At 68.9% G+C, this 57671-nt stretch carries 55 protein-coding genes and 1 riboswitch (2 of these 56 cut by a window edge); of the genes, 44 read left to right on the forward strand and 11 right to left on the reverse strand.

Annotated features, from left to right (window positions below):
- From WC971_05230 to WC971_05245, 4 genes are all read left to right on the forward strand, one after another.
- Nucleotides 1-126, forward strand: the 3' end of a protein-coding gene (locus tag WC971_05230) for a DUF5668 domain-containing protein (GenBank protein MFA5844217.1). The gene continues 822 nt to the left of window position 1, outside the view; 126 of the gene's 948 nt are visible here — the last part of the coding sequence; the start codon falls outside the window, past its left edge; its stop codon occupies nucleotides 124-126.
- An 11-nt stretch (nucleotides 127-137) separates the two neighbouring features.
- Complete coding sequence (locus WC971_05235; GenBank protein ID MFA5844218.1) at nucleotides 138-563, forward strand: PspC domain-containing protein; 426 nt, start codon at nucleotides 138-140, stop codon at nucleotides 561-563.
- 7 nt (nucleotides 564-570) lie between these two features.
- On the forward strand, nucleotides 571-1491 hold the full coding sequence (locus WC971_05240) for an amidohydrolase family protein (protein ID MFA5844219.1): 921 nt from the start codon (nucleotides 571-573) through the stop codon (nucleotides 1489-1491).
- Nucleotides 1492-1592: 101 nt separating this feature from the next.
- On the forward strand, nucleotides 1593-2240 hold the full coding sequence (locus WC971_05245) for a class I SAM-dependent methyltransferase (protein MFA5844220.1): 648 nt from the start codon (nucleotides 1593-1595) through the stop codon (nucleotides 2238-2240).
- On the opposite strand, the gene WC971_05250 is transcribed toward WC971_05245, so the two are convergent.
- A complete protein-coding gene (locus tag WC971_05250) occupies nucleotides 2221-2889 on the reverse strand; it encodes a Maf family protein (protein ID MFA5844221.1) in 669 nt (222 codons plus the stop codon). The two genes, WC971_05245 and WC971_05250, sit on opposite strands and share 20 nt — an antisense overlap.
- Nucleotides 2890-2982: 93 nt before the next feature.
- Here WC971_05250 and WC971_05255 point away from each other — a divergent pair, with 93 nt between their 5' ends.
- The 24 genes from WC971_05255 (at nucleotide 2983) to fdhF (ending at nucleotide 34594) form a co-directional block, all read left to right on the forward strand.
- Entirely contained in the window at nucleotides 2983-5145 is a 2163-nt protein-coding gene (locus WC971_05255; GenBank protein ID MFA5844222.1) for a HEAT repeat domain-containing protein, read from the forward strand.
- Nucleotides 5142-6575: an HD-GYP domain-containing protein gene (locus WC971_05260; protein MFA5844223.1), complete on the forward strand. Its 1434-nt coding sequence runs from the start codon at nucleotides 5142-5144 to the stop codon at nucleotides 6573-6575. The genes WC971_05255 and WC971_05260 overlap by 4 nt, the downstream gene beginning before the upstream one ends.
- Nucleotides 6576-6589: 14 nt before the next feature.
- The gene (locus WC971_05265; GenBank protein MFA5844224.1) at nucleotides 6590-9373 is read left to right on the forward strand and encodes a UPF0182 family protein; all 2784 of its coding nucleotides are present in this window, start codon (nucleotides 6590-6592) and stop codon (nucleotides 9371-9373) included.
- 434 nt (nucleotides 9374-9807) lie between these two features.
- Nucleotides 9808-10245, forward strand: coding sequence for a septal ring lytic transglycosylase RlpA family protein (locus WC971_05270; protein ID MFA5844225.1), 438 nt, complete (start codon nucleotides 9808-9810; stop codon nucleotides 10243-10245).
- A gap of 81 nt (nucleotides 10246-10326) precedes the next feature.
- A complete protein-coding gene (locus WC971_05275) occupies nucleotides 10327-10725 on the forward strand; it encodes a phage holin family protein (protein ID MFA5844226.1) in 399 nt (132 codons plus the stop codon).
- Nucleotides 10722-10910, forward strand: coding sequence for a hypothetical protein (locus WC971_05280; GenBank protein ID MFA5844227.1), 189 nt, complete (start codon nucleotides 10722-10724; stop codon nucleotides 10908-10910). Before WC971_05275 ends, WC971_05280 begins: the two co-directional genes overlap by 4 nt.
- Nucleotides 10911-10923: 13 nt before the next feature.
- Nucleotides 10924-11397, forward strand: a complete 474-nt coding sequence (locus WC971_05285; protein MFA5844228.1) for a hypothetical protein — start codon at nucleotides 10924-10926, stop codon at nucleotides 11395-11397.
- Between the two features lie 634 nt (nucleotides 11398-12031).
- Nucleotides 12032-13726, forward strand: coding sequence for a formate--tetrahydrofolate ligase (locus WC971_05290; protein MFA5844229.1), 1695 nt, complete (start codon nucleotides 12032-12034; stop codon nucleotides 13724-13726).
- Between the two features lie 22 nt (nucleotides 13727-13748).
- On the forward strand, nucleotides 13749-15692 hold the full coding sequence (locus WC971_05295; GenBank protein ID MFA5844230.1) for an ASKHA domain-containing protein: 1944 nt from the start codon (nucleotides 13749-13751) through the stop codon (nucleotides 15690-15692).
- Complete coding sequence (locus WC971_05300) at nucleotides 15693-16472, forward strand: AAA family ATPase (GenBank protein MFA5844231.1); 780 nt, start codon at nucleotides 15693-15695, stop codon at nucleotides 16470-16472.
- Between the two features lie 38 nt (nucleotides 16473-16510).
- Complete coding sequence (gene folD, locus WC971_05305; protein ID MFA5844232.1) at nucleotides 16511-17368, forward strand: bifunctional methylenetetrahydrofolate dehydrogenase/methenyltetrahydrofolate cyclohydrolase FolD; 858 nt, start codon at nucleotides 16511-16513, stop codon at nucleotides 17366-17368.
- Nucleotides 17369-17378: 10 nt separating this feature from the next.
- Nucleotides 17379-18326: a CO dehydrogenase/acetyl-CoA synthase subunit delta gene (gene cdhD, locus WC971_05310; GenBank protein MFA5844233.1), complete on the forward strand. Its 948-nt coding sequence runs from the start codon at nucleotides 17379-17381 to the stop codon at nucleotides 18324-18326.
- Nucleotides 18327-18353: 27 nt separating this feature from the next.
- Complete coding sequence (gene cooS / locus WC971_05315) at nucleotides 18354-20300, forward strand: anaerobic carbon-monoxide dehydrogenase catalytic subunit (GenBank protein ID MFA5844234.1); 1947 nt, start codon at nucleotides 18354-18356, stop codon at nucleotides 20298-20300.
- Nucleotides 20293-22476: an acetyl-CoA decarbonylase/synthase complex subunit alpha/beta gene (gene acsB / locus WC971_05320; protein ID MFA5844235.1), complete on the forward strand. Its 2184-nt coding sequence runs from the start codon at nucleotides 20293-20295 to the stop codon at nucleotides 22474-22476. Before cooS ends, acsB begins: the two co-directional genes overlap by 8 nt.
- 28 nt (nucleotides 22477-22504) lie before the next feature.
- On the forward strand, nucleotides 22505-23854 hold the full coding sequence (gene acsC / locus WC971_05325; protein MFA5844236.1) for an acetyl-CoA decarbonylase/synthase complex subunit gamma: 1350 nt from the start codon (nucleotides 22505-22507) through the stop codon (nucleotides 23852-23854).
- Between the two features lie 30 nt (nucleotides 23855-23884).
- Entirely contained in the window at nucleotides 23885-25876 is a 1992-nt protein-coding gene (locus WC971_05330) for an FAD-dependent oxidoreductase (protein ID MFA5844237.1), read from the forward strand.
- Nucleotides 25873-26532, forward strand: coding sequence for a methylenetetrahydrofolate reductase C-terminal domain-containing protein (locus WC971_05335; GenBank protein ID MFA5844238.1), 660 nt, complete (start codon nucleotides 25873-25875; stop codon nucleotides 26530-26532). Before WC971_05330 ends, WC971_05335 begins: the two co-directional genes overlap by 4 nt.
- The gene (locus WC971_05340; GenBank protein MFA5844239.1) at nucleotides 26529-27410 is read left to right on the forward strand and encodes a methylenetetrahydrofolate reductase; all 882 of its coding nucleotides are present in this window, start codon (nucleotides 26529-26531) and stop codon (nucleotides 27408-27410) included. The genes WC971_05335 and WC971_05340 overlap by 4 nt, the downstream gene beginning before the upstream one ends.
- A complete protein-coding gene (locus WC971_05345; protein MFA5844240.1) occupies nucleotides 27407-28183 on the forward strand; it encodes an AAA family ATPase in 777 nt (258 codons plus the stop codon). Before WC971_05340 ends, WC971_05345 begins: the two co-directional genes overlap by 4 nt.
- 34 nt (nucleotides 28184-28217) lie before the next feature.
- Entirely contained in the window at nucleotides 28218-29042 is an 825-nt protein-coding gene (locus WC971_05350) for a dihydropteroate synthase (GenBank protein MFA5844241.1), read from the forward strand.
- A gap of 21 nt (nucleotides 29043-29063) precedes the next feature.
- On the forward strand, nucleotides 29064-29567 hold the full coding sequence (locus tag WC971_05355; protein ID MFA5844242.1) for an NAD(P)H-dependent oxidoreductase subunit E: 504 nt from the start codon (nucleotides 29064-29066) through the stop codon (nucleotides 29565-29567).
- Nucleotides 29567-31375: an NADH-quinone oxidoreductase subunit NuoF gene (locus tag WC971_05360; GenBank protein ID MFA5844243.1), complete on the forward strand. Its 1809-nt coding sequence runs from the start codon at nucleotides 29567-29569 to the stop codon at nucleotides 31373-31375. Before WC971_05355 ends, WC971_05360 begins: the two co-directional genes overlap by 1 nt.
- Before the next feature lie 42 nt (nucleotides 31376-31417).
- Nucleotides 31418-31858, forward strand: coding sequence for a CBS domain-containing protein (locus WC971_05365; protein MFA5844244.1), 441 nt, complete (start codon nucleotides 31418-31420; stop codon nucleotides 31856-31858).
- Nucleotides 31859-31876: 18 nt separating this feature from the next.
- Nucleotides 31877-34594, forward strand: a complete 2718-nt coding sequence (fdhF, locus tag WC971_05370) for a formate dehydrogenase subunit alpha (GenBank protein ID MFA5844245.1) — start codon at nucleotides 31877-31879, stop codon at nucleotides 34592-34594.
- A gap of 25 nt (nucleotides 34595-34619) precedes the next feature.
- Here fdhF and WC971_05375 read toward each other — a convergent pair whose 3' ends face one another.
- From WC971_05375 to WC971_05395, 5 genes are all read right to left on the reverse strand, one after another.
- Nucleotides 34620-35045 (reverse strand): putative toxin-antitoxin system toxin component, PIN family, encoded by a 426-nt coding sequence (locus tag WC971_05375; GenBank protein MFA5844246.1) that lies wholly within the window; start codon nucleotides 35043-35045, stop codon nucleotides 34620-34622.
- On the reverse strand, nucleotides 35042-35329 hold the full coding sequence (locus WC971_05380) for a type II toxin-antitoxin system Phd/YefM family antitoxin (protein MFA5844247.1): 288 nt from the start codon (nucleotides 35327-35329) through the stop codon (nucleotides 35042-35044). The genes WC971_05375 and WC971_05380 overlap by 4 nt, the downstream gene beginning before the upstream one ends.
- Nucleotides 35330-35567: 238 nt before the next feature.
- The gene (locus WC971_05385) at nucleotides 35568-35855 is read right to left on the reverse strand and encodes a HigA family addiction module antitoxin (GenBank protein MFA5844248.1); all 288 of its coding nucleotides are present in this window, start codon (nucleotides 35853-35855) and stop codon (nucleotides 35568-35570) included.
- A 14-nt stretch (nucleotides 35856-35869) separates the two neighbouring features.
- Complete coding sequence (locus tag WC971_05390; GenBank protein MFA5844249.1) at nucleotides 35870-36160, reverse strand: type II toxin-antitoxin system RelE/ParE family toxin; 291 nt, start codon at nucleotides 36158-36160, stop codon at nucleotides 35870-35872.
- Nucleotides 36161-36357: 197 nt separating this feature from the next.
- Nucleotides 36358-36897: a hypothetical protein gene (locus WC971_05395; protein ID MFA5844250.1), complete on the reverse strand. Its 540-nt coding sequence runs from the start codon at nucleotides 36895-36897 to the stop codon at nucleotides 36358-36360.
- Nucleotides 36898-37340: 443 nt separating this feature from the next.
- On the opposite strand from WC971_05395, the gene WC971_05400 reads away from it, so the two are divergent.
- From WC971_05400 to WC971_05430, 7 genes are all read left to right on the forward strand, one after another.
- Complete coding sequence (locus WC971_05400; protein ID MFA5844251.1) at nucleotides 37341-38606, forward strand: PLP-dependent aminotransferase family protein; 1266 nt, start codon at nucleotides 37341-37343, stop codon at nucleotides 38604-38606.
- A gap of 3 nt (nucleotides 38607-38609) precedes the next feature.
- Entirely contained in the window at nucleotides 38610-39560 is a 951-nt protein-coding gene (locus WC971_05405; GenBank protein MFA5844252.1) for a D-alanine--D-alanine ligase, read from the forward strand.
- 81 nt (nucleotides 39561-39641) lie between these two features.
- Complete coding sequence (locus WC971_05410) at nucleotides 39642-40091, forward strand: YtxH domain-containing protein (protein ID MFA5844253.1); 450 nt, start codon at nucleotides 39642-39644, stop codon at nucleotides 40089-40091.
- 77 nt (nucleotides 40092-40168) lie between these two features.
- Nucleotides 40169-40870 carry a PRC-barrel domain-containing protein gene (locus WC971_05415; GenBank protein ID MFA5844254.1) on the forward strand — a complete coding sequence of 234 codons (702 nt, stop codon included), beginning with the start codon at nucleotides 40169-40171 and terminating at the stop codon, nucleotides 40868-40870.
- Between the two features lie 27 nt (nucleotides 40871-40897).
- Nucleotides 40898-41536 carry a GNAT family N-acetyltransferase gene (locus WC971_05420; GenBank protein MFA5844255.1) on the forward strand — a complete coding sequence of 213 codons (639 nt, stop codon included), beginning with the start codon at nucleotides 40898-40900 and terminating at the stop codon, nucleotides 41534-41536.
- Nucleotides 41533-42021, forward strand: a complete 489-nt coding sequence (locus tag WC971_05425; GenBank protein ID MFA5844256.1) for a YbaK/EbsC family protein — start codon at nucleotides 41533-41535, stop codon at nucleotides 42019-42021. The genes WC971_05420 and WC971_05425 overlap by 4 nt, the downstream gene beginning before the upstream one ends.
- Nucleotides 42022-42028: 7 nt before the next feature.
- Nucleotides 42029-43189 carry a polysaccharide deacetylase family protein gene (locus WC971_05430; GenBank protein MFA5844257.1) on the forward strand — a complete coding sequence of 387 codons (1161 nt, stop codon included), beginning with the start codon at nucleotides 42029-42031 and terminating at the stop codon, nucleotides 43187-43189.
- Here WC971_05430 and WC971_05435 read toward each other — a convergent pair.
- A complete protein-coding gene (locus WC971_05435; GenBank protein MFA5844258.1) occupies nucleotides 43162-43743 on the reverse strand; it encodes a 5-formyltetrahydrofolate cyclo-ligase in 582 nt (193 codons plus the stop codon). The two genes, WC971_05430 and WC971_05435, sit on opposite strands and share 28 nt — an antisense overlap.
- A gap of 65 nt (nucleotides 43744-43808) precedes the next feature.
- On the opposite strand from WC971_05435, the gene WC971_05440 reads away from it, so the two are divergent.
- Nucleotides 43809-45638, forward strand: a complete 1830-nt coding sequence (locus WC971_05440) for an ATP-binding protein (GenBank protein ID MFA5844259.1) — start codon at nucleotides 43809-43811, stop codon at nucleotides 45636-45638.
- Here the strand turns inward: WC971_05440 and WC971_05445 are convergent.
- Nucleotides 45635-46879, reverse strand: a complete 1245-nt coding sequence (locus WC971_05445) for an Nramp family divalent metal transporter (protein ID MFA5844260.1) — start codon at nucleotides 46877-46879, stop codon at nucleotides 45635-45637. The genes WC971_05440 and WC971_05445 overlap by 4 nt on opposite strands.
- A 9-nt stretch (nucleotides 46880-46888) precedes the next feature.
- Nucleotides 46889-48745: a CBS domain-containing protein gene (locus tag WC971_05450; protein MFA5844261.1), complete on the reverse strand. Its 1857-nt coding sequence runs from the start codon at nucleotides 48743-48745 to the stop codon at nucleotides 46889-46891.
- Nucleotides 48746-48949: 204 nt separating this feature from the next.
- Nucleotides 48950-49124: riboswitch (M-box (ykoK) riboswitch) on the reverse strand.
- 179 nt (nucleotides 49125-49303) lie between these two features.
- Here WC971_05450 and WC971_05455 point away from each other — a divergent pair.
- Nucleotides 49304-49579 carry a hypothetical protein gene (locus WC971_05455; protein MFA5844262.1) on the forward strand — a complete coding sequence of 92 codons (276 nt, stop codon included), beginning with the start codon at nucleotides 49304-49306 and terminating at the stop codon, nucleotides 49577-49579.
- Nucleotides 49569-50015, forward strand: coding sequence for a PIN domain-containing protein (locus WC971_05460; protein MFA5844263.1), 447 nt, complete (start codon nucleotides 49569-49571; stop codon nucleotides 50013-50015). The genes WC971_05455 and WC971_05460 overlap by 11 nt, the downstream gene beginning before the upstream one ends.
- Nucleotides 50016-50019: 4 nt before the next feature.
- On the opposite strand, the gene WC971_05465 is transcribed toward WC971_05460, so the two are convergent.
- Nucleotides 50020-50904, reverse strand: a complete 885-nt coding sequence (locus tag WC971_05465; GenBank protein MFA5844264.1) for an HAD hydrolase family protein — start codon at nucleotides 50902-50904, stop codon at nucleotides 50020-50022.
- 107 nt (nucleotides 50905-51011) lie between these two features.
- Between WC971_05465 and WC971_05470 the strand changes: the two genes are divergently transcribed.
- The 6 genes from WC971_05470 to WC971_05495 all read left to right on the forward strand — a co-directional run bounded on the left by WC971_05470 (nucleotide 51012) and on the right by WC971_05495 (nucleotide 56920).
- The gene (locus WC971_05470) at nucleotides 51012-51629 is read left to right on the forward strand and encodes a GNAT family N-acetyltransferase (protein ID MFA5844265.1); all 618 of its coding nucleotides are present in this window, start codon (nucleotides 51012-51014) and stop codon (nucleotides 51627-51629) included.
- 11 nt (nucleotides 51630-51640) lie between these two features.
- Nucleotides 51641-52645: an ABC transporter substrate-binding protein gene (locus tag WC971_05475; GenBank protein MFA5844266.1), complete on the forward strand. Its 1005-nt coding sequence runs from the start codon at nucleotides 51641-51643 to the stop codon at nucleotides 52643-52645.
- Nucleotides 52646-52650: 5 nt separating this feature from the next.
- A complete protein-coding gene (locus tag WC971_05480) occupies nucleotides 52651-53430 on the forward strand; it encodes an ATP-binding cassette domain-containing protein (GenBank protein MFA5844267.1) in 780 nt (259 codons plus the stop codon).
- A complete protein-coding gene (locus tag WC971_05485; GenBank protein ID MFA5844268.1) occupies nucleotides 53427-54182 on the forward strand; it encodes an ABC transporter permease in 756 nt (251 codons plus the stop codon). The genes WC971_05480 and WC971_05485 overlap by 4 nt, the downstream gene beginning before the upstream one ends.
- Nucleotides 54183-54341: 159 nt before the next feature.
- Nucleotides 54342-56276, forward strand: a complete 1935-nt coding sequence (locus tag WC971_05490) for an aminotransferase class I/II-fold pyridoxal phosphate-dependent enzyme (GenBank protein ID MFA5844269.1) — start codon at nucleotides 54342-54344, stop codon at nucleotides 56274-56276.
- Nucleotides 56273-56920: a CDP-alcohol phosphatidyltransferase family protein gene (locus WC971_05495; protein ID MFA5844270.1), complete on the forward strand. Its 648-nt coding sequence runs from the start codon at nucleotides 56273-56275 to the stop codon at nucleotides 56918-56920. Before WC971_05490 ends, WC971_05495 begins: the two co-directional genes overlap by 4 nt.
- A gap of 182 nt (nucleotides 56921-57102) precedes the next feature.
- On the opposite strand, the gene WC971_05500 is transcribed toward WC971_05495, so the two are convergent.
- Nucleotides 57103-57671 carry the final stretch of a GAF domain-containing protein gene (locus WC971_05500; protein ID MFA5844271.1) on the reverse strand. 2242 nt of this gene lie beyond the right edge of the window, so 569 of the gene's 2811 nt are visible here — the last part of the coding sequence; the start codon falls outside the window, past its right edge — the gene reads right to left on this strand; it ends in the stop codon at nucleotides 57103-57105.

Genomic DNA, 57671 nt, shown 5'->3' on the forward strand with positions numbered 1-57671 from the left:
TTCACGCGCCTTTCCGACTCCGGCGGCCGGCGCGTCTGGGAGACCGACGGTTTCGCCGACGCGGGGCGCGTTTGGATCGTGGATCTTCGCAACGGGATAAGCACCGTGCGCATCGAGCGGTACTGAAGGAGGCGGTCATGGACGAGAAGGGCTCTCATCGAGACGACCGCGGTCCGGCGCTGATAGGAGGCGTCCTCATCGCGATCGGTCTCTACCTGTTCGTCTCGCGCATGGTCGTCGTGCCCGCGTTCTTCTCGACCGCATGGCGCGGCATGCGCGACGCCGGATGGCCGCTCGCGCTCATCGTGGCGGGAGCGGCGCTGATCGTGTTCGCGAGGGATCCGCGCTTCACGCCTCCGGCGAAGGGGACGAGGCTCTACCGCAGCAGGACGCAACGGATGGTCTCGGGCGTCCTGGGAGGGGTCGCCGAGTACCTCGGGGTCGACGTGACGGCGGTCCGTCTCGCGGTGGTCGCGGCCGCGCTGCTCTTCGGCCCAGGGGAGGCGGTCGTCGGGTACATCGTCGCGACGTTCGTCGTCCCCGAGCCGCCTGGGCAGGCCTGACCCGGCGATGGTCCCTCTCGCGCCAGCCGGCCCGACCCGCCCCGGCGACGTCATCGATGCGCATACGCACCTGTTCTCGTTGCCGCTGCTCCAAGAGTACGTCGACGCGCACCCCGAGGAGAACGCGCGCTTCCGGCAGGCGGTGAAGGAGAAGCGCTTCGGGAGGCGCGGAGAGGCGCTGCCCGACCTCGCTCCCGACGCGATGGCCCGCTTCTACGTCGAGCGCATCGAAGCGGCCGGCGTGGCGAGGGCGGTCGTGATGTCGGTCGTGCCGGATTCGAGCTACACGCGGGACTTCATCACAGCGGCGAACGGGCACGTCCACGCGCTGTGCTCCATCGACCCCCGCGAGCCGAGGGCGCCGGCGATGCTCGAGCTGGAGATGGCGGCCGGTTTCCGCGGCGTGAAGCTCCTGCCGGTGAACCGCAAGTACCGTCTCTCCGACGAGGCATGCCGTCCCTTGTTCGAGAAGGCCTCCGAACTCGGAGCGGCGATCGTCGTCCACTACGGCGTGACGGTCGACCCCACGGGCGACCTGCGATACGCGGACCCGCTCGACCTCTCGCCGGTCGCCCGCGACTTCCCCGACGTCACGTTCGTGATAGCGCACTTCGGGGCGGGTTTCTTCACGCAGGTCCTCCAGCTCGCCTACCAGTGCAAGAACGTCTGCGTCGACTCGTCCGGGACGAACAACTGGATCGATTACGATCCGCACGGCTACACGCTCGCCCAGGTCTTCGAGCGCTCGCTCGTCGCTCTCGGTCCCGAGAGGGTGCTGTTCGGCACCGACGCGGGGACCACCGCACCGTATCGGGAGTGGATCAAGTTCCAGCAGTTGCGCACCCTCGAGGAGTTGGGGCTCTCCGAGGGCGACCGCGACCTCATCGCGCGCGGCAACGCGGTGCGCATCTTCCGGCTCGAAGGCTGAAGGGGGCGGGACCCGCGATCGACTACGACGAGTTCGTCGACTGGGAGAAGCGCCTCGCTCGTGAGGGGCCGTTCTTCCGCGACGTCTTCTCGGCCGCGGGCGTGCGACGAGTCGTCGATGTCGGATGCGGGTCGGGCCGCCATGCGCTGCTCTTCGCGTCGTGGGGGCTCGAAGTCGTCGGGGTCGATCCCGATCCCGGGATGCTCGCCGCCGCCAGGGCGAACGCGGCCGCGGTCGGGCTGGACGTCCCATTCCTCGAAGGCGGGTTCGGAGGGGTCGCGGATCTCGTGGGAGAGACCGACGCGCTCACGTGCACGGGGAACGCGCTGCCGCACGTGTCCGGCGTCGAGGGGCTGCGGGAGGCGCTCGCCGACTTCTCCGCCGCCGTGCGCCCCGGCGGGGTCCTCGTGCTCCACCTTCTCAACCACGATCGCCTCGTCGACGGGCGGGTCCGCAGCGTTCCGCCGGTCGTCAGGGACACGCCGGAAGGGACGAAGGTCTTCCTACGCGTGCTCGACCATCTGGACGACGGCATCAGGTTCGACTTCCTCACGCTGACACGGGGGCCTTCCGGAACGTGGGCGCTCGCCTCGCGCAGCTCCGTCCACACCGTGTTGAGGAGCGCGTTCCTCGCCGGCGAGCTCGAGCGGGCGGGCTTCGTGGGCGTCGCCCTCTTCGGCGATCATGCGGGTGCTGCTTTCGACCCGATGATGCACGAGTCGGTCATCGTCACCGCGAGACGCGCGTAGCGAGACGCGGGCCGAGGGAGCAGCGTGTCCCGCGCGCGGCGTCGCAGGCCGCGACCGGCGGGGTGAGGCCGTCGATCTCGTCGCGCAGCGCCGCGTACAGGTGACACAGCGGGAGGCCGGCGACGTTCTGGTAGCACTCGCCGTCGTCGACCGAAGCCAGGTGCCGCTCGATGTTGTAGGCGCCGGCGCATCCCATGAGCTCGCCGTCGGCGACCCACGCGGCGATGTCGGCGTCCGACAGCGCTCGCATCCGCACGCGGGTCGTGACCGGGAAGGAGCGCCCCGGGCCTTCGCCCGGCGCGAGGAGGGCCACTCCGGTGACGACCTCATGGACGCGGCCGGAAAGGGCGCGAAGCATCCGGCACGCGTCGTCGAGGTCGCGCGGCTTCCCGAGTACCTCTGTGCCGAGGATGACGAGCGTGTCGCACGCCACGACGGTCGCGTCGTCCGCGGACCGCCGCGCCGCGAGGGCCTTCTCGGCGGCGAGCGACACGGCGAGAGCGGGAGGGTCCTTCGCGAGCGGGCCCGCGAGATCTTCAGGCGTGTCCGTCGCGGTGACCCCGTAGGGGACGCCGAGCCAGGCGAGCAGTCTCCTGCGTCGGGGTGAAGCGGAGGCCAGCAGCAGCGGGGCGTGGGACGGGCGGTCCATGGCGGGAATGATACCACCGTGACGCGCGCGGTGCGGGCGAGGGCGTGTGTCACAATGTAGGTGGCTTTCGAGCAGTGGGGAGGAGGGGATAGGGTGACCGCTCGAGCGAGCAGATCGAGCGGCGCGCCGTCGTCCATCCAGCGGTTCGTCAAGCAGCTTCTCGTGACGTGCAAGGCGGTCAAGCTCTACCCTCTCTCGAGCAACATCCCTCTCGAGAACGCCCAGGCCGCCGCGGTCATGCTCCACGGGATCCTGGAACGCGGGCCCGATGTGAGCTTCGGCGTCACCAAGGACGCGCTCGTCTTCGAGGGCGTTCCCGTGTACCCGGGACAGCCGACGTACACGGCCTTCGCGCGCGAGTTCTTCTCCCGCAACCTCGCCGAGTTCCGCTTCCATTCAGGAGTCACCCCCCAGGAGATCGCGCGCTTCCTAGGCGTGCTCCGATACGCCCCTGACGAGATCGCCGCGGCCGGGGGCTTCGAGACGATGCTGTGGGACCTGCAGGTGGACTGCGTCACGGTGAAGGATTTGAGCGCTCGGCTGGTGGACACCGAGATCCCGCAGGCCGGGGAGGGAGCGACACGCTCCGGCGAGCCTTGGCCTCCGGACGCCGAGCGCATCGACCACGCGCTCTCCGTCGCGTACGTCCGCCGACCCCGCGACCAGCGGCTGCTCGTGCGCGTCATCGAGGAACCGGCGGTGGTCGCGGCCTTCTTGCGTGAGTTCCTAACGGGTCGCGGCGAACGGCCGGACGAGGGCGTCGCGGAACGCGTGGCCGCGCTCGCGCACGTGACGGCGCGCGAGGTCCCCTCCGACCAGCCCTCTCTGCTGCGCTCGCTCGCCGACGCGGTCCTCGACCTTCCTCCCGACGCGCTCCGAGGCGTGCTCCGCGACGCGGTGCTCCCCGACGCGCGCAACGACGAAGCGCTCGCCGATCTCGTGCGCCAGATCGGCGTGGACGCGGCCCTGCAGGCGATCGTCACCTGCGGCGTGGCCGAGGATGCGGAGAGTGAGGCGATGTGCCGCGCGATCCGCACACTCGCACTCGTCTCCGAAGTCGAACGTTCCGACGTCGTGGCGCGCACGCAGGCGTCGCTCGAGGACGCGGGCTGTGACCCCGGCTTCGTCGCGCACGTGCTCGAGGGGGTGGCGCCGACCCGGCTGAAAGTCCGGGAGCGTCTGCGTCCCGACGAGGAGCGTCCGGAAGACACCGTACTGCGTCTTCTCGACCTGGCGCCGGCGGCCGTGGGCCCGGACGACCCCGGCGACCCCGAGACCGAGGCTCTTCGCGAAGAGGCTCGCGTCGGGATCACGGACGGGGACATCCTGGGAGCCTTCGTGACGCTCGCGACGATCGAGACCCGGCCGGATGCGTTCTCGACGGTGATGTCCACCATCGAGGACAACCTCGGACTCCTGCTAGAGCGCGCCGACCTCGATGTGGCCGCCGACGCGGCGGAGGCGCTCGCGGCCGCGGCGTCCGATCCCGCGTTCGACGAGCGGCGGAGGACGCGGGTCGAGAACGCGCTCGTGAAGCTCGCGCAGCCGAAGGCGGTGCGGACGATCGCGGACGCGATGCGTGTCTTCCGGCCCGGCTCCGACGAGTACGCCGCATGCCATCGCCTTCTCGACGTCCTAGGTCGTCATGCGATCTCCCCGTTGCTGGAGGTCCTCGCGGACGAGGAGGACCGGGCGGCGCGCAAGACCATCGTCGACCTCGTCGCGTCGATGGCGGACGGGTTCGTCGACGATCTCGGCGAGCGAGTCGCCGACCCGCGATGGTACTTCGTGCGGAACGTCATCGGCATCCTCGCGAAGACCCGCAGCGCCAAGGCGCTGCCACACCTTGGGCGGACGCTGCGCCATGCGGACGCGCGCGTACGCAGGGAGACGATCCGGGCGCTCGCCGGGATCGACGATCGGCTGGCCGACCAGATGCTCGTCGCGGCGCTGGCTGACGAGGACGCGCAGAACGTGCAGCTGGCTGCGCGCTACCTGGGCAAGGGCACCGTGCGTGGTGCGACGGCCGCGCTCGCGGAAGTGGCGAAGGGCGAAGGCCGCGGCAGCCGCGACGGGGGACCGCGTATCGAGGCGATAGGCGCTCTCGGTTCGATCGGCGATCCCGCGGCGGTGCCCGCGCTCGAGGCGATCCTGCACGCGCGCGCGCTGCGCGGCGCGGCGAAAGCGCGCGAGCTGCGCGCGGCGGCCGAAGCCGCCCTCGCCGCGTTGCGCGGTCGAGGGGGTGCGCCGCTGTGAGCGCGGGCGGGATCCGCTCGGGCGACCCCACGGACGGAGCTTTCGGCGCCGTCTTCTCAGCCAGGCAGGTCGCTCGCGTGCGCGAGCTTCTCGCGCGCCTCTACAACGCGCGCCGCATGATCCGCTTCTACCCGTCGGACCATCCCGCGGTCGGCGAGGCGCTCGCCGGTCTCATGGCCACCATCCGCGCGTTCCACGCCGAGGGGGCCGACGTCCCGCTCACCTTCTTCGAGGACGAGCTGCTCCTGGGCGATCAGCTCCTTCCGGAAGACAGCGTGATGTTCGACCAGCTCATCCGGGACATGATGAGTATCGGCGCGGGCAGCGTCACCTTCCGGGCGGGCCTCGACGAGTCCGAGCTCGAGCGAGCGGTGCGGGTGCTCTCGCTCGAGGTGGGAGAGGTGCTGCGTGCCGGCGGGCTCGAACGTGCCGTCGCCGTCGCGGACCTTCCTCACGTGACGTTCGCGACGGTGACCATCGTGGAGAAGGAGAGCGAAGAGGAGACGGACGCCGTCCCTGGACGCGGTCCGGCCCGCCGGGCCTACAGCGCCGCCCTGGACCTCATGCGCGAACTGGAGCGTGTCATCCAGCGGCAGGAATCGCTGGGGGCCGGGCGTATCAGGGGGGTCGCGCGCAGCCTCGTCGAGAATGTCCTGTCGAACCGGTTCGCGATGCTGGAGCTGTCGGGACTGAAGGACCACGACGAGTACACGTTCTACCACTCGGTGAATGTCTCCGTCCTCTCGCTCGCCGTCGGATCGGCGATCACACACGACCTGCGGTTCCTCTCCTCGCTCGGCGTGGGGTCGCTCCTCCACGACATCGGGAAGATGACCGTCGACCTCGAGATCCTGAACAAGCCCGGCGCACTCACGTCTCATGAGTGGGCGGACGTGCGACGCCATCCCGTACTCGGCGCCGAGACGGCGGCCTCCATCCCGGGCCTCGATCGTTCGTCCGTCGTCGTCGCTCTCGAGCACCATATGCGCTTCGACCTCACCGGCTACCCCGCTCGGAAGCCGGAGCGCCGGCAGCATCTCGCGAGCCGCATCGTGGCGATCGCCGACGCATACGACGCCATGACCTCGCGAAGGGCGTATTCCGCGGCGAGGCTCCAGGACGAGGCGATGTCGATCCTGCTCCGCAACGCCGGTTCGGCATTCGATCCCGCGCTGGTGCGATCGTTCGTGCGGATCATGGGAATCTACCCGCCGCGGGCCGTCGTGCGCCTGACGACCGGCGAGACGGCGGTCGTTCTCGCCCCCGACGAGCGTGACGTGGCCCGTCCGACCGTCCGCGTCTTCGCCGACGCGGCGGGAGTCATGATCGACCCGTTCGACGTGTCGCTCGCCGACGAGGGATCGGGGCGCTCGGTCGAGCGCTGTCTGGACGAAGATGCCATCAACGTCGATGTCGAAGAGTACCTGTGATCCGAGGAGGTCCCGTGGCACGCAGTCGTTCCGATGGAGCAAGGCCCGTTCTCGCGGTCGTCGCGATCGCGATCTTCGTCGTGCTCGTAGCATCGACGGGGGTGGCGACGTTCTTCACCGACATCCTGTGGTTCCGTGAGATGGGGCAGGAGGCCGTCTTCTGGACGACGCTCTCGAGCCGCTGGGCGATCGGTACCATCTTCACGGTCGTGATGTTCGCCCTGCTCTTCGTCAACGTGCGCATCGCACGCTCTCTCGCCCCGAGGATCGACCTGCGGCTGCTCGAACCCGAGACGCCGCTGACCGTCGGCGACGTGCCGATACGGCTCCAACTCACGTTCGCCGAGCTCAAGCAGCGTCTCGACCCGTGGATCGACCGGGGCCTACTCGCCGGATGTGCCCTGCTCGCGCTCGCCGCGGGGACGCCCATGGCGGCGCGCTGGCACGTCTTCCGTCTCGCGCTCGCACGCGTGCCGTTCGGCGCGACCGATCCGCAGTTCGGGCGCGATATCGGTTTCTACGTGTTCACATACCCCGCATTGCGCGCGGCGGAGAGCTGGCTGCTCTCCGCGTTCGTGCTCGCGCTCGTCGTGACGGCGGCGGTGCACCTGCTCGACGGCGCTATCCGCCCGGGGGACCGGCTTCGCGGGTTCGACCCGCACGTGAAGGCGCACCTGTCGGTGCTGGCTGGATTGATCGTGCTCGTGAAGGGTTTCGGCTACTGGCTCGACATGTTCGGCCTGAACTTCTCTCCGCGAGGCCAGGTGCTGGGGGCCTCCTTCACCGACGTCCACGCGCAGATGCCGGCGCTTCGCATCCTCATCGTCATCGCGGTCCTGTCGGGGCTCGCGCTGCTGGTGAACATCCGGTTCAAGGGCTGGCGGCTGCCGGCCGCCGCGATCGGCCTCTGGGTCGGCGCGTCGATCATCGTCGGCGGCATCTATCCCGCCATCATCCAGCAGTTCCGCGTCACCCCGAACGAGGTCGCCGCCGAGGCGCCGTACATCAAGCGCAACATCGAGGGCACCCGGAAGGCGTACGACCTTGAAGCTATCGAGGTGCGGCCCTTCGCGGCAGCCGAGAGCCTGACGGCGAGCGACCTCGCCGCGAACCGCCAGACGGTCGACAACGTGCGCCTCTGGGATCCGAGCATCGTCGTCCAGTCGTACAAGCAGTTGCAGGAGATCCGCCCGTACTACGACTTCAAGGACGTCGACATCGACCGCTACCGCATCGACGGCACGCGCCAGGAGGTGCTCGTCTCCGTGCGCGAGATGAACGTCGGGCAGCTCGCCGAACAGGCGAAGACGTGGGTGAACCAGCACCTCGTCTACACGCACGGCTACGGCGTCGTCGTGAGCCCCGTGAACGAGGTGAGCCCGACCGGGCTGCCCCGCTTCATCGTGCGCGACATCCCTCCGACGACGACCACGGACCTGCACGTGACGCAGCCCGCGATCTACTTCGGCGAGGAGGAGGGCGAATACGCGATCGCGCCGACGGGGATCAAGGAGTTCGACTACCCCTTGGGCGATCGCAACGCCAACGCCTCCTACGCCGGCAAGGCCGGCATCCCGATAGGCGGTCTTTCGCGCCGCATCGCCTTCGCGTTGCGCTTCGGCGCGCCCCAGCTGCTCTTCTCCTCGTATGTGACACCCGAGAGCAAAGTCCTGCTGCGCCGCGCCCTGACCGAACGGGTCGGCGCGCTCGCCCCATGGCTCGCGCTCGACTCCGACCCGTACGCCTCGGTCGTCGACGGGCACGTCGTGTGGATACTCGACGGGTACACGACTTCGTCGTACTACCCTTACTCGCAGCGTACCGGCGGCGACGTGAACTACATCCGCAACTCGGTGAAGGTCACGGTCGACGCGTTCGACGGCACGACGACGCTCTACGCGTTCGACGAGAAGGACCCCGTGCTGCGCGCTTGGCGCGCGGTGTTCCCGACGCTCTTCGCCGACGCGGCGAAGATGCCCGCGGGCGTGCGCGCCCATCTGCGCTACCCGGAGGACCTCTTCCGCGTGCAGGCCGAGATCTACAAGACCTACCACATGCGCGACCCGCAGGTCTTCTACAACAAGGAGGACTCGTGGGCGATACCGGGCGAGAACTCCGCCGACGGCGCGATGGCGCCGTTCTACGTGCTCATGCGCCTGCCCGGGGAGAGCGATGAGACGTTCATGCTCATGCTCCCGTTCACGCCGCGGAACAAGGACAACATGATCGGCTGGATGGCGGCGAAGGCCGATCCGTCCGACTACGGGCGGCGTGTCGTCTACACCTTCCCGAAGCAGAAGCTCGTCCTCGGCCCCGAGCAGGTCTCCGCTAGGATCAACCAGGACCCGGTCATCTCGCAGCAGCTCACGCTCTGGAACCAGCGCGGGAGCAGCGTCCTCTTCGGCAACATGCTCGTCCTCCCGATGGACCAGTCGCTCCTCTTCATCCAACCGCTCTACCTGCAGGCGGAGAAGACCGCGATGCCAGAGCTCACCCGTGTGCTCGTCGTCTTCGCCGACCGCGTGGCGATGGAGCCCGACCTCGCGACCGCGCTCGCCAAGGTCTTCGGCACCGCTCCGGCGGGGACCGAGCTCTCGAGCGGCGGCCAGACGGCGGGGAATGCGAGCACGGGGACCGCGACGCCCGCCGGCGACCTCGCGACCGCGCGCTCCCTCTACGAGAAGGCGCTCGCCGCGCAGCGCTCGGGCGATTGGGCGGCGTACGGCCGCTACATCGAGGAACTGGGACGCGTCCTCTCGAAGATGACGGGTTCGGCGGCCGCGACAGCCACTCCCTAAGGGCCTCGGGCCGAGCGCCATACATATACCCTGACCTGGCCGGATAGCCGGTCGGCCCGCTTTCTGCTAGGCTTTGTGAGGTTTCAAAGCCTTCCTGCAAGGTGCCCGCATGCGTGCTCGAGGTCTTCGAAGGCCGAGAGCGCACGGACCAGCGCGGCGGGTGCGACGACGAGAAGCCGAGTCACGGGAACCGGTGGCCGCGTCCCCAGACAGGGGAAGCGAAGAAGAGCCGCCGACCGCGTCCGGCAAAGGGTCCGCACGCCGAAACGCATACTCGCGTTCTCCGGCCGAAGGCGGCGCATCGCCCTTTCGGGACCGGGGCCGAGGCAGCGATCGAGCCCACCCAGAACCACCTCCGCTGTCTAAGACTATGCCTTTGTCGAGGCATGCCCCCGGGTCGCCGCCAGTCCTGCACCCGATCGTGGAGGTCATGTGTGAAGGTACGTAACGATCCACCCCGGCCTGGCCGCTCACTCGCCCGGTCCGCCGGCGCTCTCGCGCTGGTGACGGCGATGCTCCTCGCGAGCGGCACGCTCACCCCGGCGACGGCGCAAGCCGTCACGGCCCCCAGGCCCGCGACGCGCGCCGTCCGCTGGGACGCCGCGCGCGTCTCGTGGTATGGCCCCGGCTTCTACGGCCGCTCGATGGCCGGTGGCGGGCGCTTGACGCGGGCGAGCATGGTCGTCGCCCACCGGTACCTGCCGTTCGGTACACGCATCCAGTTCGCATACCGGGGCCAGACGACGGTCGCCGTCGTGCAGGACCGCGGTCCCTACGTCGGAGGACGGGAGTTCGACCTCGGGCCGGGCGTCGCTCGCAGGCTGCGTTTCTCGGGAGTGGGAAGGGTGCGCTTCCGCATCCTGGGCCGGTAGGCTCTCGCCCCGCGTTTTAGGGTATCTTCGTATCCGGCGGTCCCATTCGGGCCGTCGTGATGAGAGGGAGGACCTAAGACGATGCCGAGACGCGGCCCCAAGGCGTCGAAGACCGAGAGCGCGAGCAGCGGACCGCAGCCGGCGCCGGCTGCCGACGCGCCGAAGCGCGACGGCGTCTCGGGTGTCATCGACGCGGCGGCGGACCTTCTCCAGACGTTCGTCGACTGGCTGCGCCAGGAGGCGGAGGCCCTGGTCCGGGAGAAGGTCGTCAAACCGATCCAGCGCCTCGGCCTCACCCTGGCGGCCGCTTCCGCCGCGGGGTGTCTCGCCGTCTTCGGCCTGATGTTCGTGGCGGTGGGCCTCTTCATGCTGCTCGGGCAGGCCATCGGTTACGCGTGGGCGCTGCTTCTCATCGGTGGGGTCTACCTCGTGGGCTCGCTCGTTTTCGTCGCGATCAAGGTGAGGATGATGCAGAAGTGACGTCCGAAGCGCCCGCCATCACCCTCGATGAACTGCGCCGCAAGGCCGAGCGCGTCCGAGAGCTCTCCGAAGAGGAGTTCCGCCGCCTGACGACCGAGCGTCTCTCGCGGACCATCGGCATCGCCGCCGTGGCCGCCGTGGTGCTGGTCTCGGCGGCATACATGCTGGGCGCGCGACGGCGCTGACGGGGGGATCCGCATGCGTGTCGACAGCATCACCGTGCACGAGGACCGGGTCGACGTCGTCGTTCGCGTGGAGGGCGGCGAGCCGTTGCGCACGTCCGCTGTCGGAGAGCTTCCCGAGAAGGTGCTGGAGCTTCTCCCCGGACTCGCTCGTCACCGCTGCGACAACGGCGCGTGCGCGACTTTCCGCGAGGAACTCGAGGACACCGAGATCGCGCACCTGTTCGAGCACGTGGTGATGGAGATGATGGCGCTCGCCGGATCGCCGCGCTCGCTCAAAGGCGAGACCGAGTGGGACTTCGAGCGGGACGGCCGAGGCTTCTTCCGCGTGAGCCTCGAGTACGACGACGACCTCGTCTGCCTCGGCGCCGTGAAGGCCGCAGACCGCGTGATGGACCATCTGCTCAGGGGCAAGGCGCCATTCGACGTCACCGCTGAGGCCGTTCGGCTGCGGGCGCTACGCGCCGCGCCGACCGCGATGCCGGCATAGACGCCCCTCGCCTCATCTTCGCGGCACGCTCCAGGGCCATCGCGAGGCCCGCCGTCGCGCCGTGGACGTTGCTCGAAGCCGCGCCGCCTGCGGAGCGGGACGCACCGCTCGCCGGGATTGCCCCGCCAGTGGCGGGATGTCTCTATCATGCGTTCGCGCCTCCGGATAGCCTCGAACCACCGAACGGGTTCCGGCCGATCGTCGTTCCCGCGACCCTGCCGCACCCGCGATTCGGAGGCTGAGGAGATGCCGACAGGGACTTCCAGGTGTCCTGGGAACGACGGCAGGTCTCTGACCGCCGGTATCTACAAGTGCCCACGGTGCGGCGGAGAGGTCGAGTTGTTCTCCGACGAAGGGCGCCGACGTTGTCCCTCGTGCGGCGCGACGGTGGTCAAGGAGCAAGCACCTAGCTGCATAGTGTGGTGTCAGCACGCCAGAGAGTGCCTGGGCGAGGAGCGCTTCGAGGCGCTCACGTCACGATCGGACGATCCCGCAGGACCCGAAGAGTAGCATCCCCATCCCCGCGACCCCTGCTCGGGCATCCCGCGTAGGGTATGTGTGACTCCGATGGACGAAGATCCGCGCACCGGCCGGATCGGCCAGCAGGGCGAGGGAACACGAGGAGCGTGAGTAGATGAAGTCGGATCTGGAGATCGCCCAGGAAGCGACCTTGCGGCCCATCACCGAAGTCGCTGCCGAGATCGGCATCTCGGAGGACCATCTCGAGATGTACGGCAAGTTCAAGGCGAAGATAGCGCTCGACGTCCTCGGCTCGTTGGCCGACCGTCCCCAGGGCCGCTACATCGATGTGACCGCGATCAACCCTACGCCGCTGGGCGAGGGCAAGACGGTCACCACGGTCGGCCTCGGTCAGGCGCTGAAGCATATCGGCAAGAACGTCATCACCTGCATCCGGCAGCCGTCGCTGGGTCCGGTCTTCGGCATCAAAGGCGGTGCGGCCGGTGGCGGCTACTCGCAGGTCATCCCGATGGAGGACTTCAACCTCCACCTGACCGGCGACGTCCACGCCGTCACGATGGCCAACAACCTGCTCGCCGCCTACATCGACAACCACCTCCACCACGGCAACGTCCTCGACATCGATCCCTACTCGATCACATGGCGGCGGGTGGTGGACCTCAACGATCGCGCGCTCCGCAACGTGGTCGTCGGCCTCGGCGGGAAGCTGGACGGTCCGCCTCGCGAGACCGGCTGGGACATCTCGGTCGCGAGCGAGGTCATGGCGATCCTGGCGATGGCGACCGACCTCGGGGACCTTCGCGCGCGCCTGGGCCGCATCGTCATCGGCACCGACCGCTCGGGCCAGCCCGTCACCGCCGAGGACCTGAAATGCGCGGGAGCGATGGCGGTGTTGATGCGGGACGCCGTCAAGCCGAACCTGATGCAGAACCTGGAGGGCGGCGCGGTACTCGTGCACGCCGGCCCCTTCGCCAACATCGCGCAGGGCAACAACTCCATCATCGCCGACAAGATCGCACTCAGGATCGCGGACTATGTGGTGACGGAGTCCGGTTTCGGCGCCGACATGGGCGCCGAGAAGTTCATGAACATCAAGTGCCGCGCTTCGGGGCTCGTTCCCGACTGCGTGGTCATCGTCGCGACCGTGCGCGCTCTCAAGGCCGCATCGGGCAAGTTCCAGGTCATCCCCGGCAAGCCGTTGGACGCCCGGCTGTTGACCGAGGACCTCGACTCGATCGCCGAAGGCATCGTCAACCTCGAGGTCCACGTCGAGAACATGAAGAAGTTCGGCGTACCGGTGGTGGTCGCGGTCAACCACTTCCCCACCGACACGGAGGCCGAGCACGCCTTCATCAAGGAGCGCGCGCTCTGTGCGGGCGCCGATTCCGCCGTCACGCACAAGGTCCACGCGGGCGGTGGGGCGGGAGGCGAGGAACTCGCGACGGCCGTCGTCGCTGCATGCGAGATGCCCAAGGAGTTCAAGTTGCTCTACCCGGACGACGCCTCGATCAAGGAGAAGATCGAGACCATCGCCCGCGAGATCTATCGCGCGGACGGTGTGGATTACCTGCCCGCCGCCGAGGCCAAGATCAGGCTCTACACCGATCTCGGCTACGGCAGCCTGCCGATCTGCATGGCGAAGACCCACCTGTCGCTGTCGCACGATCCGACGCTCAAGGGCCGGCCCACCGGCTGGCGCCTGCCGATCCGCGACATCCGAGCCAGCGTCGGCGCCGGGTTCCTCTACCCGCTGTGTGGCGACATGCGTACCATGCCGGGACTCCCGAAGACCCCCGCAGGCGACAACATCGACCTCGACGCCGACGGCAACGTCGTCGGGCTGTTCTAGCACGGGCGGAGGCAGACCGGCGATGCCGCGAGTGACGTTCATGCCCGATGGAGTGACCCTCACCGTCTCGTCAGGTGAGAGTCTCCTTCGCGCCGCCATGATGGCGGACGTGGGTGTGAGCGCTTCGTGCGGTGGCGACGGCACGTGCGGCAAGTGCCGGATGGTCGTCGAGCACGGCAAGGTCGACGGGTCGTCGTCGACGAAGCTGACCACCGAGCAGGTCGAGAAGGGCTACGTGCTCGCCTGTCTCTCGTCGGTGACGGAAGACGTCGCGGTGCGCATCCCCATCGAGTCGTTGCCGGGGGCCGCACCCGTTCATGGCGCCGGGCGGCGGCTCGTCAACACCGTGCTGTCGGCGGAGGACCATGCGGTCCGGCTTCCGCCGATCAAGCTGCACGCGCCCATCTTCAAGGCCGCGCTCGATCTGCAGGAACCCGATCTGACCGACAACGCCGCCGATGCCACCCGCGTGCGCCAGGCGTTGCGCCGGGGCTACGGCGTGCGCGGCGCGACGATCTCGCTCGACGCCCTGCGGCGCCTGCCCTCGCTCGCCCGCGAGGGCGGCTGGACGGTCACGGCGTTCGTCGCCGAGCCGTGCGAGGCGGGACCGTGCATCTCCGGGTTCCACGCGGGAGATACGAGCGCGCGGCAGTTCTCGGCGGCGGTGGACATCGGCACGACGACCGTGGAGGTAGCGCTGATCGACGTCGTGACCGGCCATGTGGTGGCCAGACACGCAGCATACAACGCGCAGGTCTCGCGAGGCGAAGATGTCATCACCCGGGTCATCGCCGCCGACAGCGAGGAGGGTCTGGAGGAGCTGCACGGTCTCGCCATCAAGAGCGTGTCGGATCTCATCGCGCTGTGCTTCGAGGAGGCCGGGGCCGACCCGGAAGACCTCGTGTCGTACGTCACCGCCGGCAACACCGTCATGACGCACCTGCTGCTCGGCATCTCGCCCGCGAGCATCCGCACATCGCCCTACGTCCCTCCCGCGTCGTCCTTCCCGTGGGTGCGGGCGCGCTCCCTCGGGCTCCCGGGTTCGGCCGCTACCCGCGTCGTGCCGCTGCCGTGCCCGGCGAGTTGGCTCGGCGGCGACGTCGTGGCCGGCGTCGTCGCGGCGGGTATCCCTTGGCGCGACAAGCTGACGCTCTTCATCGACGTGGGGACGAACGGCGAGATCGTGCTCGGCAACAGCGAATGGCTGGTGTCGTGTTCGTGCTCGGCAGGTCCCGCGTTCGAGGGCGGAGGCATCCGACACGGGATGCGCGCCGCGGAAGGGGCCATCGAGCAGGTACGCATCGACCCGGCGACGCTCGAGCCCTCGATCATGACGATCGGCTCGGCCAGCCCTATCGGCATCTGCGGCAGCGGGCTCATCGACACGGTGTGCGACCTCTTCCTATGCGGTGCGATCGACCGTACGGGCAAGTTCGCCGTGGAGCCCGACGGCGGCCGCATCCGCGACGGGGAACACGGGCGCGAGTACGTGCTCGTCCACGCCGGCGACTCGGGGACCGGCCACGCCATCACCCTGGGTGAGGTCGACATCGACAACCTCATGCGCGCGAAGGCCGCCATCTACGCGGGCATCTGCGTTCTGATCGAGAGCCTTGACGTGACCATCGGCGACATCAGCGAGGTCGTGGTCGCGGGAGGCTTCGGCCACTACCTGGACCTGGAGCGCGTCACCGCCTTGGGCATGGTGCCCGAGATGGACCCGGGCGACTTCGTGTTCCTCGGCAACGGTTCTCTGCTCGGCGCCACGCTGTGCGTCCGTTCGCGGGAGATGCTCGAGCAGGCGCGCTCGGTCGCCGAGATGATGACCTACCTCGAGCTCTCGGTGAACGCCGGCTTCATGGACCACTACGTCTCGGCTCTCTTCCTGCCGCACACGGACCTGTCGGCGTTCCCGCGCACGGAGGCGCTCCGAGCGCAGCGTTCCGGTGTTCGGGGGGTGAGCTAGATGGCCTTCACCATCGCGCTTGCCGGCAAGGGCGGGACCGGCAAGACGACCATGGCGGCGCTGCTCGTGCGCGCCCTGCGCGAGCTGGGCGCGCGTTCCGTACTCGCGGTGGACGCCGACCCCAATGCGTGTCTTCACGAGGCGCTCGGGCTGGAGGTGGAGCGGTCCGTGGGCGACATAACCGAGGAGATGCTCCGGCTCGCCGACGACAACCGTCCGGGAGGCATGGACAAGGAGACGTGGCTCGAGCTCAACGTGAACCGCTACGTGGTCGAGTCGACCGAGTGCGACCTGCTCTCGATGGGCCGTCCCGAAGGCTCGGGATGCTACTGCTACGCGAACAATCTCGTGCGAGCATGCATGGACGACCTGTCGCGCAGTTATGAGTACGTGATCATGGACAACGAAGCCGGTCTCGAGCACCTCTCGCGGCGGACCACGCGCAACGTCGACCTGCTGCTCCTCATCGCCGACCCGAGCGTGCGCGGCATCCGCACCGCCCGTACGCTCGACGAGCTCGCCGGCGAGCTCGGGATAGCCGTTGGCGCGCGCTACCTCGTCGTCGATCGCGCCCAAGAGCCGCTCGACCCCGTGCTCCTGGAGGCCGTCGCGGCCACTGGCATCCCTCTGCTCGGCACCGTCCCCAGCGATGACGGCGTGACCCGCTGTGATCTGCTCGGCACGGGCCTGTTCGACCTGCCCGACGACTCTCCGTCGCTCGCCGCCGTCAAGGAGATGGTCACCCGTGCGGTGCCCGTCCTCTCCGGCGCGAGCGTCTGACCCCGCGAGTGCCGGTACCGATCAGGGAGGGAACGGACGTGACTGCAACGATCATCGACGGGAAGGCTATCGCGGCGAAGCGGCGCGCAGCCGTAGCGGAGCACGTGCGCGAGCTCGTCGCGCGCGGCGTGACGCCGGGTCTGGCGGTCGTCATCGTCGGCGAGGACCCCGCTTCGCAGATCTACGTCCGCAACAAGCACAAGGCTTGCGACGAAGTGGGCATCCGCTCGTTCCAGTACGAGCTTCCACAGACCACCACGCAAGAGGAACTGCTCGCGCTCGTGCGCGAGCTGAACGGCCGTGGCGACGTCCACGGCATCCTCGTGCAGTTCCCGCTCCCCGCCCATCTCGACGAGGACGTGGTGATCGAGGCGATCGGTCTGGACAAGGACGTCGACGGCTTCCACCCCGAGAGCATCGGCCGGCTCGTGGTCGGCAAGGACACGTTCGTGTCGTGCACGCCGGCAGGCGTGATGGTCCTGCTCGAAGAGTCCGGGGTGGACCTCACCGGCAAGGACGTGGTGGTCGTCGGGCGCAGCAACAACGTCGGCAAGCCCGCCGCGCTGCTCGCGCTCGCGCGCAACGCCACCGTCACGACGTGCCACTCGCGAACACGCGACCTGGCGGGCCATGTGCGCTCGGCCGACGTCGTCATCGTCGCCATCGGCCGAGCGGAGATGATCAAGGGCGATTGGATCCGCGAGGGCGCCGTGGTCATCGACATCGGGATGAACCGCACCGAGGACGGCCGTCTCGTGGGAGACGTCGAGTTCGAGACCGCCAAGGAACGGGCCTCCGCGATCACCCCGGTCCCCGGGGGCGTGGGTCCGATGACGATAGCCATGCTGCTCGAGAACACCGTCAAGTCCGCCGCCAGAGTCGCGGACTCGGAGTAGGAGGCGTGAAGTGACGTACCAGGATCCGGTCGAGAGGCCGACCGGCAGCATCCGTGAGGTGACGCTCGGCGCAGGTGCCGGAGCCGTGACCGTGGGCGGAGAGTCCGCGCTGCCGTTCTACCTGTTCGACGGCGCGATGCCGAACCGGCCGCGCATCGCGATGGAGGTCTTCGACCTCGTCCCCGACGGCTGGTCGGCGACGCTGACCGACGCGCTCGGCGCCGTGATCTCGGACCCGGTCGCGTGGGCCCGCGCCTGCGTCGACGACTGGGGCGCCGACATGGTGTGCGTCCAACTCGCCGGTACCGACCCCAACGGAGCGGATCGTTCTCCCGACGAGGCCGCCGAGACCGTCAAGGCCGTCGTGGCTGCGGTCGGTGTCCCCGTCGTGGTGTACGGCTCGGGCAACTCGGAGAAGGACGGCGAGGTCCTCAAGAAGGTGGCCGAAGCGGTCACCGGGACCGTCATCGCCATCGGTCCGGCCACCGAGGACAACTACAAGCCCATCACGGCAGCGGCCATGGGCTACGGCCACGCGGTCATCGCTTCGACGCCCATCGACGTCAACATGGCGAAGCAGCTGAACATCCTCATGACCCAGATGGGCCTGCCCGCCGAGCGCATACTCGTCGACCCGTCGGTCGGCGCGGTCGGTTACGGGGTCGAGTATGCGTACACGGTCATGGAGCGGTTGCGTCTGGCCGCCCTGAGCCAGAACGACGACATGACGCAGATGCCGATGATCTGCAACCTGGGCAAGGAGGCGTGGCGCTCGAAAGAGGCTCGCGCCACCGAGGAGGACGAACCGGCCTGGGGCGACGCCTCCAAGCGCGGAGTCCTATGGGAGACGACGACCGCCGTCACGCTGGCTCTCGCCGGTGCCGACGTACTCGTGATGCGCCACCCCGAAGCGGTGGCGACCGTCCGCACGGCGATGGACACGCTGCTAGACCAGTAGCGCATCCGCAAGGAGAAGGTGAGCCCGATGTCCGACGAATCCACCGCCACCGAGTCCGACGAATACAGCATCGATCCGACAACGGCCCAGATGCTCAAGATCGCCGACGACCTCGGGATAGAGACGGCGTTCTCGCGGTCGCGCTCCATCAAGCCGTGCTCGACCGGTGCGACCGGGGGATGCTGCAAGCTGTGCGCGATGGGACCGTGTCGCCTCATCGGCAAGCACGAACGCGGCGTCTGCGGCGCCGATCGCGAGACGATCGCCGCGCGCAACTTCGTGCGGCAGGTCGCAGCAGGGGCCTCCGCGCACTCGGATCACGGTCGCGAAGTCGCTCTGGCACTGCGCGGGATCGCCACCGGAGAGATCGAGGGCGGCTCCATCGCCGACACCATCAAGCTGGCCAAGGTCGCCGGGTACATGGGTATCGACATCGCCGGCAAGGACGTGAGCCAGCTCGCGCTCGAAGTGGCCGACTGCGCCCTAGCGCAGTTCGGCCAGCAGACCGGCGAGCTGGTCTACATCGGTCGCGCACCGAAGAAGCGCCAGGACCTGTGGCGCAAGTACGGCGTGGTGCCGCGCGGCGTCGACCGCGAGGTGGTCGAGGCGATGCACCGCACGGCGGCCGGTACCGACCAGAACCACCTGACCCTGCTCGACGGAGCCGTGAAGTGCGCGCTCGCGAGCGGCTGGGGCGGTTCGATGCTCGCCACCGACCTGCAGGACATCCTCTATGGGACCCCGCAGGCGTTGCGCTCCTCCGCCAACCTCGGCGTTCTCTCCGAGGAGAAGGTGAACATCCTCATCCACGGTCACGAGCCGCTGCTCGCCTCGATGATCATCGACGTCGCGCACGAAGCGGAGATGATCGCGCTGGCCGAGTCGGTGGGCGCCAAGGGCATCAACATCGCCGGCATCTGCTGCACCGCCAACGAGTCGCTCATGCGCAAGGGCGTCCCGCCCGCGGGCAACATGCTCCAGCAGGAGCTCGCAGTCCTGACGGGCGCCGTCGAAGCGATGGTCGTCGACGTGCAGTGCATCTTCCAGGGCCTGAACGAGGTCGCCTCGCACTTCCACACCAAGCTCATCTCCTCGAGTCCGAAGGCGCGCGTCGGCGACTCCGAGCACATCGTCGTCGACGAGCACAAGCCCATGGAGGCCGCGCGAGCCATCGTCCGCGCCGCGATCGAGAACTTCCCGAACCGCAAGGACACGCACATCCCTCACGTGTCCGAGCCGATAGTCGCCGGCTTCAGCCACGAGTACATCCGCTACATGCTCGGCGGCAAGATGCGCGCTTCGCTCACGCCGCTGAACGAGAACATCGTCAACGGCAGGATCCGCGGCGTGGCGGCGGTCGTGGGCTGCTCGAACCCGCGTGCCGTCCAGGACTACGCGGTCGTCAACGTGGTGCGCGAGCTCATCGCCAACAACGTGCTCGTCGTGGTGACCGGCTGCGCCGCGATCACGAGCGGCAAGCATGGCCTGCTCACCCCCGAGACGATGGAGTTCGCGGGCGAGACGCTGCGGGAGGTCTGCGAGACCGTGGGCATCCCGCCGGTCCTGCACATGGGCTCGTGCGTCGACAACTCGCGCATCCTCACAGTCCTCGCCGACGTCGCGGCGACCGGGGGACTCGGCGACGACATCGCGGGTCTGCCCGCGGTGGGGCTCTCGCCCGAATGGTTCTCGGAGAAGGCGCTCGAGATCGCCACATATGCCGTGGCCTCTGGGGTCCACGTCATCTTCGGCGGCGTGGGCTCTCCGGTCGCGAACAGTCCGATCGTCACCGAGTACATGATCTCGGGCTGGACCGAGCGCTACGGGGGCAGCCTTCGCTTCATCACCGAACCGCAGGACATGGTCGTCGCCACACTCGACCTCATCGACGCCGCGCGCAAAGCGCTCAAGATCGATGTGGCCGCCGAACGCGTCCTGTTCGACATGGACATGAGGAGGGAACTCAGTGTCTAAGATCATCGCCTCCGCCGCGATCCGCGGCGCTCACAGCATCGTCGGCAAGGCCGAGGCCACGCTCGCAAAGGTCAAGGAGGCGCACGGCGCCGAGCACGCTGTCGAGTTCCCCAACACCGCCTACTACCTCCCCGTCGTCTACGGTTTGACGGGCGAGAAGGTCGAGAAGCTCTCGGACATGGACCGCGTACTCGCCATCGCGCGCGACCTTCTTCCCGAGGCCCCCTCGGAGCACCTGTGGCTGCCCTACCTCGGAGGCACGCTCGACGCCGGCATCGCCACGCTGCTGGCCGAGGAGTGCATCGAGGCCATGACCTACGTCACCGACGATCCGCCCCCGGTGACCGACCTGTGGCTCGGCGCCGCGGACGACGTCATCATGCGCGCCAAGGGCGTCGAGTTCGTCGACGGCTCGGCTCCCGGTTTCGCCGCCGTGGTCGGCGCCGCTCCCGACAACGCGACCGCGGTCAGACTCGCCCGGGAGATGCAGGAGAAGATGCTCTACGTCTTCATGGCCGGTCACGACGGCGGTGTCGCGTTCGGAGAGCAACTCGCCGCCGAGGACATCCAGCTCGGATGGGACTCCCGTCTCGTCCCGTTCGGCAAGGAGGTCTACAGCCAGATCTACTCCGTCGGCTTCGCCACCCGTGCCGCCATGGCGTTCGGCGGCGTCCAGCCGGGCGACTACGAGCGCATCCTGGCCTACAACAAGAGCCGCGTCTTCGCGTTCGTGCTCGCGCTCGGAGAGGTCACCGACGAGTGGTACGCGACCGCGGCCGGCGCCATCAGCTACGGCTTCCCGACCATAGCCACGAGCGACATCCCGCAGATCCTGCCCACCGGCGTGTGCACCTACGAGCACGTGGTGTCCAACATCGGCTGCGACGAGCTCGTGCAGAAGGCCGTCGAGGTCCGCGGTCTGAAGATCAAGGTCATCGACATGCCCATCCCGGTGAGCTACGGTCCCGCGTTCGAGGGCGAGCGCGTGCGCCGCGAGGACACCCATGCCGAGGCCGGCGGCCAGAAGAGCACCGCCTTCGAACTTCTGCGCACCCGCGACGCTGCCGAGGTCACGGACGGCAGGATCGAGGTCATCGGGCCGGAGCTCGACGAACTCGAAGAGGGCGCGCTCGTCCCGCTCGGCATCGTCGTGGACGTGGCCGGCCGCAAGATGCAGTCCGACTTCGAGCCGGTCATCGAGCGCCAGTTTCACCACCTCATGAACTTCGCGGAGGGCGTTCTCCACATGGGGCAGCGCGACCTGATCTGGCTGCGCATCAGCAAGGCGGCGAAGGAGAAGGGTTTCCGGTTCCACCACCTCGGCGACCTCCTGCACGCCAAGCTGCTCGACGAGTTCGACGCCATCGTCGACAAGGTGCAGGTCACGATCTACACCGAGCAGGCCAAGGTCGACGAGATGATCGTCGAGGCGCGCGCGATCTACGACGTACGCGACGAGCGGATGGCGGGCCTCAACGACGACACCGTCGACGTCTTCTACTCGTGCTCGCTGTGCCAGAGCTTCGCGCCCAACCATCTCTGCGTGGTGACGCCCGAGCGTCTCGGCCTGTGCGGCGCCTACAACTGGCTCGACGCCAAGGCGAGCAACGAACTCAAGCCCACCGGCCCCAACCAGCCCATCACGAAGGGCGCGCTCCTCGAGGAGCGCCTCGGTCAGTGGTCCGGGGTCAACGAGTTCATCTGGGAGAAGTCGGGCCGCACGATCGAGAGGATGAGCTGCTACTCCCTCATGACCGACCCGATGACGAGCTGCGGCTGCTTCATGTGCATCATCGCCCTCCTGCCGATGTGCAACGGCGTGATGATCGTGAACAGGGAGTTCGCCGGCATGACCCCGTCGGGCATGAAGTTCTCCACGCTCGCCGGCATGATCGGCGGCGGAGTGCAGGCGCCGGGCTTCATGGGCGTGGGCCGCGGATACCTTACGAGCCGCAAGCTCCTCTACGCCGAGGGCGGCCTGTCGCGCGTGGTCTGGATGCCCAAGGAGCTCAAGGAGACGATAGCGTCCTCTCTCAAGCCCCGCATGGAGGAGATGGGCGATCCCGGCTTCCTCGACAAGATCTGTGACGAGACCATCGCCGAGACCGAGGACGCCGTGCTCGAGTTCCTCACGAGCGTGAACCACCCCGCCCTTTCCATGGACCCGCTCTTCTAGGGCGCGAGCAGCAAAAGGAGTGAGCCGGATGGCTCTCAGCGGCATCGAGATATTCAAACAGCTCCCCAAGACCAACTGCGGCGACTGCGGTGTTCCCACCTGCCTGGCTTTCGCCATGAAGCTCGCGCAGGGCCAGGCTGAGCTCGCTGCGTGCCCCCACATCTCCGACGAGGCGAAGGCAGCCCTGGCCTCGGCGGCGGCGCCGCCCATGCGCGCCGTGACGGTGGGCAAGGGCGACGCGGCGTTCACCGTGGGCGAGGAGACCGTCGTCTTCCGGCACGATCGGACCTTCGTCAACCCGTGCGCGATCGGCGTGAGCGTCGACGCGAGTGCGGCCGACGAAGGGATCGACGCCGTGGTCGCACAGGCCGAAGCGGCGAGCTTCGAGCGCGTCCAGCAGCACCTGGCCTGCGGGTTCGTGGCCGTGCGCGGCGACGGCGATGCCGCCCGCTACAAGGCGGCCGTCGAGCGCGTGATGTCGAAGACGTCCCTGCCGCTCGTGCTGATGACCGAAGACGCCGCCGAGGCGGGGGCCGCTCTGGAATCCGCCGCCGCCGCCGGGCGCCCGCTCCTGTGTGCTGCGACCGCCGCGAACGCCGACGCCATGATCGAGTTGGCCAAGCGGCACTCCTGCCCTCTCGTGGTCCGCGGCGACGGGCTGGCCGAAGTGGCCGCGCTCACCGCCAAGGCGAAAGCGGCCGGCGTCGAGGACCTCGTCATCGACAGCGCTCCGAAGACCGCCGGCGCTGCCCTGCGCGACGCGGTGTTCGCGCGCCGCTGCGCGCTCGTCAAGAAGTTCGCGGAGCTCGGCTATCCCACCATCTGCTTCCCCTGCGACCTCGCCGGCGGCGACGCCATGCTCGAGACGGCGTACGCCGCTGTGGATGTCGCCAAGTACGGCAGCATCATCGTCCTGTCGGGCGCGGAGCCGTGGCGGATGCTTCCCCTGCTGGTCCTGCGTCAGAACATCTTCACCGATCCGCAGCGCCCGATGCAGGCCGAGTCGAAGATCTACGCCATCAACGATCCCGGGCCGGAGGCACCCTTCCTCGTCACCACCAACTTCTCGCTCACGTACTTCATCGTCTCCTCGGAGATAGAGGGCGGGAGGATGCCGGCCTACCTCGGCATCGTCGATGCGGAGGGCCTGTCGGTCCTCACCGCGTGGGCGGCCGGCAAGTTCGTCCCGGAGCGGATAGCCAAGTTCGTCAAGGACACCGGCATCGCCGAGACGGTCTCGCATCGCGAGATCATCATCCCCGGCGCCGTCGCCCAGATCAGTGGCGAGCTCGCGGAGGAACTTGACGGGTGGACCGTGACCGTGGGTCCCTACGAGGCGGCCGAGCTGCCGGCCTTCCTCAAGAGACGTGCCGGCTAACGCACGCGAGACCGAGGGACGGTGGTCCTCATGGCGGCGCAGAAGACCGGTGGATCGCTCGACTGGTCTCCCATGCCGCCCACTGTCTTCGCGCCATGCCGCTCGAAGTGCCCGGCGCACGTCGACGTCCCGGGCTACATCACCGCGATCGCCGAAGGCCGGTTCACGGATGCGCTCGAGATCGTGCTCGAGCGCAACCCTCTTCCGAGCGTGTGCGGGCGTATCTGCCTGCGTCCTTGCGAGGAGGGCTGTAGGCGCTGTCTGCTCGACGAACCGGTCGCCATCGCCATGCTCAAGCGAGCGGCGGCCGATTTCGGCGCCTACCAGCACCCCAAGCCTCGGGCCCTGCGCAAGGAGTCGGTCGCGGTGGTGGGCTCAGGCCCCGCGGGCCTGACCGTCGCGCACGACCTGGCCGCCCAAGGCCTTCGCGTGACCATCATCGAAGCCAAGCCCAAGCTCGGAGGCATGCTCCGATACGGCATCCCCGAGTACCGCCTGCCCGGCAAGGCCCTCGACCGGGACATCAGCCACATCCTCTCGCTGGGGGTGGAGGTGCGCACCGGCGTCAAGGTCGGAGCAGACGTGACGCTGGCGCGACTCGGCGAGGAGCACGACGCCGTCGTGGTGACCGCCGGTCTCCAGAGCAGCCGCGTCCTGGAGATCCCCGGCGCCCACCTGCCGCGGGTCCTGGCCGCGCTGCCGTTCCTGGAGGCGGCGGCGTGCGGAGAGAGGACCGGCATCGGGAAGCGCGTCGTCGTGGTGGGCGGCGGTAACGTGGCGATGGACGTGGCGCGCACGGCCCGACGGCTCGGCGCGGCGCAGGTCGATGTCGTCTGTCTCGAGAGCGCAGAGGAGATGCCCGCCTCGCGACAGGAGGTCGAGGAGGCGAGGCTCGAGGGCGTCGGGGTGCACTGTTCGTGGGGTCCGCGCGAGATCTTGGGCGAAGAGGATGTCTCCGCTCTCGACGTGGTCCGGTGCACGTCGGTCTTCGATGAGGACCGGCGGTTCTCGCCTGTGTTCGACGAGAGCGAGACGCGTCGCTTCGAGGCCGACACCGTCATCTTCGCCACGGGGCAGGGCGCCGACATCGGCGATCTCGGCATCGAGACCACGCCGCGCGGAGGTGCGGTCATAGACCCGCAGACCATGAAGACGTCGATCGAAGGTGTCTACGCCGCCGGAGACGTGGTGACGGGCCCGACCAAGGTCATCGACGCCATCGCCGAAGGCCACCGGGTGGCCGCGTGCGTGATACGGGACCTGACCGGGGACACCGCGTTGCTCGACGGGCTCGACCAGGAGAGCGACACGCTGGGCGAGGTGCCCGAGAGCATGCGGTACAAGGTCGTGACCCGCAGGCGCGTCCAGATGGAGAGGCTCGAGTTCTACGAGGCCGTCGGCACTTTCGACGAGATCGAAGCAGGCTACACCGAATACGAGGCCGCCCGCGAGGCCCAGAGGTGCCTCGGCTGCACGACCGGCGCTCGGCTGGTGCGTGAGAAGTGCGCGTCGTGCCTCACCTGCGTGCGCGTGTGCCCCCACAACGCGCCCAACGTGAAGTACCGCGGCTATCTGATCTTCGACGCGGAGGCGTGCCACGCGTGCGGCGCCTGCGCGTCGCAGTGTCCGGCGCACGCCATCAACATCGAGGGCCACTCGGAAGAGGAGATGGATCGCCGCGTCGAGACGGTCCTGGCCGGCAGCGCCGGCGACGCGACCATGCAGTTCGCCTGCGGGTGCACGCCTCTCCTCCCCGAGCTGGGCTTGAGCGACCCGCGGACCCTGACGGTCACATGTCTGCTCCGCGTGAGCGAGGCGACGGTGCTCCGCGCGCTCCAGCACGGAGCTGGACGAGTGGTCTTCACCGGTTGCGTCGAGGTCAACTGCCGCTATCCCTACGCGCGCGAACTGGTCGCGCGCCGGGAGGCCGACATCCGTGCGCTGCTCAGGCAGATGGGGATGGATGACGCCCTCATCGTCCCCGAGGCGACCGACGAGGACGAAGGAGTGCACCTGAGATGATCGTGGTGCGCGCGAAACCTCTCGAGGAGGTCTTCGACATGGTCGTCGCTCACGAGCGAGTCCTTCTCGTGGGCTGCAACACGTGCGCCGCCGTCTCCTTGGCCGGCGGGGAGATGGAGGTCGCCACGCTCGTCGAGGCGCTCCGCTTGATGGCCGCGCGCCGCGGCCGCGCGATCGAGTTCACCGGCTCGGTCCTGCAGCGCCAGTGCGAGCCCGAGTTCCTCGAGGAGCTCGGGGACGAGGGGTACGACGCCGTGCTCTCGCTGGGGTGCGGCGCGGGCGTGGCCCTGCTCTCCGACACCACGAAGGTTCCGGTGTATCCGGCGCTCGACACCATGTTCATCGGCGCGGCCAAGGGATTCGCCTCGTGGCAGGCCGAGTGTTCGGCATGCGGCCAGTGCGTGCTCGGCCGCACCGCCGGCATCTGCCCGATCACGCGTTGCGCGAAGGGCATCATGAACGGCCCGTGCGGCGGCGTGAAGGACGGCCGCTGCGAGCTTGGCGACCGCGACTGCGCCTGGGTGCTCATCTACGAGCGTCTCGAGGCCCAAGGCCGCCTCGGCGAGTTCGGGCGGTTCGGCGAGGCGAAGGACCACTCCGTCCGCTCGAAGTGCGACGTGTGGGACATGAGCGACAAGGGGGGTGAGCCGAAGTGACGTTGCGGGAAGCGCTGGAGTCCGGCGAGTTCGTCGTGACCTCCGAGGTCGGCCCGCCCAAGGGGACCGACATCTCGGAGATGCTCTCCGCCGCCGAGATGTTGCGCGGCCGCGTGCACGCGCTCAACGTCACCGACAACCAGGCGGCTGTCATGCGCCTGTGCACCTTGGCGGCCTGCGTCCATCTCAAGGAGCGCGGCTTCGATCCGGTGCTGCAGGTGACCTGTCGAGACCGCAACCGGCTAGCGATGCAGTCGGACCTTCTCGGCGCAGCCTCCTTCGGCATCACGAACGTGCTCGCGCTGACCGGCGATCACGTTGCTGTCGGGGATCATCCGCAGGCCAAGCCGGTCTTCGATCTCGAGTCCGTGCAGCTCCTGGAGGCGATCAGGGCGCTGCGGTCCGGTCACGACCTGGCCGGCAACGAGCTGCACGGCACGCCGGAGTTCTTCGCCGGCGCCGTCGTCACCCCTGACGCTCACCCGCTCGCGCCGCAGCTCGCCAAGTTCGAGAAGAAGGTGGCCGCCGGCGCGCGCTACTTCCAGACCCAGGCGGTCTACGACCCGGCGACGTTCCGCGGGTTCATGGAGTATGCGCACGGACTCGGCGCGAAGGTGCTCGCCGGCCTCGTCATCCTGCGCTCGGCGCGGATGGCACGCTTCATGACCAAGAACATCCCCGGCATCTCGGTGCCCCAGCCGCTCATCGACGAGCTCGATCGCGCGGAGGACCCCGTCGCCGTCGGCGTCGAGATAGCGGCCCGCTTCATCACTCAGACGCGCGATGTGTGCGACGGTGTCCACATGATGGCCGTGGGAGCCGAGCACCTCGTCCCCAGGGTGCTCGACGCGGCCGGGCTCGAAGGGGTGAGCACGTGAAAGTAGCGGTCTCGGGCAAGGGCGGCGTCGGCAAGACCACACTCGCGGCGGGCCTCGCGCTGCTCTTCGCGGAGGCGGGCAGGCGGGTCATCGCCATCGATGCGGACCCCGACGCCAACCTCGCCATGGCCCTCGGCGCCACGCCCGAGGCCGCCGCGGCGTGCGTGCCGCTCGTCGAGGAGGACGAGCTCATCGAGGAGCGCACCGGCGCGGCCCCCGGCAGGGGCGGCATGTTCATCCTCGATCCCGACGTCTCCGACGTCGTCGAGCGCTGCGGCGTCACCTTCAACGGCGTGACCATGCTCAAGATGGGGACGGTGGAGCGCGGCGGTTCGGGATGCATGTGCTCGGAAGGCACCTTCCTCAAGGCGTTCATGCGCGATCTGCTCGTCGATCGTGACGATGTGGCCATCCTCGACATGGAGGCCGGCATCGAGCACCTCGGTCGCGGCACCGCCGAGGCGGTCGACGTGCTCATCGTGGTGATCGAGCCCGGCGGACGCTCGGTCCAGACGGCGCGCCAGGTCCGCGCGCTCGCGGCCGACATCGGCATCCGCGACGTCGTGGCGGTCGCGAACAAGGTCCGCGACGCCGACGATGCCGTGTTCGTGCGCGACGCGCTCGGCGACATCCCCCTGCTCGGCACGATGCCGCTGTGTGAGGGCGTCAGAGTCGCCGATCGCGAGGGGCGTCCTTCGTATCACGCCGACCCGGCCCTCGACGAAGCGCTGAGCGACATCGCGGGCGCGCTCGCGGCGCGGGTCGACTGGTAGCGGTCTCCAGCAACGATCAACGTCAGGAGGACAGATGCTCGTCATCGGTGAGAAGGTCAACATCATGAGCAAGACCATCGGCCCTGCGATGCGTGAGCGCGACGAAGGGCCCGTGCGTGCCATGGCGCTCACCCAGGTGGAGGGCGGCGCCGACGTGCTCGACATCAACCTCGGCCCCGCCACCAGGGGCGGCCCCGAGATGATGGAGTGGGTCGTGAAGGTGGTGCAGGAAACGGTCCCCGAAACCCGTCTGTGTCTCGACACGATGAACCCCCAGGCGATGGAGGCGGGCCTGAGGGTCTGCAAGCTCCAGCCGATCATCAATTCGACGTCGGCCGAGCGTGCCCGTCTCGAGACGTACTTGCCGATGGCGAAGACCTACGAGGCCGAGATCATCGGTCTGGCGATGACGGAGCACGGCGTCTCCCGCGACGCCAACGAGCGCATCGAGGCGGCCATGACGATCCTTGCCGCGATGATCGAGTTCGGCGTGCCGGCGGACCGCCTCTACCTCGACCCGCTCCTGCTCCCCGTGAGCGTGGCCCAGCAGCAGGCGCCCGAGGCGGCCGAGGCGATCGCCATGTTCGGTCAACTCGACGAGCCGCCGCTGAAAACGACGGTCGGCCTCTCGAACATCTACAATGGCTGTCCGGAGCACGTGAAGTCGCCGCTGGCCGCGGCCCTGCTCGCGATCATGATCCCCGCGGGCCTGACCTCGGCGATCATGGACCCCAACGACGAGCTCCAGATGATGGTCGCCCGCGCCGATCCGGCCGAACTCGAGCTGACCGAGTCGCTCGAGAAGTCGATGTCGGTGCTGCGGAACGAGACACTGTACTGCGACTCGTACCTGGACTAGCGAGAGGGCCCGGAGACGATCATGGGTGAGTGCACCTGCGCGACGGGGCGCGACGAGGGTTTCGACCCCGCGCTGCTCGATGCTGTGCTGGCGGAGCACGCCTCGACGGCCGACGCTCTCATCCCCCTGCTGCAGGCGACCCAGCGTGCGTACGGCTACCTGCCCGAGGACGCCATGCGGCGCATCGCCGTCGCGCTCGGCCGGCCGCTGTCGGCCGTCCTCGGAGTCGCGACGTTCTACGCGCAGTTCCACCTCACGCCGCGCGGCCGGCGGATCGTGCGGGTGTGCCACGGCACCGCGTGTCACGTGAAGGGCGCGCTCGAGGTCACCGAGGCGCTCGTCGACGAGCTAGGTGTCGCCGTCGGCCGGACCGCCGACGACAGGAGCGTGACGCTCGAGTCCGTGGCGTGCGTGGGTTGCTGCGGCCTCGGCCCGATCGTCCTCGTCGACGACGAGCCGCACGGCGGTCTCGACGCCAAGAGCACGCGCAAGCTCGCCAAGAGCATCAAGCGGGGGAGGGACTGATGTCGCCGACCTCGAGCCGCGACCCCAGCGCCGTCATCCGCGTCTGCACGGGCTCCGGCTGCGTCATGAACGGCTCGTTGCGCTCGGCCGAGCGTCTCGAGGCCGCCATCGCCGAGGCGGGCGCGAGCGAGAAGGTCCGCGTCGTGCGCACGGGCTGCCATGGCCTGTGCGAACTCGGCCCGATCACGGTGATCGATCCCGACCGCATCTTCTATCCGAAGGTGACGGAGTCGAAGGCGGCCGCCATCGTCGACGCCCTGCTCGGCGGGGGCTCGCCGGTGACCGACTATCTCTACCGCGACACGGCGGACTCCGAGCCCGTGGAGCGCTACGAGGACATCCCGTTCAACCGGATCCAGCAGCGCATCGTGCTGAGGAACTGCGGCCTCGTCGACCCCGAGTCGATCGACGACGCCGTCGGGCGCGGAGTCTACGAGGGCCTGCGGAAGGCACTGGCCGAGCTCTCGCCCGACGAGGTCATCGAGATCGTCCAGGGATCGGGTCTGCGCGGGCGCGGCGGCGCCGGCTTCTCCACTGGGATGAAGTGGCGTTTCACCCGCGACGCGGCCGGCGACCTCAAGTACGTGATCTGCAACGCGGACGAGGGCGACCCCGGCGCCTTCATGGACCGCTCCATCGCCGAAGGCGATCCGCATTCGGTCCTCGAGGGGCTCTCGATCGCGGCCTACGCCGTGGGCGCGAGCACCGGCTTCGTCTACGTGCGCGCCGAGTACCCGCTCGCGGTGAAGCGCATACGGAAGGCGATCGCCGACGCGCAGGAACGCGGACTCCTGGGGCAGAACGTGCTCGGCTCCGGCTTCTCCTTCCACCTGGAGGTGCGCGAGGGCGCCGGCGCGTTCGTGTGCGGCGAAGAGACGGCGCTCATGGCGTCGATCGAGGGCGGTCGCGGCATGCCGCGCTTCCGCCCGCCGTTCCCGGCGCAGTCCGGGCTGTGGGCGAAGCCCACGTGCATCAACAACGTGGAGACGCTCGCCAACGTGGGGTGGATCGTCACCAACGGCGCCGACGCGTATTCGTCGATAGGCACCGGCACGAGCCACGGCACGAAGGTCTTCGCGCTCACCGGCCGGGTCCGGCGCACGGGTCTCGTCGAGGTGCCGATGGGCCGCACCGTCTCCGACCTCGTCTTCGAGGTGGGCGGCGGCTCCTCGTCGGCGAAGCCGATCAAGGCGGTCCAGATCGGAGGGCCTTCCGGCGGCTGCCTGCCGCTCGAGCTCTTCGACACCCCCATCGAGTACGATGCGCTCGCTGCCGCGGGCGCCGTGGTCGGGTCCGGCGGGATCGTGGTGGTCGACGACGGCACCTGCATGGTCGACCTCGCGCGCTACTTCCTCTCCTTCACCCAGGACGAGAGCTGCGGCAAGTGCGTCCCGTGCCGCATCGGCACGAAGCGCATGCTCGAGCTCGTCACGCGCATCTGCGCGGGCGAGGGCGAGGAGGGCGACATCGAGAAGCTGGAGCGCCTCGCGAACGACGTGAAGGCGTCTTCCCTGTGCGGGCTGGGGCAGACCGCGCCCAACCCCGTGCTCACCACGCTGCGCTACTTCCGCCACGAGTTCGAGGAGCACATCCGCGAACACCGCTGTCGCGCCGGCGCGTGCAAGGTGCTCTCGACATTCGTCGTCGTCGCCGAAGCCTGCAGGGGGTGCGGCGTGTGCAAGAAGAACTGCCCGGTGTCGGCGATCTCCGGCCGGCTCAGGGAGGTCCACGAGATAGACTACGCGTTGTGCGTGAAGTGCGGGCAGTGCGAAGTCCACTGTCCGTTCGAGGCGATAGCACGCAGGTAGGTCCGGCCGGGTGGCCGAGCCTGTGAGAGTGAGGAGGACGGGATGAAGGTCCGCGACATCATGACCCCGAGGGTGGTGTCCTGTCCGCCTTCGGCGACCGTCGCAGAGGCCGCGCGAGTGATGCGGGACGAGCGGGTCGGCTCGATCCTGGTCGTCGACGAGAAGGGCGTGCTCGTCGGGTTGCTCACCGACCGGCAGATCACGCACGCCGTGGTGGCCGACGGGCTCGACCCCAAGACGGTCGCCGTCGACGAGTTCATGTTCACCGATTTCGTTCCTCTCGAGCCGGACATGGACCTGCTCACCGCCGTACGCCTGCAGAAGGAGCTCGCGATGCGCCGCCTCCCGGTGCTCGAGAACGGCGTGCCGGTGGGCATCATGTCGGTCTCCGACATCGCGGCGTTCGTGAAGGAGTGCATCGACGCGGTCCTCGTCGAGGGCGAGGTCCGCGTGCTCAGGCGCGCGGGCCGGAGCCACGGCTAGGGTCCGAGAGGGAGCATCGTGAGCAAGCGGGTCGAGGAGAGGACGCTCGCGTTGACCGTCGACGGTCGCGCCGTCGGAGCGCGAGAAGGTTCGACGGTGCTCGAGGCGTGCTGCGAGGCGGGCGTCCACATCCCCACGCTCTGTCACGACCCGCGTCTCGCGCCCTTCGGCGCCTGCCGCCTGTGCGTGGTCGAGATCGAGGGCATGCGCGGCTACCCGACCTCGTGCACCACGATGGCCGCCGACGGCATGGTCGTCGCCACCGACACCGAGCGGTTGCGCCAGATGCGCACGACCATCATCGAGCTGCTCCTCTCCGACCACGACGTGGACTGTCTCACCTGCGAATCCAACGCCGCCTGCGGCTTGCAGGACCTCGCCTACGAGCTCGGTATCGAACACGAGCGCTACGGCGGCGACAGGCACGGCCCGCCCGCGCTCGGCGACGACCCGCTGATCGCCCGCGACTACTCCAAGTGCATCAGCTGCGGACGCTGCGTGCGCATCTGCGCCGAGGTGCAGGGATGCAGCGTCTACGGCTGGCAGGGTCGCGGTTTCGACTCGCTTCCCATGACGCCGTACGAGCTGCCGTTGGGCGAGTCGGGCTGCGAGTACTGCGGCCAGTGCGTCTCCACCTGCCCGGTGGGCGCGCTCACCGACCGCATCTCGCGCTTCGCCGGCCGCCCGTGGGAGACCGGGAAGGTGCGCACGATCTGCGGCTACTGCGGCGTGGGCTGCACCGTCGAGTACCGCGTGCGCGAAGGCCGCATCGTGGGTGCGAGCGCTCCGGTCGGCGTGGGCGTCAACGGCGGGAACCTCTGCGCGAAGGGGCGTTACGGTTGGAGCTTCGTCCACCACCCCGACCGCCTCACCGTGCCGCTCGTGCGCAAGGGCGGCGAGCTGGTCTCCTCGACGTGGGAGGAGGCCATCGGGCTCGTCGCGGCCGGTCTCGCCAAGGCGCGCGACGCCCACGGCCCGGACGCGGTAGGCGGCCTCGCGAGCGCCAAGTGCTCCAACGAGGAGAACTACCTCTTCCAGAAGCTGCTGCGCGCGGGTATCGGCACGCATAACGTCGACCACTGCGCCCGCCTTTGACACAGCTCCACGGTGGCCGGTCTGGCCGCCACCTTCGGGAGCGGGGCGATGACGAACTCGATCGGCGATCTCGGCGAGGCCGACGTCATGCTCGTCGTCGGCTCCAACACCACCGAGGCGCACCCGATCATCGGTATCGAGCTCAAGCGCGCCGCCGCGCGCGGGACGCGCATCGTCGTGATCGACCCGCGGCGCATCGCGCTCGTCGATCACGCCCGGAGTTGGCTGCGAATCCGCCCGGGCACGAACGTCGCGCTCTTCAACGCGATGGCGAAGGTCATCGTCGAAGAGGGTCTCGCCGACTCCGTCTTCATCGAGGCGCGCACCGAGGGTTTCGACGAGTTCGCGGCGCATGTCGCCTCCGTCGACCTCGACGAGGCGGCCGCGCTCACGAGCATCGGCGCAGACGCCATCCGCGAGGTCTCCCGCGCCTACGCGAACGCCGAGCGCAGCTCGATCGTCTACTGCATGGGCGTCACACAGCACACGTCGGGCACCGCGCAGGTGCGCGCTCTCGCCAACCTCGCGCTGCTCTGTGGCCACATCGGCAAGCCCGGCACCGGCGTGAACCCGTTGCGCGGCCAGAGCAACGTGCAGGGCGCGTGCGACCTCGCGTGCCTGCCGAACTGCCTGCCGGGCTACCAGCCGCTCACCGATAAGAACGCGCTCGACCGCGTCTGCGACCTCTGGGAGAGCGAGCGCGAGCTGTCGACCGAGGCGGGACTCACCGTGGTCGAGATGATCGACGCCGCCGCGCGCGGCGAGCTCAAGGCGCTCTACGTCATGGGAGAGAACCCGGTGCTCTCCGACCCCGACCAGGCGCACGTGGTCGAGGCGCTGGAGAACCTCGACTTCCTCGTGGTGCAGGACATCTTCCTCACGGAGACCGGCAGGCTCGCCGACGTCGTGCTCCCCGCCGCTACGTTCCTCGAGAAGGACGGCACCTACACCAACACCGAGCGCCGCGTCCAGCTGGGACGGAAGGTCGTCGATCCGCCGGGCGAGGCGAAGACCGACTTCGAGATCGTCACGCTCGTCGCGAACGCGATGGGACTCGCGTGGGGCGAGGAGAGCCCCGAGGACGTGATGACCGAGATGGCCGCCGTCACCCCGCAGTACGGCGGCATCACCCATCGCCGCCTCGAGGAGGATGGCGGCCTGCAGTGGCCGTGCCCCGACGTCTCGCACCCCGGCACCCCGGTGCTCTACGCCGACGGCTTCCCGCGCGGCCGCGCCGCATTCGCCGTCGTCGACGACGAGCCGCCCGCCGAGCTGCCCGACGCACAGTTCCCGCTGGTGCTCTCGACGGGACGCCACCTGTGGAACTTCCACACCAACACGATGACGGGCCGCAGCGCCGGGCTCGCCGATCTCAACGCCGGGGGCTACGTGGAGATATCGCCCGAGGACGCCGAGTCGTTGTGCCTGTGCGAAGGGGACCGGGCCGAGGTGACGAGCAGGCGCGGCGCGTGCGTAGCGAGCGTGCGGATCGCTGTCGGGCTCGAGCCCGGCGTGGTGTTCATGCCGTTCCATTTCGCCGACGCGCCGGCCAACCGCCTCACCAGCGGGGCCGTTCTCGACCCGATCTCGAAGATGCCCGGTCTCAAGACCACGCCGGTGCGGGTCTCGCGCGTCGAGTGAGGCAACCGGGCGGGTCGGATCGCTGTCACTTGTCGCCCTCGGTGCGCCTGGACCGCCACTCTTCCATGAAACCGCTTGGGGATACCACGAGCACGCCTTCGCGAGCGCCAGTCGGGAAGTGCGCGAGGTTGCCGGTCACCAGGTAGTCCGCATGGCTGGCCAGCGCGATCTCCAGGAACGGTTCGTCGTCCGGGTCCGGCAGTCGTGTCGAGAGCGATGAGGCGGCGAAGACGTCACCGCGGAAGTCGATGTAGTCCAGTAGGGCGGCGACCGCGTCCGGATCGAATGCGAACCTGGGTCGTAGCAGCACGGTTTCGTATTCCGCAAGGACTCTGGCATCGAGGCACAGGGTCACGGCCCCTGACGACACCATGCGGACGATCTCTCCGGGAGGTCCGAAGGGTGACAGAAGACCCGAGACGAGCACGTTCGTGTCGAGGACGATCCTCACCGCTTGCGCGCTTGCCGAACCGCGGCGATCTCAGCGCTGATGTCGCTCGTCGACAGCTCGTCCATGCCAGTGGAAGTAGCGCGCCGCTGGAGAGAGGCGACCGCGTCCACGGCTCGGGCCTGTCGGAACGCGGCGAGGGACTCCTCGAGGTTCGACTCGCTGACGGCGGCGAGGATGGCGACGGGGCGACCGTTGCTGGTGATGACCATCTCACGCTCATCGGGCAGATCACGCCAGACCTCGGCGGACTTGCCACGCAGATCGCGAACGCTGACGAATCTCATGGCGTACCTCCAATCGTGACCCAAGTGTGTACACAAACGTCACACACGTCAAGGGCACGATACGCAAACAGGGAGTCCGCGTCAGACACAGTGAGCGGCTCGAGGATCAGCCGCTCGGTGGTGATTCCCGATGACAGCACGGCAGACGTTCCTTTCAACGGCTAGCGATTTCCCGTGCGTCTAGCGATTCCCACTTCAGTACCCTCATCTTCGAGGTAGCGGATCGGGTCACGCGCCGTCAGCTTGCTGCTGCGAATCTTTCCACCGGCTCCGATGGCCGGCTCCGCGCCAGGTCGTACGCGGTCTGCAGGTTGATCCAGAACTCCGGCGTGGTCTCGAGCGCCTGCGACAGCAGCCATGCGGTCTCGGGAGTCACGCCTCGCTTGCCGCGGACCAGCTCGTTCACGCGCTGCACCGGCACACCAAGATGCGCGGCGAAGGCCACCTGAGAGATGCCGAGCGGGATGAGGAACTCCTGGCTCAGGATGACGCCGGGGTGCGTGGGGATGCGGTTCTCGGGAATCACTTGCGAGCCTCCTCTCAGTGGTAGTCCATCAATCGGACCTTGTGGGCATGATCGCCCTCCCAGCGGAACACGAGTCGCCACTGGTCGTTGACGCGGATCGAGTGGGATCCCTTGAGGTCGCCCTTCAACACCTCGAGGCGGTTCCCGGGCGGCGAACGCAAGTCCAGCAGCGCCGCCGCCCCGTTGAGAACATCCAGCTTCACGAGAGCAACCGCTGCTACCTCGCGCGGGAATCGCTGAGCGCGGTTGGTCGGACGTCCGTGATACAGGTCCTCCGTCGCACCATCACCGAACGAGACGATCACCGCGCCCCCTCTCGCATGCGTAGACTAACACTAACACGGTTACCGTGCAAGTGTGCAACCCAGGGGACGAATGTGGGAGTGGGAGCGAACGTTGGGCGTAACCCGGAAACCGAGGCCCGCACTTGGCCTCGGTGAGAGCGTAGCTCTAAGGGCCGAGGGTTGTCGCGGTTGACGCGCTTGTTACGCGCGACAGCTGACTACAGGCGACCCATCTCCTTGTCGCTGAAGACGACGCTTAGCTCGCGGGGCGACGGCGTGCCATATCGGGGCGTGTTGTACGAGTAGGCCACTGCGATCCACAGTCTGCCAGCGACCTCGAACGTGCGCTCAAGCGACGCGGCTCCCTTTCGTGTCCTCGCCGTGAGCACATGTTTGCCGCGGGGCAGCTTGAGGACGTAGTAGCCCTGATCAGGCGATGGGCTGATCGCGCTGTCCCGAGCAGAGGGAAGGAGACGGTCGACAACAACCTGGCCGTCGACTTCGACCCGGATGTCGATGGTATCGCCGGGGATGCTCCCGTTGTCGACGAAGAGGACCACGTTGCCTGACGGGTCGATGAGACTCGAGGTTGTCTCGCTCGTTGTGCCTGCCGTCTCGTCCGTCGAGGAGGCCGGAGCGCTGGGGTGGGCCGCAGGTGCATCGGCAGACCGAGTTGCCGCGTCTTGGGTCGTACAGCCCGCGATGCCAAGAGCTACCACAAGGGTAAGCGACGCGAGCACCGATGTTCTCAGCTTCATCGCTGAATCCCGTCTGCGCCTAACAGCGTATATGCAGACCGTGTGATCTCCCGACACAGCTCCCGCTTTCTGCGTGACACGATACGCCTCGCGGCTTCGCGCAGGGGAGGTCACCCCGCCCCCGCCCTTGCGCCCCCGCCCTCCGCATGCCTAGAATGGCCACACTTCGCAGCACCCATAGCGCAGCAAGGACGTGAGGGAAGAGGGACCGCCGCCCGCGGGCCCGGCCACCCCTCCGAAGTCCCCCGCCAGGGCGGTCTCCCCGCCGGAAGCGGGACGGTGTCCCGAGCCGTTACCAGACCGGGGTCGAGGCTCCGAACCGCCGCGTGCGCCAGGAGCGAAGACAGGTGGTACCGCGATGGCCCCTCGCCCTGTCCCAAGGCGGGGGCTTTTGTGTCCCCGGGCCGCGTGTCCGGGCTCGCCCTCAAGGGAGGTTTGGCGAGATGGGTACCGCCCGCATCGTCTTCGACCGCTGGGACGGCCGGTATGCCGCGCGCATGCGCGACGTGCGCTCCTCGGCCGTTCGCGACCTGTTCGCCGCAGCGTCCATGCCCGACATGATCTCGCTATCGGGCGGCATGCCCGAGGTCTCCCGCGTGCCCGCCGACGTGGTCGCGCGCGTCGTGCGCGACGCCATCCGTCACGAGGGCGCCTCCGCGCTCCAGTACGGCTCCTCCGACGGCCGTCCCGAGCTGCGGGCGATCATCGCCGAGCTGATGGCCGAGATCGGTGTGCGCATCTCGCCGGGCGACCTCATCGTGACCGCCGGCGCGCAGCAGGGCCTCGACCTCCTCGCGAAGATCTTCATCGATCCCGGCGACACGATCGTCACCGAGGGCCCGACGTACGTCGGCGCGCTCCAGGCGTTCTCCGCGTATCAGCCCAACATGGTGTGCGTGCCCATGGACGACGACGGCATGCGAGTCGAACTGCTCGAAGCCGAGCTCGCGCGCCTCGGCCCGCGCGGCGCGAAGTTCATCTACACGATCCCGAACTTCCAGAACCCCGCCGGCGTCACGCTCTGTGCGGAGCGCCGCCGCCGACTGCTCGAGCTCGCGCGCGAGTACGACATCCCCGTCATCGAGGACGACCCGTACGGGCGGCTGCGGTTCGAAGGCGGCCACATGAAGCCGCTGCGCGCGCTCGACGACGAGGTGATCTACCTCGGCACGTTCAGCAAGATCTTCGCGCCCGGCCTGCGCCTGGGCTGGATGACCGCCCCGAAGCCGATACTCGCGAAGGTGCTGCTCGCTAAGCAGGCCGCCGACCTGTGCGGGAGCAACTTCGCGCAGGTAGCGGCGGAACGCTACTTCCGCGGCACGCGGTGGCGCAGCGTGCTGCGCGACCTGACCGAGACGTACGCGCGACGCCGCGACGCCATGCTCGAATCCCTCGCCGAGCACTTCCCGCCGGAGGCGCACTGGACGAGGCCGGAGGGCGGCTTCTTCGTCTGGGTGACGCTGCCCGAGTTCCTCGACACCGGGGCGCTGCTGCCCGAGGCGGTCGAGCACGGAGTGACGTTCGTGCCGGGGACGGGCTTCTTCCCCGACGGGCGCGGGCGCAACCAGATGCGGCTGGCGTTCTGCTATGCCGAGCCCGACGCCATCCGCGAGGGCATCCGCCGTCTCGGCGAGGTGCTCGAGGGTCGGCTCGACCTCTACCGCGCGTTCGCCGCCGCGGGCGCGCTGCCGATCGCGAAGGGGGCTTAAGGCGTGAAAGAGAAGATTGCGGTCCTCATGGGAGGGCGCTCGCTCGAGCGCGAGGTCTCGCTGCGCAGCGGCGAGCGGGTGTGCGCCGCGCTGACCGCGGCGGGTTTCCACGTGCTCGCGCTCGACGTCGTGCCCGATCTCGTCGAGACGCTGCGCCGCGAGCGGCCCGACGCGGTCTACGTCGCGTTGCACGGCCGCTTCGGCGAGGACGGCACCGTCCAGGAGCTCCTCGAGTTCCTCGGGATCCCGTACACCGGTCCCGGAGTCGTCGCCTCAGCGCTCGCGTGGGACAAGTCGCTCTCGAAGCGTCTCTTCATGCAGCACGACGTGCCTACGCCGCCGTGGGTGACGTTCACCGCCGACGCCTTCAAGGAGATGGGCGCGGCCACCGCGCTCGACCTCGTCCCCGGCGCGGTCGGCGGCTTCCCGGTCGCGGTGAAGCCCGCCGAGCAGGGCTCGGGCCTGGGCATGTCGCGCGTCGAGGACGCGGAGTCACTCCCGGAGGCGCTGCTCACCGCTCTCTCGTTCGGGGACGCCGCGCTCGTCGAGCGCTGGGTCGACGGCGTCGAGATCGCCGTCTCGGTGCTCGACGGGCCCGAGGGAGTCTTCGTGCTGCCGCCGGTCGAGATGGTCGCGAAGTCGGGCATCTTCGACTTCTCGGCGATGTACACGCGAGGCGAGACGGAGTATTTCGTGCCGGCCCGTCTCGAGCCCGCGGTGATGGCCGAGGTGGAGCGGCTCGCCGCGCAGGTGCACGCGTTGCTCGGCTGCCGCGACGTGAGCCGCGTGGACATGGTCGTCGGCGCCGACGGCACGCCTTTCGTGCTCGAGTGCAACACCAGCCCGGGGATGACCGACACGTCGCTGCTGCCGATGGCCGCCGAGGCCGCCGGCATCGGCTTCCAGGACCTGGCGGTACGGCTCGTCCGGGCGGCGCTCGATAGGGTAAAATGATGGGTAGATACCAAGGTACGGACGGCGCCCCCGCGGCGCCGTCACAGTCCGTGGGTCCTCGACGATGGAGGTGTTCCGAAGATGTGCTGTGACGATCGCAGGGGCGGCGGGTTCGGCGCGTTCCTGCTGGGCGGGATGCTCGGCGCCGTGCTGGGGCTGCTCTTCGCGCCCCGCTCGGGCAAGGAGAGCCGCGACATCCTCGCGGGCAAGGCCGAGGAGCTCATGACCGAGGGTAAGGACCTATACGAGACCGGACGCGAGAAGGTCGTCGAGACCTACGCCACCGGCAGGACGGTAGCGACCGAGAAGACCGAGGAGCTGCGCGAGAAGCTCGATGTCGCGCGCGAGAAGCTCAAGGAGCAGGTCGGACAGGTCTCTGGTGTCGCGAAGGAGAAGGCCGCCGAGGTGGGCGGGGTCGCTAAGGACCTTGCCACCAAGGTGAGCGGGGCCATGCGCCACGGCGCGGACGCCATCGAGGAGGCCGCGGACGGCGTGACGCCCGAGGCGTCCGCCGAGCCGCCGCTGGTCTGAAGGGCGCCTGAGTTCGAGTGAACGGGGGCCGGGGCGCACGCGTCCCGGCCCCCGCGATTCCCGAGGAGGGGAGCGGAGTGGCGAGCGTCCTGCGTCTCGAGGGGACTCCGGTCGTCGGCGCCCGAGGCCGGCGGCTCGGGGTCGTAGAGCGCGTCCTCTTCGCCCCCCGCGAGCCTCTCGTCGTAGGCGTTCAGGTGCGACCGCGCCGCATCCTGGGGCTCATGGCGCGGCGGGAGAGGTTCGTCGTCCTTGCCGGGCTTACGTACGCCGAACGGGAGATCCGTCTCTCCGGGAAGCGTCTGCCCTCCGCGCGCGAAGCGGCCGCGGCGCTGGGCGGGGACTGGGAGGAGACCGTCGCCTGGCGAGGTATGCCCGTGCTCGACGAGGACGGAGAAGCCACGGGCGTGGTCCACGACGCGGACGTCTCCCTGCGCGACGGGTCGGTACGGTCCCTCGCGCTCTCGGGCGGAGTCGCCACCGACGCCGCCGTCGGGCGGGGCTCGGTCGCGGGCGGCGAGGTCATCGGTTTCGACGGCGCCGCCGTGCGGATCGCGCGGCCCCGCGACGATGTCGCCGTCTCGGGAGGAGCGGCCGCATCCGCGGGCAAGGCGACGGCCGCGGTGAAGGTGCATGGAGGCCGTGCGGCGAAGAAGGCGTACGATACGGGGGTGGCCGCGGCGATCGCCGTCGGCCGCGCGGCGCGGCGATCGGCGAAGCGAGGTCTCATCAAGCGCCTCAAGGACGCCGCGACCGTCGAAGAGGACGAGCCGGGCGCCTAGACGCCCTTTCGACACGGGAAACGAAGGATGCGACGTCTCCTCAAGCCGTTCGATCCAAGTGAGGCAGCCGGCCTTCCCGCCGTCTGCGCCGGTTGCGCGTTCTGGGAGTCGGACGTCGTGCGGCCCGTACGCTGCGGCGCAACCTGCGACGAGGCCCTCGTCGCCGAGCGCGTGCGCGCCGTCCACGAGGAGTGGGGCGAGATGGGCCGCGCGGCCTGGGAGGACGGAGAGCTTCTCGGGTTCGTGAAGTACGCGCCCGCCCGCTTCTTCCCACAGTCCGCCCTCCTGCCCGCCGGTCCGCCCTCCGAGGACGCGGTGCTGCTCGCCTGCCTCCACATCACTCCCGAGGCGCGCCGTCACGGTCTCGGGAAGCTCCTGCTGCAAGCCGCGATGCGCGACGCCGTCAGCCACGGCGCGAAGGCGTTGGAGGCGTTCGCGGCCGCGCGCCGTATCGACTACGAGACCTCGCCCGTGGTGGGGATGGAGTTCCTGCTCAGGCACGGGTTCACCGTACGGCGGCCGCACCCGGAGTACCCGCTGCTCCGTCTCGAGACGCGCTCGCTCGCCGTGTGGCGCGAGGACCTGGAGTCGATGCTCGAATCGCTACGCTTCCCTTTGAGGGTCCCGGCGCGCGTGCCTTCGACCAACATGCGGGAGCGGGGATGACGGCGGGTCCCGCTCGCAAGCCGGGGTCGCTCGAGCGCGTCCGCGAGTTCCTCGCCGAGCGCGGGCTCGAGGACCGTCTCGTCGTCTTCGAGCAGTCGACGAAGACCGCGCAGATGGCGGCCGACGCTATGGGGTGCCTCCTCGGACAGATCGTGAAGTCCCTGGTCTTCGCGGGCGGCGGCGAGGCCGCGATCGCGCTCGTGGCGGGCGACCGGCGCGGGGACGTGCCCGCGATAGCCGCCGAGCTCGGCTGGGCGCGGGCCTCGTTCGCGGACGCGGATGCGGTGCGCGCCGCCACCGGCTACGCCATCGGCGGCGTGTCCCCGTTCGACCTGCCCGAAGACCTTCCGCTCCTCGCCGACGATTCGCTGGCGCGCTTCGACGTCGTCTTTCCGGCCGGAGGCACGCCCGCCTCGATGGTGCGGCTCTCTCTCGACGAGCTGATCACCCTCACGGGCGCGCGCATGACGCGGATCTCGCACTAGGAAGGCCATGGCATTCCTTCGATCCCAGGGCGCCGAGCCCGACGGGCCCCCGCCGTTGCGCGCGTTCGTGGCGACTCTCGCGGTCGTCCTCGCCGTGGGCTTCGCCCTCGCCGCGTACCTGCCGGTCACGGTGACGGTCGACGGCGTGCGCGTGTGGGAGCGTGCCGGGACGACGGTCGCGGAGGTGGTGCGACGCCACCCGCCGGCCGCCACTGCGGGCGACCTGCTCGCCGCGGCGGACCGGAGCGTGGTGCGCGCCGGCGGAGGCGACCCGTCGCGGGTGCTGCTCGAAGGGGTACCGGTCGAGCTCGACGCGCGCGTCTTCGAGGGGGCGGCGCTGACGGGCGTTCGCGGAGCCGACCGGGTCGAGCCGACGGAGACGACACGCGTCCTGGTGCCGAGCCCGGTCGTCTTCAAGGGAGCGGGGCCGATACTGCAGTTGGCGAGCCCGGGAGAGGCGGGCACCGCCGTCGTCGTGCGCGGGACCGTCTCCCGGCTGGTGGTCGCGACGCTGTCCGCCGTCCCGCCGACGCCGATGGTGTTCCTCCGCAAGCCCATCGACGGGGGGACCAAGGTGGTGGCGCTGTCGTTCGACGACGGCCCCTGGCCAGGTCAGACTGAACGCATCCTCGACGTGTTGCGCCGAGAGCGCGTCCACGCGACGTTCTTCATGGTCGGCTATCGTGCGAGCCTCGCGTCGGCGCTCGCCCGGCGAGTCGCGCGCGAGGGACACACGGTGGGGAACCACACCCAGCGCCACGTCGATCTCGGCCAGGCGGGAGCCCCGCTCGTAGCCTCCGAGATGGGCCGCGCGCAGAAGGTGCTGCTCGGCGACACGGGGGTCGAGCCGCGCTGGTTCCGGCCGCCGGGGGGATCGGTGAGCCCGCTCATCTATGCGCGCAGCCGGGCCCTCGACCTGAGGCTCGTGCTGTGGACGGTCGATCCCGAAGACTGGAGCCGGCCGGGCGCGGCGACCATCGTGAAGCGGGTGCTCGAGCTGGTGCGGCCCGGGGGTGTCGTGCTGCTGCACGACGGCGGTGGCGACCGGACCCAGACGATCCAGGCGCTGCCCTACATCATCCGAGGGCTGCGGGCGCGGGGCTACTCGCTCGTGACGCTCGGCCAGCTGCCGGGCGCTACCTATCGCTTCCGGTCGCTGCGCCGGTAGACGACAGTGGCGGTCACGACGACGTCCACGAGCGCGTCGTGCTCCTCTCGCGGGAGCGTCTCGCGGACCTGCGCGTCGAAGGCGACCCCGATCCGTGCGACGTGCGGCGGCAGGTCCGCCAGCAGGGTGTCGTAGAAGCCGCCGCCATGCCCGAGCCGGACGCCGGACCGGTCGAAGGCGAGCCCGGGTAGCACGACCGCGTCCAGTCCGTCCGCCGCCATGACGGGAGCGTCGGCGGCCGGCTCCAGGATGCCGTAGGTCCCGGGTGCGAGGTCCGTCTCGGAGGCGACGTGCAGCGTCAACGCTCGCGGACCGGTGACGCGCGGGTACGCGACGGCGGTGCCCCGTTCGCGCAGTAGGGCGAACGCGGTCGCGAGGTCGGGTTCCTCGGGGAGCGCGGCGTAGGCGAGCACGGTGCGAGCTCGCGCGAGCTCCGGGAGTGACAGCACTCTCTCGGCGATCTCCGCGGACTCCCGCGCGCGCACTTCGCGCGGCATCGCGCGCAGGGTCTCGCGGGCCTCCTTGCGCAGGGCGTTCTTGGGTCCGTCTTCCATGGCGACAGCATAGCGCCCGGCGCCCTCCCGAGGGAGGACTCGGCCATGTGGGTATATCGACGGAGATGGCGACATCACCGACAAGACCACCGAAGGACAGGGCAACGGCCGCGCGGGCGGGACGTCCCCCCAGCGTATGGCCCACGCTCGTCATCTTCGCAGTCCTCGCGGCGGCGATCGCCACAGTCGGTCGCGTTTACTACGTCGAACAGCGTCGCGCGATGCTCGACCACCAGCGCGACGAGATAGGCGCCATCGCCCGCCTGAAGGTCGGGCAGATCACACAGTGGCGTAGCGAGCGCTTGACGTTCGCGCGCGTGCTCTTCGCCGATCCGCGTTCCGTCTCGGAGGTCGAGGACTACCTAGCGGGGCGAGCGACCCCGGCGGACCGTGCCCGGCTCGAGCGTTGGCTAGTGACCGCCGCGACCACGGACGAGGCGCAGGGGGTCTGCCTCTTCGACAAGGCCGGGACTCGCGTCTTCGAGAGCGCCCCTCACGAGGTGGGGCCTGTGGACCGCGCCGAAGTTACCGAGGCGCTGCGGACGGGCGTGACGTGCCTGACCGACCTGTATCTCGACGGCGAGGGCAAGTCGTGGATCGACCTCGTCGTCCCGGTCGGTGCGCCGGGGCACCCCGCGATCGGTGTCGCCCTCTTCCCTCGAGACCCGAACCTGTTCCTCTACTCGCTCATCCAGACCTGGCCCACACCCAGCACCAGCGCCGAGTCGCTGCTCGTCCGACGCGACGGCCGCGACGTGCTGTACCTGAACACCCTGCGACACCGCAAGGGCACCGCGCTGAGGTTGAGGCTCCCGCTGAACAAGGCCCGGCTGCCCGCGTCGGAGGCGGTCCAGGGGAAGACCGGCGTGGTCGAGGGTATCGACTACCGCGGCGTGCCCGTGCTCGCCGACCTCCGCGGTGTCCCCGGGACCGGCTGGAAGCTCGTCTCGAAGGTCGACCTCGCGGAGGTGCTCGACCCGATCCGTGCCATCGCGTGGTCCACGCTTCTCGTCGTCGCCTTGCTGCTGCTCGTCTCCGGTCTCGTCTTCGGGTATCTGCGGTCGCGGCAGGGCCGGGCGTACCTTCGCATGCGGGCGGAAGCAGAGCGGGCCGACAAGGACCATCTCGAGAAGACCGTTCGCGAGCGCACCGCCGATCTCGAGCGCCTGAACGAGGAACTGCGCGTCGCGACCGAGGCGAAGAGCCGCTTCCTCGCGTCGATGAGCCACGAGCTGCGCACCCCGCTCAACTCGATCATCGGCTTCACCGGAATCCTCCTTCAGGGGCTTGCCGGCGAGCTCAACGACGAGCAGGCGAAGCAGATGCATATGGTCGAGGGGTCCGGTAAGCGGCTGCTCGCGCTCATCGACGACGTCCTCGACCTCTCCAGGATCGAGGCCGGCCGCTCCGAGGTGGTCTCGGTCGAGTTCGACCCCGCGGAGATGGTGGACTCCGTCGTGTCGGCGATCCGCCCGCTCGCCGAAGAGAGGGGCTTGGACCTGCGCGTCGAGGTCGCCGACGGGGTCGGCACGACGTCCACGGACATAGGGAAGGTCCGGCAGATACTGACCAACCTGCTCTCCAACGCGGTCAAGTTCACCCAGCGGGGCGGGATCGTCGTCAGCGTCGCCCCGGCCACGGGCGACCGCCTCGTCTTCTCGGTGTCGGACACGGGCGCGGGCATCTCCGCCGACGAGATCGAGGCGATCTTCGACGAATTCACGCAGGGCAGGGCGGGAGCCGAGGTCCTTCAGGGCACTGGCCTCGGCCTGGCGATCAGCCGGAAGCTGGCGCGCATGCTCGGCGGCGACCTCGCGGTGCGCAGCGAACTCGGCAAGGGCTCGACGTTCACCCTGACGCTTCCAAGGAGGCTGGCCTCGGATCCGGGCCGCTAGCCGATCCCCAGCACCGTCATCCCGAGCAACAGAACCGTGAGGCCGATGACGACCACGATCGTCGTCCACGCCAGCGCGTTGTTGAACCGTCCGTTCGCGTGGCTCCCCATGATCCGCCGGTCGTTGACGATGATCATCATGAATATGAGGAGGAACGGGAGCATCATCCCGTTCACCACCTGCGAGACGAGCATCACCGCGATCAGGTTCACGCCCGGCAGCAGGATGATCGCGGCCGCGACGAAGATGACGAAGGTGTAGAGGCCGTTGAAGACGGGCGCGTCGCCCCAGGCGAGGTCGACGCCCGCCTCCCACCCGAACGCCTCGCAGATGGCGTAGGCGGCGGTCAGCGGGAGCACGGCGGCCGACAGCACCGACGCCGAGAGCAGCCCGATCGCGAAGAGCAGCTGCGAGTAGGAGCCTGCGAGCGGGGCGAGCGCCTGCGCCGCCTCCTTCGCGCTCTCGACGCGCACTCCGGCCGGGAAGAGCACCGTACCGGTCGTGATGATGATGAAGCAGGCGACGATGTTGGCCGAGATCGCTCCCGCGATGACGTCCCACCGCGCCAGCACCCACTCCTTGATGGTCGTGCCCTTCTCCACGATGTTGCTCTGGACGAGGAACTGCATCCACGGCGCGATGGTCGTCCCCGTCAGGCCGATCGCGAGCGCGATGAACGCCTGGGTGGGCACGATGTGCGGGACCACGAAGCTGCGCGCCACCTCCGCCCACGGCGGCCGCGCGAGGAAGGCGGCGACGATGTAGGAGACGAAGACCGCCGATAGCGCGAGCAGCACCTTCTCCACGTCGCGGTAGCTGCCCCGCACGACCAGCAGCCACACCACGACAGCGGCGACGGGCACGGAGACGTACTTCGAGACACCGAAGAGCTGCATCGCAGCGGCGATGCCGGCGAACTCCGCGACGGTGGTCGCGGCGTTGCTCGTGAGCAGCAGCAGCATGGCGAAGAACGTGGGGCGCACGCCGAAGCGCTCGCGGATGAGCGCCGAGAACCCCTTGCCGGTGACGGCACCCATGCGCCCCGCCATCTCCTGCACGATCACGAAAGAGGGTGTCATCGCGAGCATCATCCACAACATGGCGTAGCCGTAGCGCGCCCCGGCGACCGAGTAGGTCGAGATCCCCCCGGAGTCGTTGCCGGCCGACGCCGCGATGATGCCCGGCCCGATGAAGGAAAGGGCCAGCACGAAGCGGTGACGCCTGGTCGTCGGCGCGGTCACGTGCGCCCTCTACCGCGCCCGGAAGACGGGCGAGCCGCCGACGACGGCCCAGAGCATGCCGAGGAAGACGACCGCCCCGAACACCATGAGCGTGGCGGTCATGAGCGTCTGCGAGACGCGCTTGCCCGCGTCCGCCCGGTTCTCGGCGAGCCTTCCGACGACCGCGCCGGCCAGCGTCACCGCCAGGACCGAGACGCCGAGCGCGAGGCCCAGCCACGCCTGGTACGGGAGGAGCGACCCCTCGAAGAGCCACTCGGCCAGCTGCGGGGTCTGGTACCAGACCTCGATGACGGCGAAGGCCAAGACGCCCACGAGCAGTCCGAGGAGCGAGCCTGCGAGCCCGTCGTTCGCCATGCGCAGCCAGAGCGGCTGCCGCTCGTCCTTCTCCTCGGTCTCGATGACGCGCGACATCGCGTGCGCGGCGACGTCCTCCGCGACCCGCATCACGACCACGGAGAGCAGGAGCCCGGCGAAGAGGGGTTCGCCCGCCGGGGGATACACGCGTCCGACCGCGCCCGCCGCCGCGAAGAGCACCGCCCAGACCGCGAGCCAGCCGTTGCGGGAGACCCACGGCCACACGCCCGCGATGCCCGAGCGCACGCTGCGGCCGGTGGCGAGCGCGAGGTCCTCCGCCGACTCCTCCTCGAGCACGTCGAGCGCGTCGTCGACGGTGACGATCCCGAGGATCCGGCCGGACTCGTCGACGACCGGCACGGCGAGCAGGTCGTACTTGCTCATCGTCTCCGCGACGTCCTCCTGGTCCTCGTCGGGACCGACGGTGAAGACCTCGCGCTCGACGATGTCGGCGACCGCGGTCTCGGGCTGGGAGACGATGAGGTCGCGCAGCGAGACGACGCCGACGAGCCGGCGGTCGCGCCCCACCACGTAGACGTAGTAGATGCTCTCGTTCTCGGCGGCGCCTTCGCGCAGGTGGTCGATGACCTGCTGCACGGTCGCCTCTTCCGAGACGGTCGTGACCTCGGGGGTCATGATGCCGCCGGCGGTCTTCTCCTTGTAGCCGAGGAGCTTGCGGATCTCGCGGGCCTCTTTGACGCCCATGAGCCGCAGGAGCGCCTCGGCCTTGTCGTAAGGAAGATCGCCGATGATGTCCGCCGCGTCGTCGGGGTCCATGATCTCGAGGATGTCCGACGCGCGCTGGCTCGTGAGGTCCTCCATGACCTCGGCCTGCAGGTCGTCCTCGAGCTCCGAGATCGCCTCGGCCGCCTGGTCGTTGTCGAGATGCTCGAAGACGCGCGCGCGCTGCGCCGGCGTGAGCTGCTCGAGCACGTCGGCGACGTCGGCCGGGTGCAGTTCGTGGAGTCGCTTGTGCGTGACGGAGAGCTGCACGTGCGAGAGGTCGCGGTCGAGCAGGTCCATGTAGTTCCACGCGATGATGTTCTCGGCCAGCTCGCGTCCGACCAGGCGCGTGACGGCTTGCGCGGCGCGCTCGAGCGCGGGCGAGAGGCCGCGAAGGATGCCGCGCGCACCGACCTCGGCGCCGAGCAGGCGCAACTGGTTGCGCGACTCCGAGAGTTTGAGGTCGTTGACGCGCACGACCTTCATGCCGCGCGTGTCGACGATCTGCTTGTTGAGCAGGTCGCGGTGGAGGAGCACCTCATCGGGCTGCAGGTACGAGAAGCGCAGGTCGCGGCCGGGGACGTTGAGCACCACGCGCTCGCCGTCGAAGACGTCGATGTACTTGCGCCACGAGAGCATGAACGGCGTCTTGTCCGGCCCCACGAAGGCGAGCGACGTGACTCGCGGGAAGACCTCGCGCGTGGCGATGGCGATGTCGTGGATGCGGCCGATCTCCTCGCCGTCGGCATCGAGGACCGGCCTGCCCAGCATGCGGGTCAGGTAGAACATGGCGCTCCCTCCCTCACGGACGGAGTCCGTCAGGTCGCGGTACGGGCCCCGGGCCCCCGCGAGAGGGAGCCGGGACCTAGGGACTTGATGGAGTCACTTAGGTCCTCTTCGAACGGGTACAGGGCGACGACATGGAAAGACCCCGGCCTCTGCGATGAGGAACGGGGTCACACCCGGGGACGCGGTTTCGCGCGGTCCCTCGGACGCCCCGTCCCTCGTCATGTGGTTTGAGCACTGCCCGACGTAGGACCGCTTCCGCGATCCAGCCACTTTATCCTTCGCCTTAAGCCGGCGAGGGCTGTTCTACCCATTGGCGTCTCTCGACATTTCCGGGCAGTGGCCTGTGTTCGGACAGGAGCCGCACCTAACGGATGGAGCCCTGCCATGTTGTCAACGTCCGCGCGAGGCGGACACCGACGATTGTATGCGTGGCATCCGGGCGAGGCAACCCGACGGATGGACTCCTGGTGACGCGATGTATATCATATACATCGTGAGGATCGAGACGGTGAGACCTCGGGAAGGTCCCGGGAAGGACGCGGTGGCACGATGGGCCGCATGGCGCGCAAGCAGCTCTACATAGAGGGCGCGCAGGATGTCGCGCTCCAGCGCGAGGCCCGGCGGCTAGGGGTCACTCAGGCCGAGGTGGTGCGTCGCGCCATCGACGCGTGGCTCGCGCACGCCGCCGACGATGTGCGGGAGCGGGCGTGGCAGGGTTTCGCGGAGGTCGCGGCCGAGGCCCAGGCGCGCTACGACACCTCCCGTCCGCCCACGCCGTGGACGTTCTCGCGAGAAGACGCTTACGAGGGACGGACGGGCCGGCGTGGGACCTGAGACGTTCGTGGACACGAACGTGTTCCTGTACGCGTTCGACGATCCTCGCTCGGGGAAGGCCGATCGCGCTCTCCTCTGCCTCGACGTGTTGATGCGCGCCTCGCTCGGGGTCGTGAGCGCTCAGGTGGTCGGGGAGTTCGCGAACGTCGTGCGAGGCGGGCGCGTGCAGCTGTCGTGGTCCGAAGCCGAGAGCGCCATCGACGGGATCCTCGGGACGTTCGCGCTGGTGCCGCTCGGTCCGGATGTGGTGCGTGAGGCGCTGCGCGTGGTGCGCACGCACGGGCTCGACTACTGGGACGCGCAGATCTGGGCGGCGGCACGTCTCGGCGGCTGCGAGCGCATCCTGACGGAGGACGTCCACGGTCCCCGGATCGACGGCGTGGAGTACGTCGATCCCTTCACCGCGGGGTTCGATCCGCGAAGCCTGCTCGGCTGAGGGCTCAGTCCGAGCGCGCCGCGAGCCAGGCCTTCGCCAGTTCGGCCCAGCCTTCGCCCTTGCGCCCGACGGTCGCGACGACGTCCTCCCGCGCGGCCAGCACGTCCCGCACCGTGGGGTCGTCCAGCGCGTTGGCGACGAGCGCCATGAGGCCGACCGCGTCGGCCATCTCGAGATCGGTGCGCGAGTCGCCGATCGCGATGGCGTCCCGGCACTCGAGGCCGCGGAGCCGAAGGTCCGCGGTGATGGCGCGCGCCTTCGACACCCCCGCAGGGGCGAGGTGATAGGCGTGGATCTCCTCGACGCCCACGAGGGTATGGCGCGGGGGATGGATGATCCCGTTGTCGAGGAACGCGACGGGGACGGCCAGGGACGACAAGGCCGCGCGCGCCTCCTCCACGTCGACGTTCCCGCGCAGCACGTGCGTCGCCACGCGGTCGAGATGGTACGGGTCGTGGACCTCGATCCGCCCGGGGAACCGCTGCGTGAGGGCGTCGAGCGCGCCCGCTCGCGCGATCGCGTCGTGAGGCGTCTCCCCCTCGAGGAGCGCGTCGGCCGGCCAGTCGCCGTTGTCGGCGACGACCTCGCGTCCGCGGTCGTAGACGCGCAGGCAGCCGAGCTCCGCGATGTAGTCGCGCCAGCCGAGGAGCCGGGCGACCTCGGCGAGTTGCTTGGCGTTGCGGCCCGACACCATCACCACGGGCAGCCCCGCGCGGTTGACGTCGACGATCGCCTGCGCCGCGGCGAGGCCGGGGGAGCCGGTTCCGTCGCAGAGCACGCAGCCGCCGTGGCCGAGCAGGGTGCCGTCGAGATCGGTATAGAGGACCTTCGCCCGTGCGAGAGCGGCGCGAGCCTGGGTACTCCTGAGTGTCCCATCCGTTGACGCCACACGGCTCCTTCCGGACGTGTCGACCTGTCGGCGGCAGCGCGGCGGACGACTCCTCTATAATAGGCGACGCGGCGCCGTCCGGCTCCGCGGGTTCGGGAGGGAACTTCATGGATCTCGACATGCCAGAAGAGGTGGACCTGCCTTTCCCGCAGTACCGTTGTCCGGTATGCGGCAAGGCGCTGCCGTTGACCGAGGCGCGCATCACCGTCACGTGCGCCGAGCACCGCCCGGCCGAGACCGGTCCGCCCTACGAGGTACGGCTCGCGACGAAGAAGGACCGTGCCGCGATCGAGGAGATCTGCGACCGCGCGTGGGGCGAGACCGAGATCGACGCGTTCGGCGCGACCTTCGACGTGCTGGGCTCGGCGAACTTCATCGCCGAGAGCGCCGGCGAACTCGGGGGTCTCGTGTCGATGTCCGTCTTCGGCGGCGAGGCGATCATCGTCCTCATGTCCGTCTATCCGGGCCTGCAGGGGCACGGGGTCGGCTCCGCGCTGCTCGACGCGGCCGTGAGCTACGCGCGCGAGAAGCGGCTGCCCGCCATGCGCGTCGCCGTGAGCAACGACGACATCCCTTCGCTCTACTTCTACCAGCGGCACGGCTTCCGCATCACCGAGGTGGCCATCGGGCTCGTCGCCGACAGCCTCGGCGGCGCGACCCCCGGCTTCTCGGGCATACCCGTGCGCGACGAGGTGCGGCTCTCCCGCCCCGTATGCGCCGAATGAGGAGGACGGACATGGACGTCGCGCGACCACGCAAGCGGTCCCTGCTGCTCGTGGCGGCGCTCGCGATCGCGCTCGTCGCATCGGGCTGCGCCAAGGCCGCGGAGCCGAAGAAGACCGCGGGGTCCGAGAAGAAGGCCATCGTGCCGTCGGCGCTCCGCATCGGCACTCTGCCGACCGAGGACATCCTGCCGCTGTGGGCGGCCGAGTCCAAGGGCCTGTTCACCGCCATCGACCTGAAGGTCACCATCGTGCCCTTCCAGTCCGCGCAGGAGCGGGACGCGGCGTTCGCCTCGGGCGCCATCGACGCGTTCATGGGCGACATCATCGCCGCGGCCTCGCTCGAGGCGGCCGGGGTGCCGGTCTCGCTCGCGACGGTGATGCTCGGTTCGACGCCGCCCGAGGGGCGCTTCGGCATCGTGGTGCCGCCGAAGTCGACCGTCACCAGCCTCGCGCAGCTCGCCGGGGTCCCGGTCGGCACGTCTTCCGGGACGATCCAGGAGTACGTGCTCGACGGCCTGATGACGCAGGCCGGTGTACCCCCGTACTCCGTGCGCGTCGAGGAGGTCAAGAAGGTCCCGGTGAGGTTCGAACTGCTCATGGCTGGCAAGCTCAAGGCCGCCGCCCTGCCCGACCCGCTGCTCTCCCTTGCGGTCATGCAGGGAGCGAAGCTGCTCGCCGACGACACCATGGGGCGCAACCTCTCCCAGACGGTGCTGGTGGTCTCCGACAAGTACCTCGCCATCCCCGGCGGCATGGAGGCGCTCAAGCGCGTCCTGACGGTGTGGGACGAGGGAGTCGCTCTCGTGAACGCCGTGCCCGATTCGTGGAGGAGCGTCCTCGTCGAGAAGGCGCGTCTGCCCAAGCCCCTCGAGACGACGTACCAGGTGAACCTCTACCCGAAGGCGCAGCCGCCCGCGAAGGACGACGTCGATGCGGTGCTCGAGTGGATGCGCGCGAAGGGCCTCCTGAAAGCGACGCTGTCGTACGACGACCTCGTACAGACGATCCCGAAGTAGGGCGGATGGCGTCCGTTCGAGCCATCGACGCCCGCGTCGTCTACCGCGGCGTCGACCGCGACGTGGACGCGCTCGACGGCATCGAGCTGGATATCGCGGAAGGCGAGCCCGTCTCGGTCATCGGGCCGTCGGGCTGCGGCAAGTCGACGCTGCTGCTCGCCGTCGCCGGCCTCGTCCCTCTCACGTCGGGCTCGGTCTCGGTCGACGCCGAGGCGGTGACCGGGCCGCGCCTGCGCACGTCACTCATCCTCCAGGATCTCGGCCTGCTGCCGTGGAAGACCGTCGAACGCAACGCGCGGCTCGGCCTCGAGGTCCGGCACGTGCCGCCCGCGTCGCGCGACGCTGCCGTGGGCGATGCGCTCGCCCGAGTCGGCCTCGCGGAGTTCGCGCACGCGTACCCGGGCGAGCTCTCCGGCGGCATGCGCCAGCGGCTCTCGCTCGCCCGCGCGCTCGCGCTCGACGCGGACCTGCTCCTGATGGACGAGCCCCTCTCGGCGCTCGACGCGCTCACGCGCGAGGACCTGCAGGGGCTCCTCCTCGGGATGTGGAAGCAGCGCGGCCACACGGCGCTGCTGGTGACGCACTCCATCGAGGAGGCGGCGTTCCTCGGGAGGCGGGTCGTGGTGATGACGCCGCGGCCGGGGCGCGTCGCCGCGGTCGTGGACAACCCCGGCATGGGCTCTCCAGGCTATCGGGAGACGGAGGCCTTCCTCGCGACCTGTGCGGAGTTGCGCCGCCTGCTCGCGGCCGAAGGCGCCCTCGCGCGGACGGACGTGACGGCGTGAGCGCTCTGGCGCGCAAGGTCCTCGGCTACGCCGGGGCGATTGCGGCGCTTCTCGCCAGCTGGCAGGCGATCGCGTGGGCCGTCGGCTCCCCGGCGCTGCCGGGACCGCTGCCGGCGCTGTCGGACTTCGTGCGGCTGTCGGTCTCGTCGCTGTTGCCGCACCTGCTCATCAGCGGGTGGCGGGTCCTCGCGTCGATGGTCGTCGGGACCGCGCTAGCCGTCCCGCTCGGGCTCGTGCTCGGCCGGTCGCCGCGTGCGGACGCCTTCGCGGCGCCGATCGTCTTCCTGAGCTACCCCGTGCCGAAGATCGTCTTCCTCCCCGTGCTGCTCGTGCTTCTCGGCATCGGCGACGCGTCGAAGATCGCGTTGATCACGCTGATCGTCTTCTTCCAGATCCTCGTCACGGCCCGTGACGCCGCGAGGGCGATCCCCGCGGCGTCGGTGCTATCGGTGCGCTCGCTCGGTGCGACGCGGGCGCAGGTATTCCGCCACGTTGTCTTCCCGGCCGCGCTGCCCGAGGTCTTCACCGCGTTGCGCATCGGCACGGGGACGGCGGTCGCGGTGCTGTTCTTCTCGGAGTCGGTCGCGGGCACGTCGGGCTTGGGCTACTACATCATGGACGCGTGGAGCCGCATCGCTTACAGCGAGATGTTCGCGGGCATCCTCGCGATGGCGCTGCTCGGCGTCGTGCTCTACGAGATGCTCGAGGCCGCGGAGTCGCGCCTGTGCCGATGGACGAGAGCCGGGCGCTAGGGACCGGCGGACGCGCAAGGCCGGCTCACGGGCAAGACGCCAGGCGCCGCAGGTGCTCGAGCGGTACAATCAGCAAGCTCGCTCGGGGGGATCGTGGCGTCCACGTAGTCTAGCCGACGTGGGACCCGGGGCGATCCACAAGACGGACTCGGGAGGAACATGCGCAGCAGCGGCCCAGTACGCGCGGGTGAACAAGTAAGGACCGCGCTTTTGTTGGCTGCCGGCGCGGGAAGCCGACTTTCTCCACTGACGGATTCAACCGCGAAGTGCCTTGTCGGTGTGAGCGTGATCCCCATTCTCGAGCGGTTGATCCGTTGCTTGAACGCCTACGGGTTCTCGCGCCTGGTCATCGTGGTCGGACATGAGGCGGACGCGATACAGGACTACCTTGGCGATCACTCGGGCGACATGGAGATCAGCTACGTCGTCAGCCCGCTCTACAAGACCACCAACAACATCTACTCCCTGTGGCTCGCCAGGAAAGAGATCGACGAGCCTTTCCTGCTGGTCGAGAGCGATGTCGTGTTCGACGAGTCGTTGCTCGAGGAGATGCTGCAGCCCGATCGGATCGCCATTTCCAAGCGGCTGCCATGGATGAACGGAACGACGGTCACGATCGACGAGGAGGGCCGCGTCAGCGCCTTCTACCTCGGCGCACTCAGCTGTGCTGACGCCGCGCACTTAAAGACGGTCAACATCTACAGCTTGTCACGCGATACGTGGAGGGCGGTCTGCGACCGACTCGATCGGCGCATCGCGGCCGGGCAAACGGGCGAGTACTACGAGTCCGTGTTCGCGGAGATGGTCGCCGACGGCAGCTTAGCGCTCGAGCCGGTGTTCTTCCCTGCCGAACGATGGTATGAGATCGACACGTTGGCCGATCTGGTGGCGGCTGAGCTCGTCTTCCCCAGACACTCCCTCGCCATAAGTGACTCGAAGCCGGTCTCTGGTCATCGCCGGGGCGGCAGAGCGGGGCGGGACTCGGCGCCGCAGGTTCGCGCCGCAAGAGAACTGGAGTACAAGGCACTCACATCGGAGCACGGCGGCTACTGGCGTCACGGCTTCGTCGACCATGCCTACTTGTACAACCTGTACTTCCCGCCGGAGTCGCTCTTCGAGCAACTCGGCAGGCAGATCCGTCAGCTGGTGTTGAACTACCCCGTCGCCCAGGACGTTCTAGCGGGGCTCGTGGGTGATCTGATCGGTCAACCCGCCAAGAGGATCGCGGTCGGCAACGGTGCCGCTGAGATCATCAAGATCATCTCCGGGCACCTCGCCGGTAGGCTCATCATCGCGGCTCCTTCGTTCAACGAGTACGCCAACGCGGCGCCTGCGGGACACGTCGTCGAGTTCGCCCTCGAGGCCCCCTCGTTCCAGCTCGACGTCGACAAGTTCGCCGCGGAGGCTATCGGCTGCAAAGCTGACTTCGCGGTCGTGGTGACGCCCAACAACCCGACCTCGCTGCTCGTGCCCAAGGGCGATCTAGTCCGCCTGGTGGGCCTTCTCGCCGAACACGACTGCACGCTCGTCGTGGACGAGTCATTCATCGACTTCGCCCAGGAAGGTTCTCGGGCATCCCTTGAGGCGGAGGTCGCTCGGTACCAGAACTTGGCGATCCTCAAGAGCATGAGCAAGGCATACGGCATCTGCGGGTTGAGGCTCGGCTATCTGCTCACCGCGAGCGAGACCCTTGTCCAGCGGGTTCGTGAGGGCTTGCCCATCTGGAACATCAACGGTTTCGCCGAGGCGTTCCTTCGTCTTGCTCCCCGCTATCGGCAGGAGTTCGCCGCCAGCTGTGACCAGGTGCGTGCTGATAGAGATGCGTTCTACGAGGATCTCAGTGGGATACCGGGGCTCTCCGTCTATCGGCCCGAAGCCAACTTCATCTTCTGCCGCCTTCCAGACGATGCTCCGTCCGGACCGGAGGTCACGCGCAGGCTGTTCGTCGAGGACAACATCTACATCAAGCACTGCCAGGCCAAGACCATGCCCGAGTCAAGCCGGTACATCCGCATCGCCAGCCGCACGAGGCGCGAGAACCAGGTCGTGGCCGATGCGCTTCGGCGAGTCGTCGGGCCGAAGGAAGCACGATGAGCGTGTCGCGCCGGCCGGTCGCTCCGCGACCGATGCTTTGGTTTGCGCGTGACTTGCCCAACGTGTGCTCGCTCGCAGGGCTCTTGTCGGCGGTGCTCGGGGTCTACTTCGCGATCCGCGGCGTCTTCCCGGCAGTGATGATCGCCCTGCTGTGGGCGGTAGTCTTCGACTGGAGCGATGGCCTCATCGCGCGGCGGATGAAAGGACGGACGGAGGATCAGCGTGCGTTCGGGGGGCAGCTGGACTCGCTGATCGACGTCGTCAGCTTCAGCATCGCACCTGCGGTGGTGTTGCTGAGCGTCGGGCGCTTCAGCCCCTGGTTCGTCCCGGGCGCCTTCGTGATCGTCGCCACGGGGGTCATCCGGCTGAGCTACTTCAACGTCTTCGGGCTGGTCGATGAGTCGACCTACCGTGGGTTGGCGCTCGACAACAACGTCATCATCCTGGCGCTTCTCTTTGTCTTCCGACACGCTGTGAGTGCCCCGGTGTTCATCATCGTCCTTTACGTCGCCCTGATGGCACTGGCCGCCCTCAACGTGGCTTCGATCCACACGCCCAAGCTCGGCGACAGGTGGTACTACGCCGTCGTACTGTATGTGCTCTGCCTGAGCGCGATCTTTGGATGGCAGCTGCTATCCGGCTGAGTGAACCGACTGAAACTGATAGCGAAGGTCGCCCAGGGCACGATACCCAAGGCGACCTGCTGTTTCTATGGTGCCCCCGGCGCGAATCGAACGCGCGACACCAGGTTCCGTAGCACATACGTAGCAGCGACCAGTACGGGGCGGAGTCTCCCTCGGTGGCCGCCCAGTGTATCGCGCAGAGACTACCCGGGAGCGGCGACGGGGTCGATACCTTCGGGCGACGGCGTCACGGTCGGCAGCGTCAGCGTGAACACCGAACCGACTCCCGGCTCGCTCTCTACCCGCAGCCCGCCACCCAGCAGGGTCGCGTAGTCCTGCGAGAGCTTGAGTCCCAGGCCAGTGCCGCCGGGTCTGGTCTTCTCGGGTTTCTCGATCTGGATGAATGCCTCGAAGATCCGCCGGAGGTCTTCGCACTCTATCCCGCATCCGGTGTCCGAGACCACGAACGAGAACTCCCCGTTCGGCCCCGTTCGCACGTTCATCTCGATGCGACCGGTGTCGGTGAACTTGATCGCGTTTCCCACAAGGTTGAACAGGATCTGGCGCACCTTGCTTGCGTCGGAGCGCAAGACCCCTATCGTACCCTGGGTGTCGACGGCCAGTTCCAGCCCCTTGCTCGTCGCCAGAGGCCGGACGGAGTCGGCCACCGCGTGAACGAGTGCCGCGGCATCGATGGGCTCTACGTGGATGTTCGCCTTACCGGCCTCCACCTTGGCCAGGTCCAGCACGTCGTTGATGAGCTCCAGCAGGT

This window comes from Coriobacteriia bacterium, assembly GCA_041658765.1.
Taxonomy (GTDB): domain Bacteria; phylum Actinomycetota; class Coriobacteriia; order Anaerosomatales; family JBAZZO01; genus JBAZZO01.

What these genes read in the sequence shown, in the direction of transcription:
- WC971_05235 (MFA5844218.1), top strand. Translation starts at nt 138, where the DNA reads ATGGACGAGAAGGGCTCTCATCGAGACGACCGCGGTCCGGCGCTGATA.
- WC971_05240 (MFA5844219.1), top strand. Translation starts at nt 571, where the DNA reads ATGGTCCCTCTCGCGCCAGCCGGCCCGACCCGCCCCGGCGACGTCATC.
- WC971_05250 (MFA5844221.1), bottom strand. Translation starts at nt 2,889, where the DNA reads ATGGACCGCCCGTCCCACGCCCCGCTGCTGCTGGCCTCCGCTTCACCC.
- WC971_05275 (MFA5844226.1), top strand. Translation starts at nt 10,327, where the DNA reads ATGCCGAGACGCGGCCCCAAGGCGTCGAAGACCGAGAGCGCGAGCAGC.
- WC971_05285 (MFA5844228.1), top strand. Translation starts at nt 10,924, where the DNA reads ATGCGTGTCGACAGCATCACCGTGCACGAGGACCGGGTCGACGTCGTC.
- WC971_05290 (MFA5844229.1), top strand. Translation starts at nt 12,032, where the DNA reads ATGAAGTCGGATCTGGAGATCGCCCAGGAAGCGACCTTGCGGCCCATC.
- WC971_05295 (MFA5844230.1), top strand. Translation starts at nt 13,749, where the DNA reads ATGCCGCGAGTGACGTTCATGCCCGATGGAGTGACCCTCACCGTCTCG.
- WC971_05300 (MFA5844231.1), top strand. Translation starts at nt 15,693, where the DNA reads ATGGCCTTCACCATCGCGCTTGCCGGCAAGGGCGGGACCGGCAAGACG.
- cooS (MFA5844234.1), top strand. Translation starts at nt 18,354, where the DNA reads ATGTCCGACGAATCCACCGCCACCGAGTCCGACGAATACAGCATCGAT.
- acsC (MFA5844236.1), top strand. Translation starts at nt 22,505, where the DNA reads ATGGCTCTCAGCGGCATCGAGATATTCAAACAGCTCCCCAAGACCAAC.
- WC971_05330 (MFA5844237.1), top strand. Translation starts at nt 23,885, where the DNA reads ATGGCGGCGCAGAAGACCGGTGGATCGCTCGACTGGTCTCCCATGCCG.
- WC971_05335 (MFA5844238.1), top strand. Translation starts at nt 25,873, where the DNA reads ATGATCGTGGTGCGCGCGAAACCTCTCGAGGAGGTCTTCGACATGGTC.
- WC971_05350 (MFA5844241.1), top strand. Translation starts at nt 28,218, where the DNA reads ATGCTCGTCATCGGTGAGAAGGTCAACATCATGAGCAAGACCATCGGC.
- WC971_05355 (MFA5844242.1), top strand. Translation starts at nt 29,064, where the DNA reads ATGGGTGAGTGCACCTGCGCGACGGGGCGCGACGAGGGTTTCGACCCC.
- WC971_05360 (MFA5844243.1), top strand. Translation starts at nt 29,567, where the DNA reads ATGTCGCCGACCTCGAGCCGCGACCCCAGCGCCGTCATCCGCGTCTGC.
- WC971_05365 (MFA5844244.1), top strand. Translation starts at nt 31,418, where the DNA reads ATGAAGGTCCGCGACATCATGACCCCGAGGGTGGTGTCCTGTCCGCCT.
- WC971_05380 (MFA5844247.1), bottom strand. Translation starts at nt 35,329, where the DNA reads ATGAGATTCGTCAGCGTTCGCGATCTGCGTGGCAAGTCCGCCGAGGTC.
- WC971_05395 (MFA5844250.1), bottom strand. Translation starts at nt 36,897, where the DNA reads ATGAAGCTGAGAACATCGGTGCTCGCGTCGCTTACCCTTGTGGTAGCT.
- WC971_05400 (MFA5844251.1), top strand. Translation starts at nt 37,341, where the DNA reads ATGGGTACCGCCCGCATCGTCTTCGACCGCTGGGACGGCCGGTATGCC.
- WC971_05410 (MFA5844253.1), top strand. Translation starts at nt 39,642, where the DNA reads ATGTGCTGTGACGATCGCAGGGGCGGCGGGTTCGGCGCGTTCCTGCTG.
- WC971_05420 (MFA5844255.1), top strand. Translation starts at nt 40,898, where the DNA reads ATGCGACGTCTCCTCAAGCCGTTCGATCCAAGTGAGGCAGCCGGCCTT.
- WC971_05425 (MFA5844256.1), top strand. Translation starts at nt 41,533, where the DNA reads ATGACGGCGGGTCCCGCTCGCAAGCCGGGGTCGCTCGAGCGCGTCCGC.
- WC971_05430 (MFA5844257.1), top strand. Translation starts at nt 42,029, where the DNA reads ATGGCATTCCTTCGATCCCAGGGCGCCGAGCCCGACGGGCCCCCGCCG.
- WC971_05435 (MFA5844258.1), bottom strand. Translation starts at nt 43,743, where the DNA reads ATGGAAGACGGACCCAAGAACGCCCTGCGCAAGGAGGCCCGCGAGACC.
- WC971_05440 (MFA5844259.1), top strand. Translation starts at nt 43,809, where the DNA reads ATGGCGACATCACCGACAAGACCACCGAAGGACAGGGCAACGGCCGCG.
- WC971_05450 (MFA5844261.1), bottom strand. Translation starts at nt 48,745, where the DNA reads ATGTTCTACCTGACCCGCATGCTGGGCAGGCCGGTCCTCGATGCCGAC.
- WC971_05455 (MFA5844262.1), top strand. Translation starts at nt 49,304, where the DNA reads ATGGCGCGCAAGCAGCTCTACATAGAGGGCGCGCAGGATGTCGCGCTC.
- WC971_05470 (MFA5844265.1), top strand. Translation starts at nt 51,012, where the DNA reads ATGGATCTCGACATGCCAGAAGAGGTGGACCTGCCTTTCCCGCAGTAC.
- WC971_05475 (MFA5844266.1), top strand. Translation starts at nt 51,641, where the DNA reads ATGGACGTCGCGCGACCACGCAAGCGGTCCCTGCTGCTCGTGGCGGCG.
- WC971_05480 (MFA5844267.1), top strand. Translation starts at nt 52,651, where the DNA reads ATGGCGTCCGTTCGAGCCATCGACGCCCGCGTCGTCTACCGCGGCGTC.
- WC971_05490 (MFA5844269.1), top strand. Translation starts at nt 54,342, where the DNA reads ATGCGCAGCAGCGGCCCAGTACGCGCGGGTGAACAAGTAAGGACCGCG.
- WC971_05495 (MFA5844270.1), top strand. Translation starts at nt 56,273, where the DNA reads ATGAGCGTGTCGCGCCGGCCGGTCGCTCCGCGACCGATGCTTTGGTTT.